The following is a 57,153-nucleotide window of genomic DNA, read 5'->3' as shown; positions in this document are numbered from 1 at the left end:
ACGACGACTTCCTGGAGGAGGCGCGGCGCCACAACACCCGGTGGCGCGCCTGGATGACCGGCCGGCTCACCCAGCTTGGCCTGAAGGTCGTGCCCAGCGTGACCAATTTCCTGCTGGTCGAATTCCCGGATAGCCCGGGCAAGACCGCCGCCGAGGCCGATGCCTATCTCTCGGCCCGCGGCATCCTGCTGCGCCGGGTCACGTCCTACGGCCTGCCGCATCACCTGCGCATCTCGATCGGCGCGGGCGACGAATGCGAGATCGCGGCCGCCGCCATCGCCGATTTCCTGCGGGGCGATCATGGCTGAACAGCCCCTGTTCCGCCGGGTCGCGCTGATCGGCATCGGTCTCATCGGCTCGTCGATGGCGCTCGCTATGCGGCGCCACGGCCTTGCCGGCGAGATCGTCTGCGCCGCCCGTTCGGAAGCGACGCGGGCGACGGCGCTGCGCCTTGGCCTCGTCGATGCCGCCCATGCCACCGCCGCCGAGGCCGCGAAGGGCGCCGACCTGATCGTCCTCGCGACGCCGATCGGCGCCTTCGGCAGGATCGCCGAGGAAATCGGCCCGGTGGTCGAGGCCGGCGCCATCGTCACCGATGTCGGCTCGGTCAAGGCCATGGTCCTGCGCGAGGTTGGGCCGCATCTGCCGCTCAACGTGCATCTGGTGCCCGGCCATCCGGTCGCCGGGACCGAACATTCGGGGCCGGAAGCCGGTTTCGCCGAATTGTTCGAGAACCGCTGGTGCATCCTGACCCCGCCCGAGGATGGCGATGCCGCCGCCCTCGACAAGGTTTCGCGGCTGTGGGCCGCCATGGGTGCCAAGGTCGAGGTGATGACCGCCCAGCACCACGACCTGGTGCTGGCGATCACCAGCCATGTGCCGCATCTGATCGCCTACAATATCGTCGGCACGGCCTCGGATCTCGAGACCGTCACCCAGTCGGAAGTGATCAAATATTCGGCCGGCGGCTTTCGCGATTTCACCCGCATCGCGGCGAGCGACCCCACCATGTGGCGCGACATCTTCCTGAACAACAGGGAAGCCGTGCTCGAGATGCTGGGCCGCTTCGTCGAGGATCTGACGGCGCTGCAGCGCGCGATCCGCTGGGGCGAGGGCGACACGCTGTTCGACCTCTTCACGAGGACGCGGGCGATCCGCCGCTCCATCGTCGACGCCGGTCAGGAAACCCCGGCCGCCGACTTCGGCCGCCGGGTCCCGGGCAGCGCCGAATAGCTTTGCCGCCCGGCGAAGCGCCCTCCCCCTGTCGTCCAAAGGCCCCGGCCTTCGCCGGGGCGACGAGACAGTCGGAAAACGGTGCTAGAACAGGGGCCGGAGTTCGCCCACCTGCACCGGCCCCATCGAGACCTTGCCGTCCTGGAAGGTCAGGGCGAAGGGCACCCGCCCTTCCGCGTCCCTGGTGATGAAGCCGATGGCGTTCAGGGCCTTCTTGATGCTCTGCGCCTGGCCCGGGTTCATGCGGCCCTGCGCCACCGCGCCGTCGATCAGCGGCTCCAGCCCGCCGACCCGGCCCGACATGGCGCCGAGGAGGCGCATCTCGCCGTCGACCGAGAAACTGCCGGTCATGGTCGAGTTCAGGCTGCCCCAGCGGGTTTCCGCCCGCGTCAGCTCGATGGTGCCGCCGGCCTGCGCCCAGGCGCCGATCATGTCGCGCGGCGCCGTGCCCGGCAGATAGCGCGGCAACGGTCCGGCCAGGCCGACCGTATAGCCGAAGGACGTGATCTCGTTGCCGAGCACGGCATCGGGCAGTGGCGGCAGCACCACGGCCTCGCCATCCAGCGCGAGTTCCATCGACAGGGGCGCGGTCGGCGTATTGCCGGCGGCGCCATCGCTGGCCGGGACCGGGCCGCCGTCCAGCAGGCGGGCGTGAATCTCGAAGACCTTGGCCGAGACGGGTCCGGCGAGCAGGCTCGATTCCAGCCGGGGGCGATCCATCGACAGGGCGAAGCGCTTGGGTTGCCCACCTTCGAGGCCGACCGACAGGCCGGTCGACTCGGCGCGGTAAGTCGCGCGCTGTTCTTCGTTGCGGGCGTCGGTCCAGCGGGTCACCGCGTCGCCTTCGATGCGGGCAACGACGAGATTGGGGTTCCACGGCAGGCCGAGCACGACCAGCCTCGGCACGGCGAAGGCGGGTTTGCCCGGCTGACGCGGCATGGAGATGGTCAGATTGTCGACCGTCGCCTCGATCCGGTAGGGATAGCCGCCGACATCGAAATTCGTGAAGGCGATCTCGACACCGCCAGCTGTCTGCTGATCGATGAAGGCCCGCGCGCGCTCGCGCACCTGACTGGCGAGCGTGAACCAATAGGCGGTCCAGACGCCGATGGCGACGATGACGAATAAAGTCAGGTAGAGATACCGTCTGGATTTCACCACAATGTCTCCCTTGGCCCCGGCCGGCTCCCTCTATAGGCAAGGATGGTCGGCGGCGGAAGGGGCCGCGGCGTGATCGAGGATGGCATGGCGGAACTGACGGGTGACTTGTTTGTGTTCGGTTACGGCTCGCTGATCTGGCGGCCGGGCTTTTCCCATGTCGATTGCCGGCCGGCCACGCTGCACGGCTATCACCGCGCCTTCTGCATCTATTCCCACCATTACCGCGGCACCTGCGAGAAGCCGGGCCTTGTTCTCGGTCTCGATCGCGGCGGCTCGTGCCGGGGCGTCGTCTTCCGCGTCGCCGCGGCCGAACGCGAGGCCACCCTCGCCTATCTGCGCGAGCGGGAACTGGTGACCAATGTCTATATCGAGAAATTCCTGCCGGTGCGGACCGACAGCGGGACGCATCCCGCCGTCACCTATGTCGCCGATCGGGCCCATGAGCAATATGCCGGCGGCCTCGGCTTCGAGCAGCAGGCGCGGATGATCGCCGGCGCCGAGGGCATCGCCGGCCGCAACCGCGACTATCTGGCCGCCACCGTCGACGAAATCACCCGCCTCGGCCTCGGCGACGGCACCCTGCACCGGCTTCGCCGCGCCGTCGACGCGATCCCCGCCGGTCCCCTCGGCGATCACGAGGTCCAGCATCTGGCGGGGTGAGTCCCGGCCGCGGGCGGCGTGTTGCGGAAAACGTCAGCGACCGAGCCGTCGCGCGTTGGCTTCGGCCGTGCGCAGGACCGGCGCCATGATCGCGTCCTGCGACCGCATCATCAGCGCGCCGAGGGCCAGACCCTGGGAATAGGCCCGGCCCATCCAGTCGGACGCCGCCTGCTGCTGCAGGGCGGCCAGTCCGACCGGCGAGCCACTGACGGCAGAGGCCGCGGCGATATCGTTGGCGGCGGCGATTTCCCGGCGGATATAGCCTGAAACCTGATCGGCGATCAGGCCGGACCAGCGCAGCCAGATCTGGGCCGCTTCGGAAAAAGCCCCGATCTTTTCGGGGATCATGCGCGAGAATTCAGCGTGATCGGCATCGGCCGGGCTCATCATCGCCCGGGTGCCCAGCACCATGCGGTGATGGATGACCCGCCCCGCCGCACGCACGAGATCGCCGGTCTTGCCGGCGTTGGCGCCGGCAAGATGCAGCGTGCTGTTGAATTTCCGCGCATCCCGATGGGCTTGAGTGGGCGACTTCATGATGGATTTCCCGACAGATCGCCGATGCCGACGGGCACCGCGCGACAAAAGATGAAAATGAAAAACAGGCTATCGCCGCGACCTCAAGTCAAAATCATCGGCCAGTAAAACTCAGTCCTACACAATATAGGTATTGGCGAGGCATATAAAATGAGACCTTCCGGTAATCGGGGCTCAATTCTGCACGAAATTCGGGCCGGCGCTCACCTGAACTTCGACCTGCATCGACAGAAAGGCATCGGTCCGACCACCGAAATTGCCGGCGACCGGCACCACTTGCCGAATATCGCGGCCGACCGCGACCGGGATCAGGTTAAGGCCGCCAACACTGCGGTTGGTCGGGTCGAAAGTGATCCAGCCCGCGCCCGGCACATAGACCTCGGCCCAGGCGTGGGTCGAGCCGGCCCCGGCCGAGCCGGCACGGCCCGAATAGGAATTGTCCAGATAGCCGGAGACGATCCGCGCGCCAAAACCAAGGCTGCGCACCGCCTCGACGAAGAGCACGGCGAAATCCCGGCATGACCCCCAGCCCCGATCAAGCGTTTCAAGCGGCGTCTGCGTGCCCTCGTCTTCCCTGTCCTGATAGCGGATCCAGGCGGATATCCCCGTGCACATGTCCTTGAGCAGCGAGAGCGTGTCCGTTGGATTGCCGCGGACGAAACCGGCGGCCCAATTGCGCAGGCGGCCGGCGGGATCGGCATGACGGGGAAAGATCAGGGCGCCGAGATCGGTCACCTCGTCCGCCTCGTAACGGAAGGGATAGTGGATGGCCGATGCCGCGATGTCGAAAACCGGCCAGGCCACGGCGTCGAGTTCGATCGTGGAGCGGCAGACGATCTCCAGCTGATCGGCAAGCCCCTGGAAATACGCCGTCGCGACGATGTTGCCGTAGACATCATTGGCCCAGGTGAGCGTGGCGACGGGGGAGGTCGCGATGTCGAAGGCGCGCAGGCGCAATTCACGGCTTTCCCGGGGACGCACCATCAGCCGGTGAGGACCGAGGGCGACCGGGCTGCGGTAGCGATAGACGGTGCGGTGATAGATACCAAGCGCGATCACGATAGCCAGTGCTCTCCCAGCCGCATCAGGGCTACGAACCTCCAGCGAGGCCGCGGCCGTCGGTCGAGGGTGGCGGAACTTCGACAATGACCTTCAGGGCCCGCGTCGCCGCCGAGTGAGCAAAAGTTTCGTATGCATCCCGAATCCGGTCCAGCTTGAAATGGTGTGTCACCAGGCGGCTCGGGTCGAGTTTCTCGGAACGAACCATGTTCAGCAGCATCAGGGTGCTGATCGTGTCCACCAGCCGGCTGTCGGCCGTGATGTTGCGATCCCACAAATGCTCAAGGCAGCGATCCGCCGCCACCGCGTGGTCGGCGACCGACGCGATACGCCCGCCCGTCCCGATGATGGCACGGCACAGCGCCGTGCTGGCCGGAAGGCCAACCGTGTCAATGGCCGTGTCCACGCCCCTGCCCCGGGTCAGATCCACCACCGCCTTGCGGGCCCGCCCCCCGAGGCCATCGACGGTGGTTGTCGCGCCGAGACCGACCGCTATTTGGAGCCGCGCCTCATCCATGTCGATCACGATGATCGCCGCGGGAGCGTAAAGCTGCGCGACCAGCAGCGCCGCCATGCCCACGGGTCCCGCGCCGATGATCGCGACCGTTCGGCCGGCCTGGACCTGACCGCCGAGGACACCGCACTCGAACGCGGTGGGCATGACGTCGCTCAGCATGACCAGCGCATCCTCGTCCGCCTCGTCCGGCAGGAGATAGAGACTGTGATCCGCGAAGGGAATCCGAACGAATTCAGCCTGTGTCCCGTCGATCGTATGGCCCAGCATCCATCCACCGCAGAGACAGCGGGAGTATTTCAGCCGCCGGCAGCGATCGCATTGGCCGCAAGCGCTGATGCAGGAAATCAGGACCTTGTCCCCGATCCCGAACATCATCACGCCCGGCCCTTTCGCCGCGACCACGCCGACCCCCTCGTGGCCGAGGACACGGCCGGGCTCGCATGTCGGCACGCGACCACCGAGGATGTGAAGATCGGTCCCGCAGATCGTTGTTCTCGTCATGCGGACGACGACATCCGTTGGCGCCGAAATCCGAGGCATCGGCCGGTCTTCCAGCGCGGTGCGACCATCCCCGCAATAGACGAATGCTTTCATCGAGCCCCCGACCAGTTTCACATGCAACCAGTTCGGGGGAACCTTACCGCTCAGTGACGCAATCGATCAGAATCGGAAAACACTCACGTCCGCGTCGGGGCGGCGCGGCTTCGCGTTGCCGGCCGGTCGACGCTATAACAATGCGTGTGACGCGGAAGGATTGTTACCGATGGGCGCGACGCCGAGACAGGATCAGGTCGCTGAAGACATCTGGCAGGAACCGCTCGACCAACTGCTCGGACGATTGAAAGCCACCCCTGCCGGCCTTGAGGGCACCGATGTGCCATCGCGGCGGGCGCGTTACGGTCTCAACACCGCCAAGACCCAGCGGCCCACACCGCTCTGGCTGCAGTTTCTGTCACGTTTCCGTAATCCGCTGGTGATCATTCTCCTTGTCGCCAGCGGGCTTTCCGCCGCGACGGGCGATGTGACCAGCTTTTTCGTCGTCGTCGCCATCGTCACCATGAGCATCACGCTCGACTTCGTTCAGGAAGCCCGCGCCCAGAGCGCGGTCGAGGCGCTGCGCCGGTCCGTCGCGGTGCGGGCAAGCGCGCGCCGTGACGGCACCTGCGTCTCGGTGCCGATCGATCAGCTGGTGCCGGGCGACATTATCGAACTGATCGCTGGCGATCTCGTCCCCGCCGATGCCAGGCTGATCGAAAGCCGCGACCTCTTCGTCAACCAGGCCCTGCTCACGGGCGAACCCTATCCCGCTGAAAAACAGGTAACCGACACCGCCCTGGGGGCCGAAAATCCGGCCGGCGCCTCGAACACGGTCTTTTCCGGCACGTCGGTGATCAGCGGCACGGCGACCGCCGTCGTCTGCCGCACGGGTGGCGCGACCGCGCTCGGCCATCTCGCCACCGGCCTCGCGGAGAAACCGCCGGCCACCGCCTTCGCCATCGGCATCCACCGCTTCGGGATGCTGATCATGCGTTTCACCATCCTGATGGTGCTCTTCGTCCTCGTGGTGAATATCTCCCTCGCCCGGCCCGCGCTGGAATCGCTGATGTTCGCGCTCGCGCTCGCCGTCGGGCTGACGCCCGAGCTTCTGCCGATGATCGTGACCGTGACGCTGGCCAGGGCGGCCATGGATCTGGCCAAGCGCAAGGTGATCGTGAAGCGCCTCACGGCCATTCACGACCTCGGCGCCATGGATGTCCTGTGCACCGACAAGACCGGCACCCTGACCGAAGCCACGATCAAGCTGGTTCGCGTCATCGATGGCACCGGCGCCGAGAGCCGGCGGGCCTACGCCCATGCCTGTATCAACAGCCATTTCGAGAGCGGAATGAAAAGCCCGCTCGACGAGGCGATCATCGCCGCCCATCCCTTCGACATGACGGCCTGGAAGAAGATCGACGAGGTGCCCTTCGATTTCGAGCGCCGCCGGGTCTCGATCCTGGTCGAGCACGAGGCCGGGCGCCGCCTGATCGTCAAGGGCGCGCCGGAGGACCTGCTGCGGCTCTCCGGTGCTTACGAGAACGCGGTGGGCGAGGAACATCCGCTCGACGACGAGACGCGCAAGGCCTTCGCCGCGACCCTCGACGATCTCGGCGCGCAGGGCTTCCGGGCCCTTGGCATCGCCAGCCGCGAGGTCGACGCCGGCCACGACACGGCGGCGATCGCGGACGAAAGCGGACTCGTCTTCTCGGGCTTCGCCGTCTTCCTCGACCCGCCCAAGGCGAGCGCAGGGACGACGATCCAGGCCATGGCGGCTGCCGGGATCGCCGTGAAGGTGCTGACCGGCGACAATGAACACGTCACCCGACATGTTTTCGCTGAAATCGGCGTGCCGATCACCGGCGTGCTGACCGGCGAGCAGCTTACCCATATGTCGGACGAGGCGCTGATCGGGCAATTGCCCCAGGTCAACCTGTTCTGCCGGGTCGATCCGCAGCAGAAACATCGCATCCTGCTGGCGCTGAAGCGGACGGGCCATGTCGTCGGCTTCCTGGGGGACGGCATCAATGACGCGCCGGCCCTTCACGCCGCCGATGTCGGTATTTCGGTCGATGGCGCGGCCGATGTCGCCCGGGCGGCGGCCGACCTCATCCTGCTCGATCATGATTTATCGGTCGTGCGCGATGCCGTGGTTCACGGCCGCGGCACGGTGCGGAATGTCGCCAAATATGCCCTGATGGGGTCGAGTTCGAATTTCGGCAACATGTTCAGCATGGCGGGGGCGGCGCTGTTCCTGCCCTTCCTGCCGATGCTGCCGATCCAGATCCTGCTGAACAACCTGCTCTATGACGTCTCGGAAATCGCCATTCCCTTCGATCGGGTCGATGAAGAGGCAACCGCCCGCCCGGTGACCTGGGATGTCGGGCTGATCGAGCGGTTCATGCTCGTCTTCGGGCCGCTCAGCTCGGTTTTCGATTTCCTGACCTTCTATGCCCTGCTGCATCTCTTCAACGCGGGCGAGGCCCTGTTCCAGACCGGCTGGTTCATCGAATCGATCACCACCCAGGTGATGGTGGTCTTCGCCATCCGCACGCGGCGCCGGCTGTTCCGCAGCCGGCCCCACCCCTTGCTGCTCGCGATGGCGGCAGGTGCGGTCGCCGTCGCGATCACTTTGCCCTTCCTGCCCGTGGGCGACTGGTTCGGTTTCGTCGCGCCGCCGCCGCTGTTCTTCGCCTATCTGTTCGGCACGACCGTGCTTTATCTCGTGCTGGTCGAGATCGCGAAGTTCTTCTTCTACCGCTCGGCCGCCGGGCGTTAGCCCGGGGCCGGCCGGTCAGGCCGCCAGATCTTCGCCGCCCTGCACGCGCTCGGCGATCAGGGCTTCCGTCGTGATCATGAGGCCGGCGATGGATGCGGCGCCCTGGAGGGCGAGGCGGACCACCTTGGCCGGATCGATGATACCGGCCGCGATCATGTCGACGAAGCCGCCCTCGCGGGCATCGAAGCCCCGGGTCGGGTCGCCGGTCTCGATCAGCTTGCCGACGATGATCGAGGCTTCCTCGCCGGCATTCACCAGGATCTGGCGGGCGGGCGCCTGCAATGCCCGGCGGATGATGTCGATGCCGGCCTTCTGGTCGGCATTGGCGGGGTTCAGCCCGGCCAGCACCTTGCCGGCATAAAGCAGGGTGACGCCGCCGCCGGCGACGATCCCTTCCTCGACCGCGGCGCGGGTGGCGTGAAGCGCATCGTCCACGCGGTCGCCCCGCTCCTTCACCTCGGCCTCGCTGCCGCCGCCGATGCGGATGATGGCGACACCGCCCGACAGTTTCGCCAGCCGCTCCTGCAATTTCTCGCGATCGTAGTCCGAGGTCGAATCCTCGATCTGGCTGCGCAGCTGGGCGCAGCGGGCGGCGATGGCGGCCTTGTCGCCGGCACCATCGACGATCAGGGTGTTTTCCTTGTCGACCTTGATCGAGCCCGCCCGGCCCAGCATGGCCAGCGTGACATTTTCCAGCTTGGTCCCAAGGTCTTCGGTGATCACCTCGCCACCGGTCAGGACGGCAATGTCTTCCAGCGTGGCGCGCCTTCTGTCGCCAAAGCCCGGGGCCTTGACCGCGACAACCTTCAAACCGCCGCGCAGGGCATTCACGACCAGGGTCGCCAGCGCCTCGCCGGCGATATCCTCGGCGATGACCAGCAAGGGCCGGCCGCTCTTGGCGACAAGTTCGAGAAGCGGCAACAGGGCCTGGACGCCGGGCAATTTCTGTTCGTGCAGAAGGATATAGGGCTGCTCGAAGGCGACCGTCATCTTCTCGGCATCGGTGACGAAATAGGGCGAAACATAGCCCCGGTCGAAACTCATGCCCTCGACGGTTTCGAGGCTGGTTTCCCGAGACTTGCCTTCCTCGACCGTGATCACGCCTTCCCGGCCGACCTTCTCCATGGCGCTAGCCAGGAGGTCGCCGATCTCGCGATCGTCATTGGCCGAAATCCGGCCGACATTGGCGATTTCCGCGCTGGTCGAGACCTTGCGCGATAGGCGGACGATCTCGGCCACGGCGGCCGTCGTGGCCATGTCGATGCCGCGCTTCAACTCCATCGGGTCGAGCCCGGCGGCCACGGCCTTCACCCCTTCGCGCAGGATCGCCCCGGCCAGCACCGTCGCGGTCGTCGTGCCATCGCCAGCCAGATCGCTGCTGCGGGTCGCGACCTGCTTCACCATCTGCGCCCCCATGTTCTCGAAACGATCGGACAGATCGACTTCGCGGGCGACGGTGACGCCATCCTTGGTGATGCGGGGCGCGCCATAACTCCGCGCGACGAGAACATTCCGCCCCTTGGGGCCGAGGGTGACCTTCACCGCATCGGCAAGGGCCTCCACGCCGCGCAGTAGGCGGTCGCGAGCGTCGCCGGCGAATTTGATGTCCTTGGCAACCATGATCGATCTCCGATGGTCATATGTTGGTTTCAGCGACCGACGGAAAATCCGGGCGTCTGCAGGCGAGCCCCCTCGACGGGGAAAAGGCACCCGAAATCTTCATCCAGAATTCGGACGCAATATTTGAAATTGATACGGGCGATATATGGCGCCGAATCCCGGAAATTCCCGGGATTTATTTTCATTTCGCGAAATATTCACGTTTTCGGTATTTTGCCGATCGCGCCCGCACAAAATACAGCGGATCGATCTATTTCCGCCGCGGCGCCGGGATCTGGCCCACCAACGCCTCGAACGCCAGATCGAAGATCAGCGACAGGCCCTTGCGAAAACAATCGCCTTCCGGCGCCAGCAGGCGGATCCCAAGACCAAGGCTCCCCGGCAGAAGGGATGCCCCGGCATGGCAGCCAAGGGCATCCAGCCGCGCCTCGATCTCGGCCCCGGCGAGGGATGCGCTGCCGGGGCCAAAGATCAGGGCGCTGCCCAGGCAGCGGTATCCGCCCATGGCGCCCCGCGTCAGCGCGCCGCTAACGGCCTGGCGATCGCAGAGCAGAAGGGTGCCATCGGGGGCCTGGATCCGGTTCTCGACCATCAGGCTGTCGAAACCGCGGCCCGCGCCTGTCGGATCATGGGCCAGCACGCCATCCGTCACCACACCGGCGGCGCCGGGCCACAGGGTGACCGCCAGCCGGCTGTCCAGCGCGGCACCGGGCAGCAGGATCGCCGGCTCCGGCGTATGGGCGACGAAACTTCCCGCCTCCAGACACAGGCTGGTCGACTGGAGGACCGGCTGGCCCCGGCAATCGTGAACGACGGTCGAGGCCTGGCTTGTCACCTGCGCCGCCGCCCCGGGACCGGCCCGCAGATCGAGCATCAGCCGCTCCCCGCTATAAAGCCCGCCGGACGAGGATTGCAGATAGAGCGTGGCCAGATCCGGCCGCGCCCGGTCCAGATAGAAAGGCCGGGTGATATGGAAGGGATAGGGCACATATTGGCGCGTGAGCACGCTGCGCCCGCCGCCGGACTCGAAGCATAGTTCCGCCCCGGCCATCGCGTCAGGCCGCCGGGGCGTGATCGAACAGGACCGCCGCGACGATGGCGTCCGCCACGGCGGCGACGCCCTCGCCGCGCCGCGCGTTGGTCGCGATCACGGGACGGCCGCCCCGCACCTGGCGGGCCTCCGCCAACATGCGCGGAAGATCGACGCCGACATGGGGGGCAAGATCGGTCTTGTTCACCACGAGAAGATCGGCGCGCAGCACGCCCGGCCCCTTCTTGCGCGGAATGTCGTCGCCGCCGGCCACGTCGATCACGAAGATCCACCAGTCGACGAGATCGAGGGAGAAGGTGGAGGCCAGATTGTCGCCGCCGCTTTCGAAGATCAGCAACTCGACACCGGGGAAACGCTCTTCGAGCACATCGCCAGCCATGATGTTCAGGCTGGGGTCCTCGCGGATCACCGTATGCGGGCAGGCGCCGGCCTCGACCGCCGACACCCGCTCGGGATCGATCAGGCCAGAGCGGCGCAGGCGCTCCGCGTCCTCGGCCGTGACCAGATCATTGGTGATCACGGCCAGATCGACACCCCGCGCGTGCAAAACAGGGATCAGCGCCTCGATCAGGGCCGTCTTGCCCGAGCCGACCGGGCCGCCGATGCCGATGCGCGCCGCCGTGGAACGCTGTGCTTCCAATGCGCTGTTCATCCCGGTCACCGCAGCATGTAGCGCTGGCCGAGGGGAACTTCCGAGGCCGGCGCGCAGGTGGCGATCTCGCCATCGACATAGACATCGAAGGTCTGGGGATCGACGCGCATTTCGGGACAGCGGTCGTTCCACAGCATGTCGGCCTTGGTCAGCTTGCGCGTGCCCACCGCCGGCAGCAACATCTTGGACAGGCCAAGCGTGCCCGCCAGATCCTTCTGAATCGCCAGCGGATGGACGAAACAGGCGGAAAGCGCCGGGGCCGCCCGGCCGAAAGCGCCCCATTGCGGCCGCATCCGCAAGGGCTCGCAGGTCATCAGCGACGCCGCGGAATCGCCCATGGCGCCCCAGGCGATGAAACCGCCCTTGATCACGATTTCCGGCTTGATGCCGAAGAAGCCGGGCCGCCAGACGACGATATCCGCCATCTTGCCATCCTCGAGCGAGCCGATGTGCTGGGCGACGCCGAAGCTGCGGGCGGCATTGATCGTATATTTCGCGACATAGCGCTTGATACGGGCATTGTCGCCCCGGCCGGGCTTGTCTTCCGGCAGAGGCCCGCGCTGGCGCTTCATCTTCGAGGCCAGCTGCCAGGTCCGGCAGATCACCTCGTGAATGCGGCCCATGCCCTGACTGTCGGAGCCCAGCATGGAGATGGCGCCGATATCATGCAGCACGTCTTCGGCCGCGATGGTCTGGGCGCGGATCCGGCTTTCGGCGAAGGCCACGTCTTCCGGGATCGCCGGGTTCAGATGGTGGCACACCATGGTCATGTCGAGGTGTTCGTCGAAGGTGTTGACCGTGTAGGGATTGGTCGGATTGGTCGAGGACGGCAGGCAGTTGGCGAGCCCCGCCACCCGGATGATATCGGGGGCGTGGCCGCCGCCCGCCCCTTCCGTGTGATACATATGGACCGTGCGCGTGCCGATCGCCGCCAGCGTATCTTCGACGAAACCGGATTCGTTCAGCGTGTCGGTGTGCAGCTGGACCTGGAAATCCAGATCATCGGCCACCGACAGACAGTGATCGATGGTCGCGGGCATCGCCCCCCAGTCCTCATGGATCTTCAGACCGACGCAGCCCGTTTCCAGCTGTTCGACCAGCGAGGCCGAGACATGGGAATTGCCCCGGCCGAGAAAGCCGAAATTGACCGGAAAGGCTTCCGCCGCCTGCAGCATCTTGCCGACGTTGAACGGGCCGCCGCAGTCGATCCCGACGGTGATCGGACCGAGCGAGCCGCCGAACAGCGTGGTGATACCCGACGAGATCGCGTGATCGCAAAGGCCCGCGCTGTCGAAATGGACATGGACATCGATCGCGCCGGCCGTGACGATCAGGCCCTCGCAATCGCGGACCGTGGTCGCGGCCGAGACGATCAGCCGGGGATCGACGCCATCCATGATGGCCGGATTGCCCGCCTTGCCGATGCCGACGATGCGGCCGTCGCGAATGCCAAGATCGCCCTTAACGATGCCGACGACCGGATCGATGATCACGGCGTTGCACAGCAGGAAATCCAGCGCCCCTTCCGCGCTGGTCACACCGGCGGCGAGACCGATGCCATCACGCAGGGTCTTGCCGCCGCCATGCAGGCATTCGTCGCCGTAAACCGCGTAATCCTTCTCGATCACCGCGACGAGGCCGGTATCACCCAGTTCGATGCCATCGCCCACCGTTGGGCCATAGAGCGAGACGTAAGCCGCCCGAGAAATGATCGCCATGGCTCAAGCCCCCCTGAAACCGCGGGCCCGCGCCAGCGCGAGGGCCGCGTCCTTGACCGCCGGGTCGGTCACGTCGCCCCCGGTCAGTCCGTTCAACCCGGTCAGCGACTGGCGCCCGCCGAAGCGGACGAGGGTGACGGATTTTTCCTGCCCCGGCTCGAAGCGGACGGCGGTGCCGGCGGGAATATCCAGCCGGCGCCCGAAAGCGGCTTCGCGATCGAAATCGAGGGCCTTGTTCGCCTCGAAGAAATGATAGTGGGAACCGATCTGGATCGGCCGGTCGCCGCTGTTGCGCACCAGGACGCTGACCGGCGGACGGCCGGCGTTCAGCTCGATATCGCCATCGGCCGGATGCAGGCGCCCGGGCACCAGATCGTCGGGCGCCGATCCCGCCGCAGGGCGGATGGGTTCATGCACCGTGACCAGTTTCGTGCCATCCGGGAACAGACCCTCGACCTGCAGGATCGGCATCAGGGCGGCGACACCCGGCATGACATCGTCGGTCGTCAGCACGGTGGAGCCAAAACCCATGAGATCGGCGACCGAACGCCCGTCCCGCGCGCCTTCCAGGATTTCGTCGCAGATCAGGGCAACCGCTTCCGGGTGGTTCAGCTTCAGGCCCCGGGCCCTTCGCTTGCGGGCCATTTCGGCGGCGGTGAAGATGACCAGCCGTTCCATTTCCGTGGGTGTCAGCAGCATGGCGACCTCAATTGGCAAAGAAGCGCACGTCGGCGCGCATGTGGCGTTGAACCGCGATATCGACGAAGGGCGTGAAACTGAACAGGTCCTCGCCCGGCGCCGGCAGGACCACCAGATCGGCGCTGTCATCGAGGGCGTGAACAAGGGCGCGCTGGGCCTCGATCGCGCCGATCGCGCCAAGGCGCACCGCCGCCTGGGTCAGCGCCGTCGCGGTGGTGTAATGCGATAGCGCCACCGCTTCTTCCGGGGAAATGCCAAGGCGGGCCCAGACCAGACCCTGCACCACGGCGAGGTGACCGGGCGCGGCACCGGCGCGGATCCGGCGCAGATAGTCGCCGGCGCCCGGCGTGCCCAGCCTGTCGTGGGTGGTCAGGAAGGCCCGGCCATTGCGCGCCGAGCCTTCCCGCAAGGGCGCCACCAGGCTGGAGACCTCGACCAGACGGTCGCAGGCGGCGACAAGATCGAGATCATCCGCCGACCAATAGGCCCTCGCCAGCGCCACCCGGTCGAACCGCGCCCAGCGATGGCGAAGGAGCAGCGAGAGCGCCTCGCCCAGCGCCAGCGCCGTCGACAGATCACTGGCGGCAGCAAGGGCCTCCATCCCGTTGGAGAAGCCGAAACTACCGCCCGGAAAGGCGCTGTCCGCCTGCCACAGGAGACGGCTCAGGGGCATTTGGGCAGGCTTTCGAGAACACTGGCGCCAAAGGTTCGGCCGCCGAGCTGGCTCGCCATCCGGGCGATATAATCGGCTGCCGGCGCCTCCAGCGCGACGAGCAGCGCGCCACCCTCGAAACGCACCTTCCAGTGCAGATTGCCGGCGTGATAGCCCAGTTCGAGCGCATCTTCGGGCCGCTCGGGCACCAGGCGCAACCAGTGCTGGCCGGCGACCCGCAGCACGATCGCCGAATGACCATCGAGGAAAAGCACCGCGCCATCGAACAGCTGCTGATCGCGCGGCAGGGCAATGGCGAGATCCCGCCCCCGGCCCGAGGTCACGCGCAGGCGGTGACGGGCGACATCGGCCGGGTCGATGGTAACGAGGTCAATCCCGCCATGATGCTCGACATGGTGCAGCCGCTCGGCCAGCGCGGGATCCAGCCGGTTGCCCAGGATGGAATCGATCTTCAGCATGGCGCCGCCCGCGACAGGCGCGCGCGCTGCGATGTCACCGATGGCCATGACGCCCTCCTCGTTACCCGTGCCCCGGCGTCACGCCGGACTTGCGATACATGAAAACGCATCTGCCCGCCCGCGCCGGGCCGAAGCCGGGGGCAGGATCGAGGCGATAGCGGCCGACCATGAAATCGACCACGGTCCGTGCCGCGACCGGCGTCATCGCCGGCTTCCACAGCCAGATGTCGCGGTCGCGGTCGATGCCCAGGGTGTCGAACATCGCCTGTTCCGGGTCCTCGGCCATGCCGATGGTCCAGTCCTCCATGCGGGCGCCGAATTCCTTGATGTAACTGAAGCAGTCGAATTTGATCTGCTGCACGGAAAAGGTCATGGCCCTGCCCTCCCCTCAGCCCGGAACCGGCACGAGGCGGGCGGGCGAACTGACCGAGGCGGTGCGGCCGCGCCAGGCCTGAAACAGGCCGGCGCCGCGCTGCTTTTCCTCGGCCGACATCTGGGACACCACGCCTTCCAGGGCATTGAGCGCGGTGCCGACCCCATGCTGCGCCGCCAGCGACAGCCAGGCGAAAGCCTGGGAGCGATCCTTCTCGACCCCGAAGCCATTGGCATAGAGAAAGCCGAGGCGGGCCTGAGACGGGTAATGTCCCTGTTCCGCGGCGCGCCGAAACCAGATGGCGGCGGCGACCTCATCCTTACCTACCCGGTCGCCCTTGAAATAGAGCGCGGCCAGATTGGCCTGCGCCATGGCATCGCCCGCCTCGGCGGCCCGGGTCAGCCAGGCAAGACCGGCAACGGCATCGACCGCGGTGCCCTGTCCCATCACCAGCATGGCGCCGACATTGGTCATGGCCGCGACCGCGCCGGCTTCCGCCGCCCGCAGATACCAGGTGAAGGCGATGCCAAGATCGGATGCCACGCCTTCGCCATTGGCGTGGAGCGCCCCGACCCAGGCCGCCGCCTCGGCATCGCCGTCCTCGGCAAGCGCGAGAAACATGACCCGGGCACCGGCGGCGTCACCCCGGTGATAAAGCGCGACCGCCTCGACGAGGGTGGGCGTGGTCGCGATGTCTGTGGCCGTGTTCATGGCTATCCCCGTCAATAGATGAAAGATGCGAGTTCGTTGGCGGCGCCGTCCAGCGGATGGGCATCGAAGCGTCTCGCCACCCTGTCGCACAACCAGCGCGCCGCCGGGTCCGAGACCACGGGCATGGGGCCACGTCCGCGCATGTCGACGATGCCATCGACCGCGGACTGGCTGCGCGCCGCCTCGATCCCCCGGCTGTTGATCACATTGCGCCAGCCGAGCCCGTCATCGCCAAAGACATGAACGCGGCACAGCGTCCTTGTCAGCGCGGTGGGCTGCAGCAGGACGACGCAGACGGCCTCCCCGGCCTTGAGCACGACCAGATTGGGAAACAGCCAGGCGGCCCGGCCGCGCACGCGGCCCAGTACCGTCTCGCCCGTCAGCATGTCGGCGCTGCCGGACGGCGTTTGCGTGTCGATCCCGGCGATATATTGCCCGACCAGCTTCCAGTTGCCGCCGAACTCCAGCCACTCCTCGAACAGGCGCGGCGTGCCGTCACGCGCGATCATCGGCGCGAACTCCGCCAGTGCCGATGCAATGCGATCGATCTCCTCGCCGTGGGGATCGAGATGAGCGAAGAGCAGCGATCCGGCCTCGGCCACGCGCACGGGCAACAGGCGTTCGGGCCGCAGGCCAAGATATTGGTACATCTCGGGCGTATCATCGCCGAGTTCGCCCGCGCTGATTGCCTTCCGGTCCCGGCTATGGCCGCAGGAGGTGAAGGAACAGGGGGTCTTGGTGCCCTGCTGGCACTGCAGGGGCACGACGCGGCAACCACCGTGCTGCGCCTTGTTGAAACGCCCGGCCAGACCGCCATCGGCGCCGCGCTGCACATGCATGGCATGATCGCCGATCGTATAGGGCAGGACATCGCCGGTCTCGGCGACATCGTCGCAGGTGCCGATGCAGATCCAGTCCCTGGTCCAGATCGCCTCGTCTTCCTGACGGGCAAAGCCAAGGGTCCTGAAGGCCGCGATATCCAGCATATTCGGTCTATCCGCCTTTTGCCGCGCGCTCGAGCCGTCCTGCCACATCATGCCTGTGCCTTCCCTGCCAGCCGGATCGGAAAAAGTGGCGGGCATCCGCGGCGCTGGGTCGCCGCCGCGAATGCCCGCCGTCACCGCGTTACCGCGATGAAGCCAGAGCCGGGCTTTCGTAATCCGCCCGGCCGCGATGCTTGATCGCCTCGGCCGGGGCCGCCGGCAGCGGACCGTCCTTGGCGAAGTAATCGAGCACGTTCTTCGTCAGCTTCGAGATGTTGTTGTCGCAATTGTTCCACGGCAACGACCCGCAGTAAGCGATCGAGCTGAAGGCGAAGCAGCCACCACCGTTCGGCGTCTCGTGGAAGGTGATGTCGGCGCGAACGCGCGGATGCACCGTGCCGTCGAGACCCTGCTGGTTGAAGCCAAAGTCCTCCATGACGAGGAGATAGGCTTCGGTGTGACGCCCGGCCGAGGTCGCCACCGTCAGGATATGCGGGGGCGAGCCCAGCATGGTGTCGACGATGTCGAGTTCGAGACCGGCCGCGCCGCCGCCGACGAGACCGAAGTTGCCCAGCTTCTCGTCATATTCGATGCCTTCGAAGGCGAAGGCCACGCGGCTGTCCAGGCTTTCCGGCGTCCGCGAGTAATAGGTCGAGATGTCGAAGCCTTCGGACGACATGCCGGTGCCGGCGACCGAGTGCAGGTAACGGCCACGATAACGCCACATGCCACCCAGCTCGCCCGTGCCCTGATGATAATATTCACCGGGGTCGGCACGCCAGGTGCGGATGCCGGATTCGCAGCGCCGCATTTCGGTGACGATGCCGCGGCCCAGATCGTCATAGGCCGGGTGGAAGGAATGCACCCAGTACCAGGCGTCGGCGCCCATGTACATCAGGCGGCCGCCGCGCTGCGTGTAATTGTGCAGGGCGTCGAGCTGCGGGCCCGAATTATGCTCAGGGTGCGAGCCGGTGATGATGACGTTGTAATTCTCCAGCCGGGCGAGACCGTCATAGGTCACATCCTCGTCGGTGAAGACGTCATATTCATAGCCCATGGTCTCCAGCCAGTAGATGAGGTGGAGGTCGGCGGGATACTGCCACGGCGCCTGAGCCAGGAAGTGGTCGTACTTCGGCCGGATCGACAGGATCGGCCGCAGACGCGACGACAGGCAGATGCCCGAGCCATCGGTGTGAGTGTCGTAGATCGAGCCGGCATATTCGCGGTGCTCGGCCAGGAACATGTTCTGCTGCTGCATGATCGGCACGCGGTAGACGAAGAGTTCCGCGCCGCCGGCGTTGCAGGCGACATGCTCGTTGGCATAGGCCATGTAGGAGATGGTCGGAACCATCACCGCGATCTTCGACTGTTCCTGGCCAAGACGCGGCACGACCCAGAACGGCACGTAATCCTCGTCGCCCTCGGCCGTGGTGACCTTGGCGGCGTAGAAGCGGCTCTTGGCGTCCTCGGGCACGTCCCACTCGAAGCTGACTTCCCAGCGGGCGTTGTCGAGATCGTCGTCATGGAAATGGATCGCGCCATATTCCTTGGGCGAGGATTTCCAGTCGAACACGGTGCCGGCCCAGTTGTAGCCGGTCAGGGCGCGGGTCGGGCAATTGACCAGGGCGGCGTGGAACTTGTAGGGACCAAGGTCCCTGGCGCTGAGCGTGTTGATCCCGTCCGAGAAATCCCAGGCGGCGACGATGGTTTCCGACAGGGCCCCGGTCGGGCCGGAATTGCGCCGCTCGGTCAGGCCGGGCTGCACGCCCGCCTTCATCATCTCGATCTCGAAGCGCGACAGGGCGCGGCTGCACAGCCGCGGGCTGTCGATCTTGCCATTGTAATGACCGGCGACGACGACACCCTTCGGCAGCGACGAATAGGCCAGCGGGCTCGGGTCCAGATGGCCGACATAGCCGGCGATCACCAGCGGAATGGCCGAATGCTCGATCTTGCCGGCGAATGTCGCCGTGACCGGCGGGATCACCGGATCGAGGGCATAGACGACCTGCGGCTCGTGATAGAGCACGACCTCGCCGGTCGCGGCATCGAAGCTCGCGGCCAGGAAATGCCAGGCATGGTCACGCAGCCTGGCGCCGGTCGAGAAGGTCTCGCCGTTGATGCGAAGCTCGGCGCAGCCGGCCTCGTTGATGAAGAGGCCGTAACCCCTGCCGTCCGACCATTTGGTGACCAGGCCCTGGGGACCATGCTTCCAGTAGCGGGGATCGGTCGCCGGCGTGGTCGGCCAGATCCAGCACTGCAGGGTGAAGCTCTCGACCCGGAGCTGCGGCGCGTCGGTGACATAGCCGTAGGAGCCGCCGTAGACGACCTGCTTCACACCTTCATAGGTGCCTTCGACCGCCGAGGGAACGGCTGCTTCGATGAAGCCGGGGCCGCGCGGGTTGGTGTCGCCATTGATCAGACGAACGATCGAAGCATCGTATTTCGCGGGGCCGTCGCAGTTGATGTAGAATTTGATCTTGTCGCCCGGATGGACGCTGAACTTGTCAGCGTAGCCGGTGAGCCGCATGGCGCACATGAGTAGAGTCCTCCGTTCCACGCATCCCTGGGGGATGTTGGTGAGTTGATCCCAGTTTTCGAGGGCACCAGGGTCCGCCGGGTCCGACCCAAACCCGGCAAATCGTCGGTGCGTTCAGCCGGTCAGGTCACGGGCCAGTTGTCATCCCGGCGCTTGTAACCCTCGGTGTAATGTTCCGGCATACCATCGGTTTCCGGCATTTCATCGAGACGCATCAGGAAGATGTCGTGCTGGATTTCCTGCTCGCTTGTATAGACCTTGTCGTTGACGAAGGTCGGCGGCACGCCGCGGATGCCCGACAGGCGGCCGATGCGCCAGGCCTTCTCGACCTCGGTGCAGATGACGACGAGCTTGCCCTTGACCGAGGCGCCGCGCATCCGCAGCAACACTCGGCGCAGCAGATAATCCTCGTGGACGCCGCCGCTGATATCGGTGGTGTCGCCCGGGGTCGCGCATTTGAGGACGGAGAAGCCGGCGACGCCTTCCATCGATTTCGTGCACTCCAGGTGTTCCTGGATCAGGCGCTCGCGCTCGGGCGTGCCCTTCTTTGGTATCGGAATCATGTCTTCCCTCGCTTCATGGTCCGGTTTCGACCCAGTACTGGGGACGCGGCGCGCCCTCAGATCGTCAAATGCCTGTTCACCAGTTCTTCCGTGACTTCGCCGATCGGGCCCTTGGCCACGACGCGGCCGTGATCCATCATCACGAAGGCATGGCCCAGCTTGCGGGCGACCTTGATGTGCTGTTCGGTCAGGATCAGCGTGATGCCGAATTCCCGGTTCAGCCGCATCAGCGTGTTGCCGATCTCCTGCACGATATTCGGCTGGATGCCTTCCGTCGGCTCGTCGAGGAGCAGCACCGTCGGATTGGCGGCGAGCGCGCGGGCGATCGCCAGTTGCTGCTGCTGCCCGCCCGACAGAAGACCCGCCCGCTTGTTCAGGTTTTCCGCGAGATAGGGAAACAATTCGAGGCAAAGCGGCGGAACCTCGGTCGCGGCATCGGCCCGGGCGAAAGTGCCGAGAAGGATATTCTCCCTCACCGAGAAATTGCCCAGGATCTGCCGGCCCTGCGGCACGTAACCAAGGCCGTAGCGGGCGCGGTCATGGGTCGGCCGGTTGCCGATGTCCTGGCCGTTGATGGTGATCTTGCCGGTCGAGCGATCGGTGAGACCCATGATGGTGCGCACCAGCGTGGTCTTGCCCACGCCATTCCGCCCCAGCACGCACAGGCACTCGCCCTTCTCGACGCCGAAGCTCATCTCCCAGAGGATCGGGGTCTTGCCGTAGTAGGATGTGACGTTCTCGAATTCCAGCAGCATGGTCAGTGCTCCTCACTGCCGAGATAGACTTCGCGCACCCGGGCGTTGGCTTCGATCTGGTCGATCGAGCCCGTCGCGAGATGGGCGCCCATGTGCATGACCGTGACCACATCCGCGATCTCGCGGACGAAGGCCATGTCGTGTTCGACGACGACCAGGGTCTTGGTCTTCTTCAGCTCGTTGAACATGCGGGATGTCTTGTCGATTTCCTGCTCGGTCATGCCGGCCGCCGGTTCGTCCATCAGCAGGATCTGCGGGTCCTGCATCAGGACCATGCCGATCTCCAGCCACTGGGTCTCGCCGTGGGACAGCGTGCCCGCCTCGATGGCGAGACGCTGGGTGAGGCCGACCTGGGTCGCCACCTCGTCCAGCTTCCGCTCCATGCCCGGATCGCGGAAACGGAACATGTTCTTGAACGGGCTGGTCTGCCGGCTGTAGGCGACTTCGAGGTTCTGACGCACGGTCAGATCCTTGAACACCGCCGGCACCTGGAACTTCCGGCCGATGCCCCGGCGCGCGATCTCGTGCTCGTCGAGACCGGTGATGTCATTGTCGTTCAGCAGGATCCTGCCCGAGGACGGCTTCTGCCGGCCCGTGATCATGTCCATCGTCGTCGTCTTGCCGGCACCATTCGGGCCAAGCAGACAGCACAGCGTGAGTTCGACCACATCGAGGCTGAAGTCGTTCAGAACGACCGTGCCGCTGTAATCCTTGGACAGGTTGTGGATCTCGAGGATACCCATCGTCTCGCCCTCCCTCAGCCCTGAACCTTGGCGCCGGCAACCGGCCCCGGCGCGGCTTCGCGCTCGGTCGCGGGCTTGGCCACCAGAAGACCGAGACCGCTTTCCAGAAGACCCGCCAGGCCCTTGGGCAGGAAGCGGACCACGAAGATGAAGAAGCCGCCGAGAATGAGCAGCCAGGTGGCGAGGAATTCGTCACCCAGATAGCTCTGGCCGCCCTGGATCATGAAGGCGCCGATGATGGATCCCAGCAGCGACATGCGCCCGCCGATCCCGGCCCAGATGACCATGGAGATGCTGAACGACACATCGAGCTGCGCCGGCGAGACATATTGCACGGCAACCACCCAGCAGCAGCCGGCGATGGCGGCGATGAAGCCGGACACGGCATAGATCACCGTCTCGTAGTAGGAGACGCTGTAGCCGAGGAAGCGCACCCGCTCTGAATCCGCGCGCACCGCCTGAACGATCAGACCGAATTTCGACGTGGTGATCAGCTTGATGATCAACGTCATGGCAGCCAGCAGGAACAGCACCATCCAGTAGATGAAGCCGCTGTAGGGGTCGATCTCGAAGCCGCCGATGGTCAGGGGCGCCGGCGGGCTGATGCCGTTGACGCCATTGGTGAAGGGCTGGCTGTCGAGGATGATCGTGTACCAGGCCGAGAGCATCGCTAGCGACATGATGGCGAAGAAGGGACCGGAAACCCGCGCCCGGAACATGATGGTGCCGAAGATCACGCAGAACAGGGTCGGCACGGCGAGGGCGATGAAAATGCCCCAGCCCGTGTGCCAGAACGGCTCCCACATCAGGGGCAGCTGTTCGAGGCTGTTGTTCAGCATGAAGGGCGGCATCGGGCTGGTTTCGGGATCCTGGCTCTGCATCTGCATCGTCATGGCCATGCCATAGGCGCCGAGGCCGAAGGCAATGCCCTGACCGAGATTGAGGATGCCGCCGAAGCCCCAGCACAGCGAGATCGACAGCGCCAGCATGCCAAAGACGCCATAAGTGGCGAACTGGTTCATCATGAAGGCGTCGTCGCTGAGCACGGGAACGAACGCCAGAGCCCCGAAGAACAGGACATAGACGACCCATTGGGCGGTCTTGTTATGGTAGGGATTGCTCTTGAACATGGTGCGTACTCCTCGTCCGTCAACGGGTCAGCGTCGTGCCTTCGTGATCGCGAACAGGCCCTGGGGCTTGTAACGAAGCAGGATCACGATGAGGACGAAGAGCAGGAAGCGGGCGAAAGTATCCGAGGTGAAATAGGCGAAGATCGACTGCAGTTCGCCCGTGCCGGCACCGGCCGCGACGCTGCCGACCAGCGAACCGCCACCGACGACGACCACCAGGAAGGCCTGGACGACATAGGACGTGCCCATGGTGGGCAGCACGATGTTCAGCACCCCGAAGAGCGAGCCGGCGACACCGGCGAGGCCGGCGCCCAGCGCGAAGGTCATCATGTAGACCCGGCCGGAATTGATGCCGAAGGCGGCCGCCATTTCCTTGTTCTGGGTGACGGCACGCACCTGCATCCCGAAGCGGGTGCGATAGAACAGATACCATATCATGGCGACCAGCAGGGCGGTGATCAGCAGCACGACGATGCGGAAGAGCGAGATCGAGAAGAAGCCGATCTCGACGCTTTCCTGAAACATCTGCGGCACGGCGATATATTTCGGGTCCGACCCGAAGATCAGCCGCACGCCCTGCATCAGCACCAGCGACACGCCCCAGGTGGCGAGCAGCGTATCGAGCGGCCGATTGTAGAGATAGCGTATCAACCCTCGTTCCATGATCAGGCCGACCAGGCCGACGATGACGAAGGACGCCGGAATGCACAGGAAGAACGGCACGCCGAAATAGGCCTGAAGCATGTAGGACGAATAGGCCCCGAGCATCAGGAATTCGCCATGCGCCATGTTGATGACGCCGGCCGTGCCATAGATGATGGTAAGACCGAGTGCAGCGATCAACCAGATCGAACCGATCGAGATGCCCAGCAGCAGGGCACTCGCAAAAGCACTCAAGTCGAAATTTCCGAACAGACTGTCCACGTTGCGCCTCCGCCGGCAAAATCAATGACACACACGCGACCCATTTCGCATGTATCACCCTGCCCGCTGCCTCCCGGTCGGGCGGCACGGCCCTCATGGAGCCGTGCCTTGTCGTTGTCGTTCAGATGACGTTGGTGCGCAGCTTGCCGTCCGGCGCCATCAGGCCCTTGGCGGTGCATTTGCCAAGGTCGGGATAGATCGAGTACGGATCCGGCGCCACATGTTCGGCGGCCTGCTTCACGATCTTGAAGCTGCCGTCGGCCTGGCACTGACCGATCTTCGGCACCAGCCAGGTGTTGAAGTTCTCGGGATCGATCCAGGTCAGGCCTTCGGGCGAGACTTCGTCCGGCACCTTGATGCCGGCGCTGGCGTCGCGCAGCTTCGCGGAAGTGACGTCCTCGATGCCATGGTCCGCGATGGCCTTCTCGAGGCCATACTTGAAGACATAGGCCGAGGTATAGGTCTCTTCCATGTTGTAGTGCGTGGTGCCGTTCTTGCCGTATTTGCTGCCGAGGAATTTCTCGACGAACTTCGCGTTGGTCGGATTGTCCAGGCCCTGGAAATAGGGCGCCGACAGGAAGTGACCGGCGCCATATTCGACACCCATCGCCTTGGTCTCGATCTCACCGGTGGTGAGCGAGGCGATCGGCATTTTTTCGACCTTGAAGCCTTCCTGCTTGAACTGCTTGTGGAAGGCGATGTCGGACGCGCCGACCACGGTCGAGAAGATGAAGTCCGGGTTGGCCTGCTTGATCTTGTTCAGCACGGGGGTGAATTCCGACGAGCCGAGCGGAATATATTCCTCGCCCAGCAGTTCGCCGCCCGCCTGCTCCAGCCACACCTTGGCGTTCTTGTTCGACTCCTTCGGCCAGACATAGTCCGAGCCGACGAAGAAGACCTTCTTGCCGAAGTTCTGGACCATGAAGGGGATCAGGTCCTTGGAATGCTGGTTGGCCAGCGGGCCGGTGCAGATGGTGTTCTGCGTGCATTCCGCGCCTTCGTAACAGGTCGGATAATAAAGCAGGCTCTTGTGCTGCATCACCGCCGGCAGCACCGCCTTGCGGCTGGCCGAGGTGTAACAGCCGAAGGTCGCGATCACCTTGTGACGAAGGATCAGCTCCTTCATCTTTTCGGAATAGACGTTGAAGTCGGACTTCGCGTCGATGATCACGGGTTCGATCGGCGAGCCATTGATGCCGCCGGCCGCGTTGATCTCGTCGATGGCATATTGCATCGCGAGGGTCGAATCCTCTTCCGGCACGGCCAGCGAACCGGTGAGCGAGAACAGGATGCCGATCTTGATCGGCTCGCCCTTCTTCAGGGTGGCACCCCAGGCTTCCCGGGTGACCGGCACCCAGAGATGCGGCGCCGCGATCGCGGCGGCGGCCACGGCCGTCTTCTTCAGAAACCCACGACGTGAAATCTTCATAGCCCGCCTCCTTGCATGTCCATCGCCTGCCTGAGCCCCCGGTAGGAAACCTGATGGTTACAATCCTGCCAGCGACGCCCGGACAACATTTAGTGAGAAGTCTTCAGTATCGTCAAGAAATATATTTTCTTATTAGTCAATTTAGTTTCCTGACCGGAATTTTGCAAAGACATCCCCGCGCGCAGGCAAATAGATCGCCCACGGTTATATTTTTCGTTTTCTTCGAGACCAGGGACATCATTGGCCCTGAAACATCCGGTGCTCAGACAGGGCGCCGAAGCGCCGCCCGCTTAGACCTTGCGCAGCGAATATTCCCAACTGTCGCTGTTCATCAGCGTGCGAGCCCGCATGAACTTCCAGATGCCGTATTTGTAGTAGTCGAAATCGATCGACGAAATGCGTCGCTGCACCATCGACCAGGTGGCCCACTTGATGTCGGCCAGTGCCTTGTGCAGATGGATGCGAGCCGAAATCTCCGGCGTTACCTGACCGAAATAATCCTCGATGATCTCCGCCTCGGTATCCGGGTCGAAGAACATCTCGCCGAACCACATGGCGATCTCGTAGGCGCGATCGTTGTTCGAGGCATATTCGAAATCGATCAGCATGACTTCGCCCGTGCCGTCGACCATGAAGTTGGCGGCGATCGTGTCGTTCATGCAGGGCACCAGATCGATCCCGGCGGCTGTGATCGCCGCCTTCGCTCGGTCGCACTGCAGGCGAAGCCAGGCGTGATCGAGGGGACGCCGGGCGCCCAGTTCCGCCGACTGCGCCTCATGTTCGTCGATCATGTCGAAGACGGTCTTGGTCAGACCGAGGCGCGGCTGATCGTTGAAGGCCCGCAGGGCCGTCGTCGCGTTGCGCCGCATGTGGGGTTGCAGGAAATCATCGTTGGACGACGACCGCCAGCCGTCGACATAGCCGAGGATTTCAACCCCGCTGTCCTCGATGAAGCCGACCACCGGCGGACCATAGCCCGAGGCCGCGGCGGCCAGGCTGGCGTCATGCGCGGCGCGGCGATCGACGAAGATCTCGGTGCCGGGGCCCGGGATCTTGACGAAGTAATCCTGGGTATTGCCTTCGACCCGGACCCGCCAGTTGGCGTTGGAAATGCCGCCCGATACCACACGGTAGGACAGCGTCCTTCCCTGCCACGCCGCGACCTTGGCGATTTCCCGCTCCAGCGCCCGCGCGGCCTGTGTCGCCCCCTGACCATATGCCGTGAAGGAGGTGCTCATGGTCAGACCCTCCTCAGCCAGGCTTCGAAGCGGGCATCCGACAGGGACTGGCGCAGGCGCAGCAAGCGCCACTGGCCATATTTGAAGAACTCGATGCCCTGACCGCGGTGAAGCGCGGCATTCCACAGGCCCCACAAGCCCCAATACATGTCGTCGGCCATGGCATAGAGCCGGACGCGGGCATATTCGGCGGGGTGACAGCGGCCCGCCCACAGCTCGAGCGCGGCCTGCCATTCTTCCTCGAACTGGAAGAGTTCATTGAGGACGACGGCGACATCGAGCCAGGGATCGCCCATGCCGGCCCGATCGAAATCGACCAGCAACACCCCGCCGTCCCTGCACCGCAGCACATTCGATGCCGCGCCATCAGCGCGGACCGGCACCGCATCGCTGCCGGCGGCGGCCATCGCAATACCGATCAAGTCGACACATTGGCCAAGCCAGACGGCATCATGGGGAAGATTGGCCCCAGCCCCGGCCGCGAGAGCGCGCAGCGCGGCGATATCGGCGAAAATATCGCGCCGGACAGAAAGCGTCCCCGCCGCGTGAAATGCCTTCATGGCGCCAAGCAGGGGCGACAGGCGCTCGTCGATCAGATCGTCGATACAGGACCAATGCCAGTCCGCTTCATCCAGCGCCTCGAACACCAGCAGCCCCCGATCGGCGTCCGCCGCCAGAAGACGGGGCGCGATACCGATGGCGCCGGCCAGGGCCGAAGCCTCGGCGACGGCCGCGACATCGATCACGGCCCCCTGCCCGGCACGCAGCTTCTTCACGAAGCAGGGTCCCGAAGCGGTTTCGAGACGCTGGCCATCCCAGTCGGTCGCGAGCCGGAGGGGCGAGGCGACGGGCCGCGTGTCCGGCACGCCAAGGCGCGCCGCCAGATCCGCGATCATCCAGCCGCCGAGCGCCGTCATGCCGCCGCTCCCTCGTCTTCCCGCGCCGCGCCGGCCAGGCACATGCGCCCGATCACCCCGGCCATCACGTCGAGACCCGCCTCCAGGTCCTCGGGCGAGGTATATTCCCCCTCGTTATGGGCGATGCCGCCCGCGCTCGGGACGAAGAGGAGCACCGTCGGCGTTACCTGCGACAGGGAAATGGCGTCATGGCCGGAAACCGTGTCGACATCGGCCGAAGCAAGCCCGACCCCCGCCGCGACCTCATGCGCGAGATCGCCAAGGGCGGGATCCAGCCCGGCTGGTGCCCGCAGGCTGCGATCCTCGATCTCGAAGCTCGTGCCCGTCATCGCGGCGAAGCGGTTCAGGCTCGCCGCGAAACGCCGCTCCGCCCTGTCGAGAACCTCGGGCTGGCGCGATCTGAATTCGACATAGGCGGTCACGTCGGACGGCACGACATTGGCCGAATTGGGATAGACGTGAAGCCGGCCAACCGAACTGTGCATCACACCGGCAGGCTCGTCATCGGCGATCGCCCGAACTTCGGCGATCACATGGGCAGCCGCCAGCAGGGCGTCGCGCCGATCCTTCATCGGGGTGGGGCCGGTGTGGGCCTGATCGCCCTTCAGCTTGACCCGCAATTTCAGGGCGGCCCAGGTGCCGCGCACCACGCCAATCCGCGTGCCCGAGGATTCCAGGCCACGCCCCTGTTCGACATGAACCTCGGCATAGCCGGCCACGTCGAGATCGAGGCCCCGGGTTCCCTTGAAGCCGATCCGGCTCAGGGCTTCGCCCAGACTGATACCGGCTTCATCGCGAACGGCGAGGGCATCCTCGGCGTCCAAGGCACCGATGAAGACGCTGCTGCCGAGCAGGCTCGGCACGAAGCGGGCGCCTTCCTCGTTGGTCCAGTTCACCATGGCCAGATTGAAGGCCGGCGTGATCCCTGCCCTTGCCACCGCATGGGCCACGGCCTGCTGCGCCAGCGCGGCGCAAACCACACCGTAAGCGCCGTCATAGCGTCCGCCCGTGGGCTGGCTGTCGAGATGGGAGCCGCAGAGCACCACCGGTGCCCCTTTCCGCCATTCGATCACGCCGAAGACATTGCCCACCGGGTCCACCCGAACATCCACGCCCCGCGCCGCCAGCCAGTCGCACAGGACCTGCCGCGCCGCGCCGTCTTCCGCGCTGGCCGACAGCCGGTGCAGGCCGCCGCGCGCCGTGGCGCCCGGACGGTTGATCTCGTCGAACAGGCGGTGCAGCTCGGCCTTGTCCTCGGGCCGGGGACGGAACATCGGCAGGGGCGCCTCAGCAGACGACATCTGTCCGCGCCTCCCTGAACGCCGCCGCGTAATCGGCGGACAAGGGTTCGTTGGTGATCAGGGTCGTCACGGCGGCGAAATCCAGCGTGCGCACGAAGGCGCGGCGGCCGAATTTGCTTTCATCGGCGAGGATCACGGAGCGTTCGGCCCGGCCGACCAGCACGCGGCGAAGCTGCGCCTCCTCTTCCTCGTAATCCATGAAGCCCTGGGCCAGGTTCACCGCGCCGATGCCCATGAAGGCGATGTCGTAACAGAAGGCGCCGGCCCAGCCGATCGCATCGGCGCCGATCACCGCGTTGTCCTTGGCCCGCACGGTGCCGGGCGCGATCATCACCCGGTTGTTGCCCCGGCGCGCCACGGCCAGCGCGACATCGAGCGAATTGGTGATGACATTGAGGCCGCGCTGCTCCGCCACCCGCTGGGCCAGGGCATTGGCGGTCGTGCCGGTATCGATGAAGATCGACATGCCCTCGCGCAGCAGCGCCACCGCCAGCGCGGCGATGCGCTGTTTCTCGCGGGGGTTCACCCGGCCGCGGACATCGATGGGCTGTTCCTCGTTCCGGCGCGGCACCACGGCGCCGCCATGGATGCGGCGCAGCCGGCCTTCGCCCTCCAGCGCTTTCAGATCGCGGCGGATGGTCTCATCGGTAACCTGCAGCGTTGCCGCAAGTTCCGCCACCCGGACCTGACCATTCCGTTCGAGCCTAGCCATGATCTCGTCCAGCCTGTGCTGCCCCAACATGCGAAACAGTGCCCCCGATCAATCCGCCCGGCCCTCGCCGGATCGTGAAAGCCGCGGAGAGACCAAACGCCATAATGTTGTATTTGTTGTTTTTATGCATCCGCCCGGCACGCCGCCGTTCCGATGCCACCGTCCCGCGCGCGAGAGCGCCACTTCCGCGCGCCTCGCCCGCATTTCCCGGTGTTTCCGTTGCAGTCGTGCTGCAACCCATCCCTGGGCACCAGTTTGGAATCACAACAGCCTGAGTCAACAGAAATTTGGGATTTGTTGCTTTTTCGCGCTTCATTTCCGCCCCCTCAGCGCCGCAGCCGGGCATAGATCTGCATCATGCGATCGGGCAGCGCGCGCAGATTGCGGACGGAGACATGACCATGGCGCCCGAAGATGCGATCGAAGGCCTGTTCGGCCCCGGATTCGAGACCGATGGCATAGGTGGCGATGCCCCGCCCCGCCAATTCGCGCACCGCCTGGCGCGCATCCTCGGTCAGATAGCGGCGATCATGGATATCGATGTCCGACGGCTCGCCATCGGTGACGACGAGGAGGAGCCCCCTGAAACTCCGCTGGTCGCCAAGGTGACGGCCGGCGTGCCGGATGGCCGCGCCCAGGCGGGTGGACAATCCACCTTCAAGTCCCGCGAGACGGGAGAGAAAATCCCCCTGGGCCGATTCCGCGAAATCCTTGACCACCGCATAGCGAACATCACCCCGCCCGTTCGACTGGAAGGCATGGACGGCGACGGGATCGCCCATGGCCTCGAGCGCGAGGCCCAGCATGGCGGCGCCGCGCCTGATGGCGTCCAGCACCGTGCCACTGCCGTCGGCCAGCGCATCGCGGGTCGATTGTGAAATATCGAGGAGCAGCAGGACGGAAAGATCGCGCCGCCGCGTCGCGATCCTGATGTGAACCGCGGGGTCCGGGGCGCGGCGCTGGCGCAAGGCCGCCAGCGCATCGATGCAGGCGTCGAGATCGAGGCCATCGCCTTCGAGCCGGCGGCGCAGGCGCTCGGGCCGGCCAATAGCGTTGCTCGAGACAAGCGAGCGCAACTGGCGCGAAATGGCCGCGTCGGCCTCGAGGCTTTCGGCGAAGCCGGCGCCATCGCCGGCCCGCGGAAGGCTTTCGCGGAGCGTGACCCAATCCGACCGCATCCGCTCGATCACATGATCCCATTCGGGATAGAGGGTGAGACGGCCACCATCCCCGGCCTCGTCATCGCCGCGCAGGGCGACGGACAAGGTCTCGCTCGCCGGCGCCAGCGCGCCGTCGTCGGAGGGATCGCGCTGGCCATCGTCCGTTTCCTGCCGGTCCTGCTTGACGGATTCGGCGGATATGTCGGCATCGTCGGGCGGCGTATCCGGCAGGGGGAAATCCCACAGTCCCTGATGATCGTCGCGATAAGGCGGCTCGACCACATAGGCGCGCGGATCGAAGCGCACCCGCATCTGCCCGAGGTCGTTACCGAGAAGATTACCGATCTCCCGGCTGATCGCCGCATCCTCCAGCCGGTCCCGCGCCGCTTCGAACAGCCTCACGCCCTTGGCCACCCAGGGATCGCCATCGACATAGGCGGGATCGGCCAGGGCACGGGCGAGCCGCGCCATCAGGCCCGCCGCATCGGCCACCGCCGCCGGGCCAGCGATATGAAGCGGCCGCCACAGCCGGGCGAGGCCAGGCCATTCGCGGATCGCCAGGGCCTCCACCCGGGCATCCTCGATCAGGGACACCAGCGCCACCTGAACCGGCTTCAACCCGCCAACCTGGAAGCGTCCGGGAGAAAAGGCGCGGTGCGCGGCGACATGGGCGAACAGGGCCAGCCAGCTACGCTCCTGAACCCCTTCCGCCATGGCGCCGAAACTGGCGGGCAGGTCGATCGTGTCGCCGTCGAAGCCGGCGCGGCGGCGGCGGCCGGCGGCATCCGCCGTCCGCAGTTTCAGGCCACGGCCGAATATCGCCCTGGCATAGGCCTTCAACCGGCGCTCTCGCCGGGTCTTGCCCCCCGACCTGTCATCGGGGCCATGCCGGGCGGTCGCCTTGGTCATGGCCAGACGCAGGCCTCCAGGCTTTCGCCCAGCGCCGCGCGAATCTCGGCATCGTCCGTCAGGGGAACCAGCAGCGCCATGCGCACGGCGGCCGCGCGCGGCGCCCCCCGCGCGATCAGGCGGCCGGCGTGGATCAGCATCCGCGTGGACGCCCCCTCCTCCAGCCCGTGACCACGAAGATTACGGGAACAGACGCCCATGCGCACCAGCTGGATCGCCGTCGCCGCATCGACGCCGGCTTCCCGGGCGACGACCTCGGCTTCCACCGCCGGCACCGGATAGTCGAATTCCAGTGCGGCGAAGCGCTGCTTGGTCGATTCCTTCAGGTCCTTGACCACGCTCTGGTAGCCGGGGTTGTAGGAAATGACGAGCTGGAAATCCGGGTGGGCCTGAACCAGCTCGTTCCGCTTCTCCAGTGGCAGGACGCGGCGCTCGTCGGTCAGCGGATGGATGACCACCGTCGTGTCCTGACGCGCCTCGACCACTTCGTCGAGGTAACAGATCGCGCCATGACGGGCGGCGATCGTCAGCGGCCCGTCATGCCAGACCGTGCCCGCCGCATCGAGGAGATAGCGCCCGACGAGATCGGACGCCGTCATGTCCTCGTGGCAGGCGACGGTGACCAGCGGCCGGCCAAGCCGCCAGGCCATGTGCTCGATGAAGCGCGTCTTGCCGCAGCCGGTGGGGCCTTTCAGCATCACCGGCATCCGGGCGGCATGGGCCGCCTCGAACATCTCCACCTCGTCACCGACGGCGCGGTAATAGGGTTCTGAGCCGAGCCTGTAACCGTCGAGCGGCATGGTGTCCCGCGGCCTCAGCGATGGGCCACGGTCTTGGCGTTCGGAATGCCGTCGATCGGGCATTCGTCGACGCCAACCGTGGTGCGGGTGAAGGATTCGACCTTCTCCCGGGTGCCATCGGGATCGGTCACCCAGTTGCGATAGAATTCAAAGGGGCATTCCGCCACGCCCTTGTCGCCCTCGCGGGAATTGATCAGGCCGGTGTAACCACGGTGGACCAGCTTGAACAGATGGTTCTGGCTCTGGCCGGTGCGGCGCGCGTCGCGGATCAGCGAGGTCGAGAGCTGGGCATACTGGATGCCATAATCCTCGGTCCCGCATTGCCCGAGGGTACGGCCATCGAAGCCGACCAGGGCGGAATGGCCGAAGTAGGAATAGACGCCGTCGAAGCCGGTGGCATTGGCCACGGCGACATAGCAGTTGTTGGCCCAGGCCATCGCCTTCGCCATCACCACCTGCTGTTCGGCGGCCGGATACATGTAACCCTGGCAGCGCACGATCAGTTCGGCGCCGCGCATGGCGCAGTCGCGCCAGATCTCGGGGTAATTGCCATCGTCGCAGATGATCAGGCTGACCTTCAGGCCCTTCGGCCCTTCCGAGACATAGGTGCAATTGCCGGGATACCAGCCCTCGACCGGAACCCAGGGCATGATCTTGCGATACTTCTGCACGATCTCGCCCTGATCGTTCATCAGGATCAGGGTGTTGTAGGGCGCCTTGTTGGGATGTTCCTCGTGCTGTTCACCCGTGAGGGAAAACACGCCCCAGACCTTGTTGCGGCGACAGGCGGCGGCGAAGATCTCGGTCTCGTCGCCCGGAATGGTCGAGGCCGTTTCGTACATTTCCTTGGCGTCATACATGATGCCGTGGGTGCTGTACTCGGGGAAGATCACCAGATCCATGCCGGGCAGGCCGACCTTCATGCCATCGATCATCCTGGCGATATTGCCGGCGTTCTCCAGCACTTCGGCCCTGGTGTGCAGCCGGGGCATCTTGTAGTTGACGACCGCGACACCGACCGTGTCGTTGCTGCTGCAAATATCGCCGTGAAACATCGCCGCCTCCGTATGATCTGGACCGGCGGGCCAACCCGCTCGGCTCTGGACAAAGACTTCCCCTCGGCGCCGGACAGGGCCCGCGCCGTACTTCCCGCCATCTGCCGTCCCCGGGGGGACGTATCGGAAACAAAAAAGCCCGCCGGCTCCCGCATGGGGATCCGAACGGGCGTCATCGCCGCCACCGCCCCGGCATCATTGCAGGAGCAGGTTGAAACAAAAAAAGCCTTCCGCCCCCAGAAGGGGCCGAAGGCTTCCATGCCTTGTCAGGGGACGCACAACATTGGGCTCCTGACGTGGGAAAAGTCTAATCCTCTTTCGCGTCGCCGTTCAAGAGCTCAAATGCATTAATGATCGCGACCGCGATGTCTTCCATCGTCGTGCGCTTCGCCATCGCCTGATCGCGCAGACGCTTGTAGGCGTCATCCTCGCTCAGGTTCTGGGTCTGCATCAGGATCGACTTGGCGCGGCCGATCTTGCGCATTCCGTTCAGCTTGCGGTCCAGCTTCTGCACCCGCTGCTCGGCCTCCACCTCGCGACGCCAGATGTCACGGCCGAGGGCGAGATTGGTCAGAAGGCCGAAGGGGCGCACCGGCTTCTCGATGACGGCATGGGCCCCGCTGTCCAGCACCATCTGGAGGGTCGTCGGATTCTCGTAATCGACCACGGCGACGATGGTGACCGGCTGGTTGCGCAGGCTGCGCAGCAGGCGCTCGATCGCCGGCCGGTGTTCATGGGCGAACACGACCATGAGCACGTCGACATCGCCGGACAGTTTGGCCGGCGGCGGCCACAGCGCCTCGACCGGACAGCCGATGCGATGCAGATGCTGCACCAGGCCATGCCCCTCCTCGTCGGGCGCGTGCACCACCACGACGGAGAGGTCACGGAGCCCCTTGATCAACGGATTGGCCAAGGCGAATGCTCCCCTCAACCCACACGAACGAAGGTGACGCCCGTATCCCAGCTGCTTGTATTTGACGACACGAAATAGGGATCGGGTTTAACCGGCCGTGTCGCGTCGAGCACGATCCGGAACCGCCCCGACGCCTCGATGCGCGCGACCCTTGGCCAGATATAGGTGTGATTATTCTCGGGATCGACCCGAACCGCGCCTTGCGGCGCGTCGAAATCCCGCCCGACCAGATAGCTGCGGAAGATTTCCGGGTCGTCCGACCCCGCCTCGGCCATGGCCCGTGCCAGCATGTGCATCTGGAAATAGGCGGCCTCCGCCGTCGCCGGCACCGGCGCATCGGCACCATGCATGTCCTTGTAGGCGGCGACGAAGCGGCGCGCGGCCGGCCGGTCCATCACCTCGAAGAAGGTCGCGGCCGTGATGTGGCCCTCGGCCGCCTCGCTGCCCATGGCGACCACCTCGTTCTCGCCCGTGGTCAGGCTGGCGATCGGCATTCTGGCGGGATCGAGCCCGGCGGCGCGATAGGCCTGATAGAGATGCGTGGTCTGGTCCCCGACGACGGTCGAGAAGATGACATCGGGCTGCTGCTTCACGATATCCGCGACAACCGCATCGAAATCCGCGCGCGATGAATTGAGATTCAGATAGCGCTCCTCCAGCACCTTGCCCCGGCACACGCGGACATAATCGGTCATGACCCGGTTCTGCTCGTAGGCATAGACATAGTTGGAGCCGATCAGATAGAAGCGCGCCCCGAAATTCTCGAGAAGATAGCGGGCGAGCGGGATCGTGTTCTGGTTGGGCACGGCGCCGGTGCAGATGCAATTCGGCGAATATTCGAAGCCTTCGTAAAGAATGGGATAGAGCAGCAGGCCCCGCCGCTTTTCAACGACGGGCACGATCGCCTTCCGCGTCGTCGACATGTAGCAGCCGACGATGGTCCGGATGCCGTCCTTATCCATCAAGGTCTCGGCGAGGCGCTTGAACATCTTCGGGTCCGAGCAGGGGTCATAGGCGACGGCCTCGATCGGGCGGCCGCGCACCCCGCCGGCTTCATTGATCTCCTTGATGGCGAGGAGAGTACCCTTCAATTCGGTGGTCTCGACGTCGGCGGTGACCCCTGTCCTCGAAAACAACGCACCGATCCGCAAGGGATCCCCGCTCGGCCACCTGTCCACCATCACCCCACCTCACACATAAAAAAAGCCCTGCCCGGAAAATCCGGCCAGAGCTGCATTGCTCGATACCCCGAGAACATTGTTGGTCGAAGGGCAGGCATCCAGAATAAAGAATTGTTCCGCAGGATGCGCGCATTTTCGACCGCGACGCTCGTTTTCCTGTCACCGGTCATGGCCTTCCGGCCAACGGCACCCGGACAAGACAGAGATTCAGCATGGTTCCGGCCACCCCATGACGCCCCCGGATCCGGATCAGCCCAGGATCGGGAAACCCGCGCGGGAAGGCGCAAAGCGAGCATAGCGGTAGTCTAAAGTTGCAGAAAGCAGGAAAATCGCAGCCCTTGGCAGCGCCGGTGACCCTGTTCAAAAAGCCACGCCTTCGGGCACCGCGACCGATCGCGGTGCCCTTCCGTCGTCAGATCGCCTTGAACAGCGGACTGCGCACCTGCTGGGCGTCGGCGGCCGAAAGGAATTTCTCGGTATAGACGTCGCGCTCGAACAGGCGGCCTTTCATCAGCGTGCCGATACAGGCTTCGATCATCAGCGGCGGACCGCAGAGATAGGCCTTGTGACCGCGGAAATCATTGTCGAAATGCGCTCTGGCCGCATCATGCACGAAGCCCCGGAAACCGGCCCAGTCACTGCCCGCGGGTTCGTCCGACAGGGTGGGGACATAGGTGAAATTGGGGTGTTTCGCCGCCAGTTCGAGGAATTCCTGATGATCGTAAAGCTCGCCCCGGTGACGCTGGCCGTAGACGAGGGTGATCGGCAGCGAGCAATCTTCCGCCAGCAGGTCGAGGATCATCGAACGCGGGCTGGACAGGCCCGAGCCGCCGGCCATGAAGATCATCGGCACCCGCGCCGATTTCCGCACGAAGAAACGGCCGTAAGGCCCGGAGAAACGGATACGGTCCCCCGCTTTCAGCGTCTCGTGGACATAGGTGGTGCCCCGCCCGCCCGGAACGATGCGGATGTTCAGTTCGACCTCCGCCGCCCCCGGGGGCGAGGCGACGGAGAAGGCCCGAGTGCCGATGCCGTCGGGCAGTTCGAGATTCACATATTGCCCCGCCTGAAAGACGAAGGACGCGGGATCGTCCAGACGGATCCACACGCCCTTGATGGTCGGGCTCAGATCGTCGACACGGGCGACCGTGCCGGCGAAATCCTTCACCGGCAGGTTCCGCGCGTCCGGGTCTTCCTCGATCTCGGCCTCGATCACGAGGTCGCTTTCCGGCCGGGCGCAGCAGGCGAGGCATTTGCCCTCGGCGCGCTCGAAATCCATCAGGGCGAAGCTCGAGGCTTCGCCGTAATCGACCTCGCCTTCCACCACGTCGATCTTGCAGGTGGCGCAAAGGCCATGGCAGCAGGCGTGAGGCAGATAGATGCCGGCGCGCAGCGCGGCATCGAGGATGGTCTGCCCCTCCTCGATCTCGATCGTGGTGCCGAGCGGCTGAATCGTCAGCTCGTAAGCCATGTCACGCCGCCGCCGTGATGCTGTTCAGCCCCGGCGTGCGGAACCGGATCTGTTCCTTGTGGCCGATGCCATTGGCGACGAGGCTCTGGTCGAATTCGGGGGTGAAGGGCTGATTGCCCTTCAGCCATTGGACCGCCGCCCAATCGATCGCGGCGGCGTCGGGATCGATCGACAGCAATTGGGCCAGCGGCCCTTCCACCAGTTCGCGAAAGCTCGTCTCCGGCGGCACGCAGATCAGGAACGACGCGGCGAACAGCAGGTGCCCGTCCCAGGCGGCATAGACGATCTGCTTGCCGTGGAAATTCTCCATCAGGTCGCGGGGCTTGAAGTCATAGGGTGCGCGGGCTGCGACGGTCATTTTCGTATCCTCCCGTTATATGCGGGGCGGCGGATCACGCCGCCCCCTGTCCGTCAGGTGTTGCTGGTGGCGAGGCCGCGCCAGCGATCGAAATTCAGCTGATCGCTGGAGCCCTGGTATTCGCCGTTGTCGAGACCATCGGTCAGATGCGCCCAGTCCATCCAGGCGGCGAGGTCGCCGTTCACCGGGTCCTGGAACAACTGCGGCATGGGCAGCCAGGCCTGGACGTATTTCTCGGGCTCGTCCTCGAAGATCTCCTGACAGCCATCGGAGCAGAAATGATAGATCTCGCCCTTGTGGGTGGTCTGGCGGTGGCACAGCACCGAGGCGTCGTCCGGCTCGGTGAAGACGCAGGGCAGTTGGCAGCACTGGCACAGTTTGGCGAGGCCGAAGTTCTTGAACGGCTTGCCCTCGGCCTCCGCGCGTTTGATGTAATCCCAGCGCGGCCGGTAGTATTTGTCGAAGGTGGTCGGATATTTCTGCGACAGCCAGTCCATGTCCTGGTCCGATGGGATCCAGCTGTGGAAGGCGGTGCCGAAGCGCCACTGGTAGAAGCCCAGCATGAACTGATGCGACATGTGATCGATCGCCTTGCCCGCGTCTTCCCAGCCCTTGGGCGGGCGAATGCCGTAGAAGGCCAGGTCCTTGAACAGCGCGCCGCCATTCTCGACACCATAGATTTCCCACGCCTCGCGCCAGGACATCACGCGCTTGGGCAGCATGTAATCCATCATGGTGCTGACGAGGCCAAGCACGCGGAAGCCGCGCCAGAACCACTTGTCGATCCACTTCTGCACGATCGGCAGATTGTCCGGGTCCTGCTCCAGCATGAACTTGATGCACTCGAGGCCAAGGGTCATGTGACGGGCTTCGTCCGACTGGGCGGAGAAGCCGAAGGTCACGGTCGCCATGTCGCCATTATAGGCGGCACCCGACATGAAGGGCACGAACAGGAGGTTGGTCAGGACATATTCGAACGAGAAGCCGATCGCGATCAGGAACTCGAAAGGTCCCGACGCCATCGAATCGTCGAAGAATGAGCGCGCGACCGAGGTGTACCAGATGCGGTCCCGGGTTTCGGCGAAGGCGTGGAAGCCGCTATAATACTTGTTGTAGTTCGACAGCGCGTGGATCTGAGTCTGGGCGTGGCGCATTTCGTCCAGCGCCTGCATCTGGCAGGCGACCTGGGTGCCGGCCCCGGCGAATTCCCGGCCGACCCGGGCGAAGCCCTTGTGCGCGGCGTATTCGCCCGGACTGATCGCCTGCAGGAAGATCTTCAGCGCCGAGAGATAGCGGCCATCGGTGATGTTGAGATGGCCGTTGTTCTGCGCGTGGGCATCGATGATGGCGTAGAACTTCCGCTCCTTCTCGCCCTGATATTTCCAGTAGGCGTCCATGGTCAGGCGGAACGGATCTTCCCACTTGTCCCAGTCGTGGATCTTGATGCCTTCGTAATCGAGATAGGGATAGATTTCCTTCTCGCTGCGATAGGTCGGCTGCCACGCCAGGTCGCGGGTGAGCAGACGGTATTTTTCCTTGATGCCCAGTTTCTTTTCGGGGGCCTTCATGTCCATGGCGGCGCTCCTTCTCAGCGATCCCAGTGCAGCGTCAGGGTCTCGTCGTCTTCGTCGACGTGACCGCTCAGCGTGATCAGGTTGATGTGGATTTCCTGGAGGTCGAAATCGCGCCCCAGGTTCTGTTCGATCGTATCCTTGCGGATGACGAGCTGCCCCGGCGCCGAGATGCGGACCATCGCCGGATCGCGGGTGACGACGGCCTTCGGATTGTCGGCCTCGATCGCCTCGATGATCGGCCTCGTTTCCTCGTTCGTCTGCAGGGCGATGAAGACTTGCGACATGGCGTTTTCCCCGATCACAGCTTGATACCGGTCTTGGCGAGGCGGGCGGCGAGATCGGCACGGCGTTCGTCCATCACCGCTTCCGCCTGATCGCCAAGGCCGAGGCGGGCGACCGGCAGCAGGGCGCGCGCCGCGCGCTCGCCCCAGCTCGCGATCCAGCCGGTCAGCACATCCTTGTTGGCGGCGGATTCCGCGGCGGCGGTCTTCACCACGGCGTCGACCCATTTGCGGGTCTCGTCGAACCAGTCGGACATGAACTGGGTGGCCAGCGCGATGGTCGAGCCGCCCTCGCTCGCCCAGGCGCCATCGACCATGTCACCATAGACAAGGGGATAGAGCAGGCCGTCGAGGGCGACATTCTGGGCGATGAACAGCTCGAAGGGGTCGCGGGTGACGAGGCAATCCTCGACATAGCGGCGCAGGTCCTGCCACGCCGGATCGCCGATCCAGGCTTCCTTGCCCTGTGTCAGGGCATCGAGGCCGCCCAGCATCAGGCCGATGCGCGAGAGATATTGCGCGATGCCCAGATTATCGAGCGCCTGATAGATGCTGGGCTGGGTGAAGGCCGCGCCATAGCCATAACCGCAGACGAAGGTATGGTTCTGGTTGGCGCCCCAGGCGACATGGCGCAGCGGCACCAGGACGGAAAGCGCCTTTTCCCGCAGATCGGGCGCGATCATGCCGGCGAGGCCCTTGCCCTCGATGAATTTGTAATTCGCCTCGACCGCGTCCTGCTGGCGGGCGCGGGTCAGCGTATAGGTATTGTAGAAGAACTGGCGCGGGTCCTTGAGATCATACCAGTCGCGCATCACGATCCGGGTGATGCCCTTGTCGTAGAGTTCCTGATCCGGCGCCCAGGTCGGACGATAGTGCAGGTTCTCCGCCGCCTGAATGTCGTAGGTGCCTTCCTGATAGCGCGATGCCGGCTTGTTGCCGAAGCGCCGGATCAGATGGTCGAAGGCCACGCGCTGCGGCTCGATGGTGACCGTCCGAAGATCGATCTGCATTGCTGTCTCCCTTGTCTTTCGTTACGGCGGCGGTCAGCGGAAGCGGATTTCCCGCGCGTCCGCGAGACGCCAGGCCCAGTCGTCCCGGGGCGGTTCCTCGCCATCATCGTCCGGCGGCAGGAACTGCACCTTGTTGGCGGCGCAGAACTCGTCGAACGCATCGGGCGGCAGCACGAGTTCGACGAAGAGTTCGGGCTCGCCCAGGGCGAATTCGAATTCGACGAAACCGTCCGGCCGCAGCGACCGCACCCGGACGAAGCGGCGATCGGTATCGATCGCCGTGGCGCCTCCGCCTGCCCCTTCCCGCTCCATGGCCCCGGCCCCGTTCAGGTCACGACCGTCAGGAACGTCTCGTGCAACTTGCCCTGCGGGTAATCGAGCCCATGGGCAAAGCCGTCGAACGTCCAGGTGATGGGATCGCTGTCGGGATAGGGTTCGTAGCCGCCGGCGAAGGTCTCGAAGCGGTTACCCGAGGGGTCCCAGGCATAGATCGTCTCGCCGCGGGTGACGCCGTGACGGGTCGGGCCGATGTCGATCGGTATCTTGTTCATGCCCATGATGTCGCCGGCACGCAGCACTCGCTCCCAGGTCGGCATGCGGAACGAGAGATGATGCAGCTTGCCCGGCTCGGGGTATTCGACGAAGGCGATGTCATGGGTCTTGTGCGAGCACGACATGAAGATGCCGATTTCCGGCTCGCCCGCTTCCTCGGGGCCCAGGATGCGTTCGACGAGGTTGAAACCGAGAACCTTGACGAACAATTCCTTGTTGCCGGCGACATTGGGCCCGTAAAGCAGGCAATGATCGAAGCGGGTGGGCGCCATGCCGCGATCCGCGTCGGGCGACCATGGCGGCGGATTGATCTTGGGCAGGCCGTTGCCGATCCGGGTCTTTTCGGCATAAAGCTCGAACAGATGACCCGTCGGCAGGCGGAAGCGCACGCGCTCGCCGGTTTCCAGAAGATCGCCGGCCGGCAGGCGTTCGGTCGGCAGGCCAAAGGCGCGCACATCCTTTTCCAGCCGGTCGAGGGTCGCGGCGTCCAGGACCTTGAAGCCGACGAAGTCGACACCGGCGGAATCGGAAGCCGAGAGGATCAGGCTGCTGTGATCATGCTCGTCCCAGCACTTGAAATAGACCCGACCCAGATGGTCCCGTCCGGTCTCGACCAGACCGAGGATGTCCCGGTAGAAATGCACGCTTTTCTCGAGGTCGAGAACCCTGAGCTGTGCGTGCCCAGGACGGAGAACGCCCGTCATCGCCATGTTATTCCTCCCGTTGCGATCTGCTTCTTGGCCAGCGGAACCCGGTTACTCCCGGACACCGCCACACCGTTACATCAGCACGAACCGTGCCAATCCGCCAAGCCATTGGAATCATTGAATTTACTATGCCGCAATGCGGTATGAGCCAGGGTTTTCCCGACGGATTTGTCAGGCCCCGCGAAGGCCCTGACAAATCCGTAAAGCTGCGCCGCACCATGACGCATTGTCATGCGGCCTTCGCGACCAGGGCCGCTTCCGGTTTCGCCGGGCGCAGCAGGAAGTGCGCGAGCGCCGGCAGCAGTACCAGGGCACCAACCATGTTCCAGACGAACATGAAGGCGAGCAGGATGCCCATGTCGGCCTGAAACTTGATCGGTGACAGCGCCCAGGTCGCCACCGCGATGCCAAGGGTGATGCCGGTGAGCACCACGACCTTGCCGGTGAAGACGAGCGCCCGGTAATAGGCTTCCGACAGCGTCATGCCCTCGCGCAGCCGCGCCAGCGTCACCGTCATCACATAGAGCGAATAGTCGACACCGATACCGACACCGAGGGCGATGACCGGCAGGGTCGCGACCTTGACCCCGATGTTGAGCCAGACCATCAGCGCCTCGCACAGCATCGAGGTGATGATGAGGGGCACCACCGCGCAGACCACCGCCCGCCACGACCGGAAGGTGACGAAGGCGAGCACGATCACCGCGGCATAGACGAGGAACAGCATCTCGCGGTTGGCCTGCTTCACGACGATATTGGTCGCCGCCTCGATGCCGGCATTGCCGGCGGCGCTGAGGAAGCGGATGTCGGCCGTGTTGTATTTCGCGGAGAAGGCTTCGACCACGGCGACAACGGCGTCCAGCGTGTCGGCCCGGTGGTCCTTCAGATAGGCGTAGACGGCGAGCAGGTCGCAGTTCTGGTTGAACAACTCGCGCGGGGCGCGGGTGATGATCGCGTTCAGCATGTCCTGCGAACGGGGCACGGCATACCATTTCAGGCTACCCTCGCTCATGCCCGCGTTGGCGGTCTTGGCAAGGCCCGCCAGCGAACTGGTCGTCTCCACCCCCGGCAGACGGCGGAGTTCGCGCTCCAGCGCATCGACCGCCATCAGCGTGTTGTAATGCGCGCAGGCATATTGGGGCGTCCGCACCATGACGATGTAGACATCGCTGCTGGCCGCGTAATTCCGCACCATGAAGGCATTGTCGCGGTTGTAGCGGGAGTCGGCGCGCAGCTCGGGCGCGCCGGGATCGGTATCGCCGATCTTGAGATCGAGCGCGACGAGAAGACCGCCGATCCCCATCAAGGCGCCAAGGACAACGGCGATGCTCGCGCCCCGCCGCCGGGTGAAGAGGTCGAGGAAAGCCCAGAAGGGGTGTTTCTTGTGGCCGGCATCGCCAGCCTCGGCCAGTTCGGCGCGGAGCGAGCGGCGGGCGACGGCCTGGCTGACCCCGGTATAGGACAGGAAAATGGGCAACAGCACGAGATTGGTGAAGATCAGCACGGCGACGCCGATGCTGGCGGTGACGGCCAGATCCTGGATCACCTTGATGTCGATGACCATGAGGACGGCGAAGCCGACCGCGTCGGCCAGCAGCGCGGTGAGGCCGGCGAGGAAGAGGCGGCGGAAGGTGTAACGGGCGGCGACCAGCTTCTGTGTGCCGCGACCGATGTCCTGCATGATGCCGTTCATCTTCTGGGCGCCGTGGCTCATGCCGATGGCGAAGACGAGGAAGGGCACCAGCATCGAATAGGGATCGAGTTCATAGCCAAGCAGCGGCAAAAGGCCGAGCAGCCAGATCACCGCGATCAGCGAGCACAGGACGACAAGCAGGGTCGAGCGGATGCAGCGCGTGTACCAGAACAGGACCGCGGTGCAGATCGCGATCGCGGCGGCGAAGAAGATCAGCACCTGCTTCAGGCCGGCGATCAGATCGCCGACCACCTTGGCGAAGCCGGTCACATGGATAAGAATGCCATCCTTCTCGTATTTGCCGCGCAACTCCTCGATCCGTTCGGAGACGGCGTAATAATCGATACGCTCGCCCGTCTCGGCGATGCGGTCCTGCAGCGGCACCAGAATGATGCTGGAGCGGTAGTCGGCGGCGATCAGCTGCCCGATCTCGCCCGAACGCTCGACATTGAGGCGGACCTGTTCGAGATCTTCGGGCGTGCCCTTGTAATCATCGGGGATCACGAGGCCGCCATCGAGCCCTTCCTCGGTCACGCCGCTCCAGCGGACCGCCGGGGCCCAGAGCGATTTCATGTAGGGCCGGTCGACACCGTTCAGCAGGAAGAGTTCATCGTTCAACTGGCGCAGGGTCTCGAGATAGGCGGCATCGAAGATGGTGCCATTCTTCGTCTCGACCGCGATGCGCAGCGAATTGCCCATGCCGGCCAGCTGCTTCCGGTTTTCCAGATAGTTGGCGATATAGGGATGCCCGGTGGGGATCATCTTCTCGAAGGCCGCGTTCAGCCTGAGATCGCCGCTGCGCCAGCCCAGAAAGGCGGTTATCAGCAGACACAGCAGGATGACGATCAGCCGGTTGTTGAAGAAGGCGCGCTCCATCAGCGTGCCGGATTTCTGATCGAAATCTTCCAGCCGGGCGATGACGGGGCCGACGGAGCTTGCGGGGGCGTGGGCCATCAATAGGCCTCCTCTGCCTTGGAATTGGGGGCCTGGGCGTTGGGGGTGACGCGGCGGTTGCCGCGCGGGCCTGAAGCCACCAGGGTATCGTCCGGCGCCTGCATCACGGCCGTGAGGCCAGAGCCACCGGACAGGGGTATGGCGGCGAAGCTCAGGGCCTCGTCGGTGCTGCGCAGCAGGCGGCCGCTTTCATCGCCAAGGACAAGGCTGCCATCGCCGAGGCGAAGCCCGGTCGTGACCGTGACCTCGGCGCCAAGATCGACGCGCCGCCAGTCCGCCAGTCCGGGACCGGCACGCCAGGCGTTTCCTTTCAGACCGAAGGCGAGAACGCCGCCGTCCCGAAGCGCCCGCAGGCCAAAGAACGTGCCCTCGTAAGGGCTCTCGACAGCACTGAAGACGTCATCAAACCCGGCGGCGAGAAAGAGCGCCCCCTGCTCCCCGGCGATGACGAGGCCATCGCCCAGGCGCGCGGCGCCGTAGAGATGCTTGCCGCCCCGATTGGGGATGCGCGCCGTGATCGATTGCCAGGAAGCACCGCCATCGCGGGTCTCGAGCGCGAGGCCATAGGCGCCGACGATCCAGCCGCGCCTGTCGTCGATGAAGGTGACGCCCAGGAAGGGCTTGTCCGGCCCGTCCGCGATCATGTAGGTGCCATTGCGAAGCGCGCCGTCGGCCGCGGGATCGCCCGCCGCCTTCAGGGCTTCCGCCTCGGCCATCACGGCCCTGGCGGCGCCATTGCCGTCGAGCTGGCGCGTCCAGGTTTCGCCGCCGTCAGCCGTATGCAGGACGATACCGCCGTGGCCCACGGCCCAGCCCTGTTTCGCATCCACGAAGGTCACATCGGTCAGGGTCACGCTGACCGGCACGGATGACGCCTGGCGCCAGCTGGCGCCGCTATCGTCCGACAGAAGCACGATGCCGCCTTCCCCGACCGAGACCAGCCGCTGGCCGGCCCGGGCGATCGCCAGTTGCAGCATCTGCGTCGCGCGCGGATTGGCGGCGGCGGGCAGATCCATCAGATCGGGCACGATGGCCGCCGTCACCGCCCCCGCCTCGCCCTGCGCCCTGCCTTCGCCCGGACCAAGGGCAAGGACGAGCACCGGCACCAGAGCCGCGAAGGCAAGGAGGGGGCGTCGCCCGCCAAACACCGTGGGCATTACCATCTTGTCGTTTCCCATCAAGCAGGCCCCGTCACGCGGGGCCGGTCGGGCCCGCCCCTGGCGGGCGGGCCCCTGTCCAGCGTCAGCGCATACCTTCAGCGGCGACCGCGTCGCCGGTGAAATAGGTTTCCGGCTTCTGCGGCACGACCTTGAAGGTCTCGCCATTCAGGGCCTGGATCACGCTCATCGTATTGGCCTGAAGATTGAAGACGGTCGCGGTCTTGACGATGGTCGCCGGGATCGCGGGAACGATGAAGGGCGTCATCTGCGTCGTGCGCCACAGCTTGCCTTCGGCATCGTAACCATCCATCAGGGACAGCAGCCAGGTATCCTCGTCGAGATAATAGGTGCGCTTCGGCACGGCATGGCGCTTGCCTTCGGCGACGCTCGCCTCGACCACCCAGACACGGTGACGTTCCCAGCGGACCTTGTCGGGATTGAGGTGGTTCTTGGCGACCGCATCGGCCTCGCTCGCGCCGATGAAACCATTGCTGTTATAGGGGATCAGCAACTCCTTCTTGCCGACCAGCTTCCAGGTGTAGCGATCCAGCGCGCCGAACAGACCCTGCACCTCGTCGAAGTAATTGGCGCCCGAGGCGACGAAATCCGGCGTGTCATAGGCGACCGTGGGCGCCCGGCGCACCCGGCGCTGGCCGACCAGATACTGCCAGGCCTTGCGCGGATCGCCCGGATCGATGCTGTCGCGGATGACGAGGGATTCGCCGGCCTTGAACGGCGGCTCCAGGGTGTTGAAGCGCAGCATGGCGTATTCGCCCTTGAACCCGTCCGCCGTGGCGTCCGGGTAATAGAACGGATACTGGAACGAGATCTGGTTGCGCGTCGCCAGCGTGTGGGTGCCGTCGGCGTTGCCGACGATATTCTTGAAGCTGTATTCGATCGAGGGGGCCTCGATGCGCATTAGGTAGTTCCACATCACCTCGGCACCGGAAGCCGGCACCGGGAAGGGAATGCCGCCGATGCAGCCCTTCAGCGACAGACCGGCATCGATCGCCTGGCAGTTGGTCGCGTTGGCGAACGTATGGTCGTAGACCGCCTGCGACGCCCGCGCCGTGCGATGGCTCGGGTAGACATCGAGCCGGAAGCTCTCGGGAAATTTCTTCAGGAGAGCCCGGGTGCCGTCGCTGAGCAGGGCATCATACTGGGCCATGTTCGCCGCGGTGACCTGGAACAGCGGCTTTTCCCCGGCGAAGATTTCGGTCGGGATATCGCCCATCGCGCCCGAGACCGGCAGGTCCTTGAGCCCGCCGTCCCAGGCGGGGATCGAGCCATCGGCATTGCCGGCCTTCTCGGCGCCGAGCGGCGTCAGGACCGATTTCAGCTTCGCCGCCTCGTCCGCCGTCGTCGCGGCGAAGGCGGCGCCCGACAGCGCCGTCATGGCGGCAAGCGTCACCAGGGCTGCTTTCAGCTTGTTCATCCGGTTTTCCTCCGTGTAACTTTTATGTTCTCAGAACGTGCGCTGGATCGACAGGGCGATGAAATCGCGGTCGCCATGGAAGTTCTTGTAGGACAGCTCGGGCACCGCCGTGTCGTAGAGCACGATCGAGCCTTCCGAGCCGTAGTAATGGGCAACGCTGAGGCTGGCCTGCCAGGTCTTCTGGTAGTCGGCCTTGAGGCCAAGGCTGATCACGCCGCCGCCTTCCGAGGGGAAGAGCACGCCATTGACCGACGAGCGGCCGAACAGGCCGTAGGAAACGCCGATCGGCACCTGCAGGTCGACGCCGGGCAGGACCTGGAAATATTCGGGCGTGAAGATGAACTGGATCGCGCCCGCGTCCCTGGTCGCCAGGGGATCGAGCTGGTCGGCGTTCTTGTCGATCGAGAGACGGTTGTTATAGGCGAATTCGCCGATGACCGAGGCGCCGTCCCACAGCAGACTCTCGTTGAAGACCGAGATCGCCGAGAGATTGGCATGGAGCGTCCGGCCAACGGGGAAGGCCGGGTTGTCGCCGCCATCCGCCGTGGTATTGCCCGGAATGATCACCGCGTTGCCGCTGGCGACGAGGGGCATGTTGTCGCGGAAGGAGACTTCACCCGCGACATTGGTATCGCCGATCAGCGTGCTGGCGCTGGCGCCCACCGTGAAGATGTCTTCGCCGAAGACCTGCATGTAATCGCCGATGGTGCCCGGCTTCACATTGACGCCCGGACGGACGTAGAACTGCGGGATCTTGTCGTGGAAATTGGCGACATAGAAACCATATTCGACATCGCCCGGGGACCAGCGGATCTGGGCGCCGCCCTGGCCCTGGTCGCGGGCATCCTTGTCCGAGCCGCGATAGGCGACCGCGCCCGGGCCGAGGATCAGGGTCTCGCCGCCGTCGTCGACGAAATCGGCGAAACTGAAGTAACTGCCGGCGGCCGGCAGGCGGGTCTTGCGCCATTCGAGCTGATAATAGGCGCCGACCGAGAGTTCGGACGAAATCTGGATCTGCCCCGTGACCTGGCCGATGGGGCGCAGGATTTCCTGGAAGCGGGAGTTCGGCACCGACAGCGCCTTGACCAGATCGAGCGACGTCTGCGCCGCGGCGATGCCGTTCGAGCCGAAGAACAGGCTCTCGCCATAGAGCTGGGTGAAGCGACCGGCCCGGATGTTGAGGCCGGTATCGCCGATGGCGATCTTGCCGAAGACGAAAGCGTCGAGCAGTTCGGCGTTCTGACCGTGCAGGTCCTGGGCCTCGTCCGAGAAACGGTTGTAGGGCGCGCTGGTCGTGTTCACCAGGGCACCGCCGAAGGCGCCCGGATTGTCGTTCTTGCCCATGTATTCGTCGTCGTACCAGGCCGCGGCGCTGACCCGGAAACCGAAGTCGCGCTTGTAGGTCAGGCCGAATTCGCTGAGCAGGTCGACCCGGTTCGAGATCAGCCCCTTGTCGAAATTCAGGTCGCCGTCGTCGGTATTGGCCTGGACCCCGATCGAATTATTCGCCACCTGACCCGACGGCTCCTCGACACGCCAGCCGAGCGAGTATTTCAGCGTATTGTCGAAGTAGATCGCGATATCCGGATTGCCCGTTTCGATCGGCGCCGCGGAAGCGGAAACGGAAGTTCCGACGACGATCGCCAAGGCGATCGCGGAAACAGCCGTGGCCATCGAATTATTCCTGTCATGCCGAGGCATAGATCCCCCTGCCATCGCGTCCTCCGTGCGGCCTGTCCCGGCCTTTTCTTTAAATTTGTCGATGCAGCGATGGCCGCAGCCCCCATTTCGAGCGGCCGGACATCCTGCCCATGGCCACGTTATGAATCGTGCTGCATACTGTCCAATACCGTTGCGGACGCCACTTGATACCGTATCGGTATGAGGCTCGCGGATCGGGCCCGGGAGGGAAAAATGGATTTCCGGCAGTTGAAATATTTCATCGCCGTCGCGGAGGAAGAGAATATCGGCCGGGCGGCCCGGCGCCTGCATATCTCCCAGCCGCCGCTGACCCGCCAGATCAAGCAGATCGAGGATGAACTGGGCGTCGCCCTCTTCACCCGGACGCCGAAGGGCATGGAGTTGACGGCGGTCGGCCGCCTGTTTCTCGAAGAAGCGCGAAATATCGAGCTTCTGTTCGAACAGGCGACGGAGCGCACGCTGCAGGCGGCGCGGGGGCGTCTCGGCCGGCTCGATGTCGCGATTTTCGGCTCGGGCATCATCGATGCCATTCCAAAGATCATGCTGGCCTTCACCGAGACCTATCCGGGGGTGAAGGTCCATCTGCACCAGATGGGCAAGGCCGAACAGATCGAGGCGCTGCGCCAACGCCGCATCAATGTCGGCTTCAACCGGCTCCTCGCCCCCCTGCCCGACCTGACCAGCGAGCTTGTGTTCACCGAGCCGCTGCTGCTGGCGGTGAACGAGAAACACCCCTTGTCACGGCTGGACAGCATTCCCTTCAGCGCCCTCGAGGATCATCCCCTGATCCTGTTCCCGCGCGAGGGGCGGCCGAATTTCATCGACAAGGTGATCGCGATCTGCGCCGAGGTCGGCTTCTTTCCCAGGATCACGCAGGAGGTTGGCGACGCGGTGACCGGGGTCGCCCTGGTGGCATCGGGCTTTGGCATCTGCATCGTGCCGAAATCCCTGACCGCGCTGACCCTGCCCGGCGTCGTCTTCCGCCCGATCGCGGAGCGGCCGGCCCATTGGTCGGTCGACCTCAGCTGCATCTACCGGAGCGGGGACGAGTCGCCCATTCTCGCCGCCTTCCTGGGGACCATGCGCGCCTTTCGCGAAAGCCTGCCGAAACAGGCCGATGCGTTATCTGGCGGGTCTCAATCGACGCCGCCCCGCTTCAACCGATAGGCAAGCTGCCGCCGCGTGATGCCGAGAATGCGGGCCGCCTGGGTCAGATTGCCCCTGGCCCGTTCCGCGGCGAGGCGCAGCAGGCGATGCTCATGGGCCTGGAGATCGAACCCCTCGGTCAGCAGATCGGCGTAGATCCCCTCGTCCGCCGCGGCTTCGCCGACATGGCCGTGCAGATCGACGGCGACGCCGCCCATGCCCTGCAGCGGACCATCGGGGAACAGATGTTCCGCCTCGATCCAGCCGCCATCGGGCGCCAGGATCACGCCGCGTTCCACCAGGTTTTCCAGCTCGCGCACATTGCCCGGCCAGTCATGGTCCTGCAGCACCTGCAGCGCCCAGTCACTGATACCGAGGAATGTCTTGCCATAGAGCGTCGACAGGCGCTCGAGCATCGCCACGGCGAGCAATGGGATATCCGATTTCCGCTCGCGCAGCGGCGGGATCTCGACCGGATAGGTCGCCAGCCGGTAATAGAGATCGGCCCGGAAACGCCCGGCCGCCACCGCCTGCTTGAGATCGACATTGGTCGCCCCGATCACCCGGACCTTCACCTTGCGCAGCCGGTCGTCGCCCAGTCGCTCCACCTCGCCGGTCTGCAGCACGCGGAGCAGCTTGACCTGGGCGGCGAGGCTGAGGTCACCCACCTCGTCGAGCAGCAATGTGCCGCCATCGGCCCGCTCGAAGCGACCAGGGCGCGACTGCTGCGCCCCCGTGTAAGCGCCGCGCTGCACGCCGAAAAGTTCGGATTCGATCAGATCCGTCGGGATCGCGCCGCAGTTGACGGCGATGAAGGGGCCCCCGGCCCGAGGGCTGTTGTCGTGCAGCCAGCGGGCGAACATCTCCTTGCCCACCCCGGTCTCGCCCAGCAGCAGCACGGTAACCGGCGTGTTGGCCGCCTTGGCCATCCGATCGAACGCCGCCCGGAACCCGGGCGAAGCGCCGACCAGCCGCCCCGGCGGTTGTCGCGAGGGTGGCCGGCCGCGCAGGCTGGACAATTCCGCCTCGAGTTCACGGAACGGCGCATCCCCTTCGGCCGACTTGAAATTGTCGAGGAAGGGATCGTCGCCCCAGGCTTCGGCCGGGCGGGCCACCATCACGCAGCGATCGTCGCCCCGCGCCACGCATTTCACCTCGCGGAAGACGATGAAGCGGCGGAAGAACTGGCTGACATAACCTGATGCGTGCCCGAAGATGCTCCAGCACGCGCATTCGCCGCCGACACCGTAATGCTCGATGTGGCATTCCGCCTCCCACGAGCCTTCCATCTCGACGGTGCCGAAGAAACTGCCCTTCTCCCAGTCGATTTCGGCTTCGGTGATTTCGCTCTTCACCACGCCTTCGAAACCGTGCAGCACGGGGCCGATGTTGAAGACGTCGTAATCGTCTCCGGCCCCCACCAGCTTGGTGGCGAGATCGGCATCCTGGCGCCCGGTGGCGAAGCCCATGCGCATGAGCACCCCTTGCGCCCGCCGCGGCCCCAGGGTCTCGAACAGCTCGTGGCGGACCGCGGCCAGCGCCTTGGCGTGCACCAGCAGCATCCGGTTCTCGTCCAGCCAGATACGGCCGTCCTCGACATCGAATTTCAACCGGGAGCGGAGGTTGAACTGTTCGATCAACCTTTTGCGCAGCATTCCCAGAATTCCCCCGTTTCCACGTCCCACGCGGCCTTTTCGCCGGCCGCTTTCCTCATTCGGGCCATGAAGCGGGCCTTGCTGGCAAGCACAAACTGAACGGCCGATCCATACCTTTCCGGTATCAACTCACTGTCTGCTTAGTATTAGACGGGTATCCCTTCCGCTTCCTATGCTGACGGCCAAACCACATCGGCCATGCCGTCCGTGTCACGGGACAGGCAATGCGCCGGGCTCAAGGGGGAACCATGCGTCAGGTTCAGAATTTCATCGACGGCCAATTCACCGGCAGCGCCAGCGGGCGCCGCTTCGACAAGATCGCGCCGGTCGACGGCACGGTCATCGCCTCCATCTCCGAGGCGGGCGCCGCCGAGGTCGATGCCGCCGTGCTCGCCGGCCGCGCCGCCCTCAAGGGCGAATGGGGTCGTCTGACCACCGACCAGCGCTGCGACCTGCTGCACGGCGTCGCCGACGAGATCACCCGGCGCTTCGACGATTTCGTCGCCGCCGAAATGGCCGATACCGGCCAGCCGCATCATGTGATGACCCATGCCTTCATCCCGCGCGGCGCCGCCAACTTCAAGGTCTTCGCCGACGTCGTGAAGAACGTCCCGACCGAGAGTTTCGTCCTGCCGACGCCGGACGGCGCGGGCGCGATCAATTATGGCCTGCGCCGGCCCAAGGGGGTGATCGCGGTGATCGCCCCCTGGAACGCGCCTTTCCTGCTGATGACCTGGAAGGTCGGGCCGGCGATGGCCTGTGGCAACGCCGTCGTCGTCAAGCCGTCGGAGGAAACCCCGCTGACGACGACCCTGCTCGGCGAGGTGATGAACACCGTGGGTATCCCCAAGGGTGTGTTCAACGTGGTCCACGGCTTCGGTCCCGGCTCCGCCGGCGAATTGCTGACCCGGCACCGCGGCGTCGACGCCATCACCTTCACCGGCGAGACCGGCACGGGCACCGCCATCATGAAGGCGGCGGCGGAAGGGATCCGCGACGTTTCCTTCGAGCTGGGCGGCAAGAACGCCGGCATCGTCTTCGCCGACGCCGATTTCGACAAGGCGGTGGACGGGATCTTCCGCTCCGCCTTCCTCAACACCGGACAGGTCTGTCTCGGGACCGAGCGGGTCTATGTCCAGCGGCCCATCTTCGAGCGTTTCGTCGCCGCCTTGAAGGCAAAGGTCGAGGGCGTCAATTTCGGCCGGCCCGAGACCAAGGGAACCGACTACGGCCCGCTGATCAGCGCCGAACACAAGCGGAAGGTGCTGTCCTATTACCGGAAGGCGGTCGAGGAAGGCGCGACCGTGGTGACCGGCGGCGGCGTGCCCGACATGCCGGCCGATCTTGCCGGTGGCCACTGGGTGCAGCCGACGATCTGGACCGGCCTGCCCGAGACGGCCACGGTCGTCCGCGAGGAAATCTTCGGTCCCTGCTGCCACATCCGCCCCTTCGACACCGAAGCCGAGGTGATCGCCCTCGCCAATGCCAACGATTACGGCCTGTCGACCACGATCTGGACCACCAATCTGTCGTGTGCCCACCGCATGGCGGCGGCGATCGAGGTCGGCATCGTCTGGGTGAATTCCTGGTTCCTGCGCGACCTGCGCACCGCCTTCGGCGGCAGCAAGATGTCGGGCATCGGTCGCGAGGGTGGCGTCCATTCCCTCGAGTTCTACACCGAGACCAGCAATGTCTGCATCAAGCTGTGAGGTCGCTATGAGCGCGGACATGATCGCCCGTTGCGGCGATGAACTCTACGAAGCCTTTGTCGGGCGCCACACCCTGGCCCCCCTCGCCGAGCGCATCCCCGAACTGACCCTCGAGGATGCCTATCGCATCCAGGAGCGTTTCATCGCGCGGCGCGTCGCGGCGGGCGAGACCATCGTCGGCAAGAAGATCGGCGTGACCTCGAAGGCGGTGCAGAACCTGCTCGGCGTCTATCAGCCGGACTTCGGCCAGCTCACCTCGGGCATGGTCTACAAGGCGGGCGAGACCATCGACCTGAACGCGCTGATCCAGCCGAAGGCAGAGGCTGAACTCGCCTTCGTGCTGAAGCGCGACCTGAAGGGTCCCGGCATCACGGCCATGGACGTGATCCACGCCACCGATTACGTCGCCCCCTGTTTCGAGATCGTCGATTCCCGCATCCACAATTGGAAGATCGGCATCCGCGACACGGTGGCCGACAATGCCTCCTGCGGCGTCTATGTCCTCGGCGACGTCCGGGGCGATCCGCGGGACATCGACCTCGCCCTCGCCGGCATGGTCCTCGAGAAGAATGGCGAACTGTTCTCGACCGCCTGCGGCGCGGCCGTTCAAGGCTCGCCCGCCAACGCCGTGGCCTGGCTTGCGAACACGCTCGGCGCCCTCGGCATTCCGTTCCTCGCCGGGGAAGTGATCCTGTCCGGCTCGCAATCCGCCCTCGTCTCCGTCGTCGACGGCGATGTTCTCACCTGCACCATCGGCGGGCTCGGCGCCTGCCGGGTCGCCTTCTCGGGAAAGAGCGCGGCATGACCGTTACATTGACCGCCGAAGACATCACCCGCCTGACCGAGCGCGTCGAAGGCGCGCAGGTCGGAGGCCACGCCATTCCCCGGCTGACCGAGGAATATCCGGGCATGACCCTCGACGACGGCTATGCCGTGCAGTCCTCGCTGCGCCGGCGCTATATCGCCAAAGGTCACAAGCTGATCGGCTGGAAGGCCGGACTCACCTCCCGCGCCAAGATGATCCAGATGGGGGTGAACGTCCCCTCGATCGGCTTCCTGACCGATCGGATGGCGCGGCCCGAGGGTTCCGAGGTTTCGGTGAAGGGCCTGATCCACCCCCGCGTCGAATGCGAGGTCGCCTTCATGACCGCCAGGGATCTGGCGGGTCCGGGCTGCACCGCCGCCGATGTGCTGGCCGCCACCGATTTCGTGCTGCCGGCGATCGAGATCATCGATTCCCGCTTCTCCGGCTTCAAGTTCGACCTCGAGAGCGTCGTCGCCGACAATGGCTCGGCCGCGCTCTTCGTCGGCGGCGGCCGGCCGCGCCGCACCGCCGATCTCGACCTGCCGACGATCGGCGTCGTCATGGAAAAGAATGGCGAAATGATCACCTTCGCCGCCGCCGCCGCCGTGCTCGGCCATCCGGCCGAAGCGGTCGCCATGCTGGTGAACATCCTGCACGACCTGGGCGAGACCCTGCCCGCCGGCAGTTTCGTGATGAGCGGCGGCATCACCGAAGCCATCCCGGTGAAGCCCGGCGACACCATCACCGCGCGCTACCAGGACCTCGGCAGCGTTTCCATCCGTTTCGTCGACTGATCGACCATCCCCGGAGTCCCGCGATGCCCATCATCGAAATGCACCTGCTCGAAGGGCGGACCAGCGAACAGAAGCAGCGCGCGGCGAGCGCGATCACCGAAGCGGTGATCGGTGCTCTCGGCGTCAAGCCCGAGTCCGTCCGCATCCTGATCACCGAACACGAAGCTGACGAATTCTATGTCGCCGGCATCGCGCGCAAACCCGCCAAGGACAGCGCCGCCGTCAACGGCTCGGCCAAGGAACATTCGGCATGAAGAAGATCCGCTGCGCCCTGATCGGCTCCGGCAACATCGGCACCGATCTCATCTACAAGATCCAGCGCAGCCCGGTGCTGGAGCCCGTGTGGATGGTCGGCATCGACCCTGAATCCGAAGGCCTGGCGCGGGCCCGCGACATGGGCCTGAAGGTGACGGCCGAAGGAGTCGACGGCCTGCTGCCCCATGTCCTCGAAGACGATATCCAGATCGCTTTCGACGCGACCTCGGCCTATGTCCATGCCGAGAACAGCCGCAAGCTGAACGCGCTCGGCGTCCTGATGATCGACCTGACGCCGGCCGCCATCGGCCCCCTGTGCGTGCCGCCGGTGAACCTCAAGAGTTATACCGACCAGAAGGTCATGAACGTCAACATGATCTCCTGCGCCGGCCAGGCGACGATCCCCATCGTCCACGCCGTCTCGCGCGTGCAGGGCGTGCGCTATGCCGAGATCGTCGCCAGCCTCGCCTCGAAATCCATCGGCCCGGGCACCAGGGCCAATCTCGACGAATTCACCTATACGACCTCGAACGCGGTGGAAAAAGTGGGCGGCGCCCGCAAGGGCAAGGCCCTTGCCATCATCAACCCGGCCGAGCCGCCGATGATCATGCGCAACACGATCTACTGCCTGACCGACGACGAACCGGACCAGGCGGCCATCACCCGTTCGGTCCTGCAGATGATCACCGAGGTGCAGAAATATGTCCCCGGTTACAGGCTGGTGAACGGCCCCGCCTTCGAGGGCGACAAGGTCTCGGTCTTCATGGAGGTGAAGGGCCTCGGCGACTATCTGCCGACCTATGCCGGCAATCTCGACATCATGACCGCCGCCGCGACGCGCACCGCCGAGATGTTCGCCGAAGAAATCATCGCCGGCACCCTGACCCTCGAACCCACCCGCTCCCTCGCGACGGAGGCCGCCCAATGACCAGCTCCCTGAACGGCCGCAAGGTCGCCCTGCACGACATGTGCCTGCGCGACGGCATGCATGCCAAGCGCGAGCAGATCAGCGTCGAGCAGATGGTGAAACTGGCGACCGCCCTCGACGGCGCCGGCATCCCCTATATTCAGGTGACCCATGGCGCCGGCCTCGGCGGCAATTCGGTGCAGCACGGCTTCGCCCTCGCCAGCAACGAAGCCTATATCGCGGCGGTCGCCGAAAAGATGACCCAGGCCAAGGTCTCGGTCCTGCTGATCCCCGGCCTCGGCACGATGAAGGAATTGCAGGCGGCCCATGACGCGGGCGCGCGCAGCGTCCATGTCGCTACCCATTGCACCGAGGCGAATACCTCGCCCCAGCACATCGCCTATGCCCGCAAGCTCGGCATGGACACCACGGGGTTCCTGATGATGGCCCATCTGAACGATGCCGCCGGCATCGCGCAGCAGGGCAAGCTGATGGAATCCTATGGCGCGCAGACGGTCTATGTCACCGACTCCGCCGGCTTCATGCTGCCCGATGATGTGAAGGACCGCGTCTCGGCCCTGCGCGACGTGCTCGATCCGGCGACCGAGATCGGCTTCCACGGCCACCACAATCTCGGCATGGGCGTCGCCAATTCGATCGCCGCGATCGAGGCGGGCGCCAGCCGGATCGACGGCTCGGTCGCGGGTCTTGGCGCCGGCGCCGGCAACACGCCGCTCGAAGTCTTCGCCGCCGTCTGCGACCGCATGGGGATCGAGACTGGTGTCGACCTGTTCAAACTGATGGATGTCGCCGAGGATATCGTCCTGCCCATGATGGATCACCTGGTCCGGGTCGACCGGGAGTCGCTGACGCTCGGCTATGCCGGGGTCTATTCGACCTTCCTGCTGCACGCCAAGAAAGCGGCGCAGGCCTATGGCATTTCGGCCCGGGACATCCTGATGGAACTCGGCCGCAAGAAGATGATCGGTGGCCAGGAGGACATGATCCAGGACACCGCCATGACCATGGCCAAGGATCGCGGCCTGCTGCGTGAGCCGGCGCAGGCCGGGGCCTGAAGCGATGACCGGCACCGCCGTCGTCGTCGGCGCCTCCGGGGCGTTCGGCGGCGCCATCGTCACCCGCCTGATCAAGGCCGGGCTGACGGTGGTCGCCGTCGCCCGTAGCTTTCAGGCGCTGGAGGCCCTGGCCGACCAGCATCCGGGCCTGATCGCCTGTACCGCCGATATCGGCGACGACGAGGCGATCCCCCGCATCCGCGCCGCGCTGCCGGCG

General features: G+C 65.2%; 54 protein-coding genes (1 of these 54 only partly in view). 12 read left to right on the top strand and 42 right to left on the bottom strand.

Annotated elements, in window-relative coordinates:
• Together hisC and WAZ62_RS12015 are read left to right on the top strand one after the other, a co-directional pair.
• A protein-coding gene (gene hisC, locus WAZ62_RS12020; RefSeq protein WP_422643758.1) for a histidinol-phosphate transaminase crosses the window boundary here: on the top strand, positions 1 to 308 show its 3' end. The gene continues 805 nt to the left of window position 1, outside the view; the window shows 308 of its 1,113 coding nt (coding positions 806-1,113); its start codon lies beyond the left edge, outside the window; its stop codon occupies positions 306 to 308.
• Complete coding sequence (locus WAZ62_RS12015; RefSeq protein WP_422643757.1) at positions 301 to 1,233, top strand: prephenate/arogenate dehydrogenase family protein; 933 nt, start codon at positions 301 to 303, stop codon at positions 1,231 to 1,233. Before hisC ends, WAZ62_RS12015 begins: the two co-directional genes overlap by 8 nt.
• Before the next feature lie 84 nt (positions 1,234 to 1,317).
• Here the strand turns inward: WAZ62_RS12015 and WAZ62_RS12010 are convergent, their stop codons facing one another.
• Complete coding sequence (locus WAZ62_RS12010; protein WP_422643756.1) at positions 1,318 to 2,391, bottom strand: DUF2125 domain-containing protein; 1,074 nt, start codon at positions 2,389 to 2,391, stop codon at positions 1,318 to 1,320.
• 72 nt (positions 2,392 to 2,463) lie between these two features.
• Here WAZ62_RS12010 and WAZ62_RS12005 point away from each other — a divergent pair, with 72 nt between their 5' ends.
• Positions 2,464 to 3,054, top strand: a complete 591-nt coding sequence (locus tag WAZ62_RS12005) for a gamma-glutamylcyclotransferase (RefSeq protein ID WP_422643755.1) — start codon at positions 2,464 to 2,466, stop codon at positions 3,052 to 3,054.
• A gap of 33 nt (positions 3,055 to 3,087) precedes the next feature.
• On the opposite strand, the gene WAZ62_RS12000 is transcribed toward WAZ62_RS12005, so the two are convergent.
• From WAZ62_RS12000 to WAZ62_RS11990, 3 genes are all read right to left on the bottom strand, one after another.
• Positions 3,088 to 3,591 (bottom strand): hypothetical protein, encoded by a 504-nt coding sequence (locus tag WAZ62_RS12000; RefSeq protein ID WP_422643754.1) that lies wholly within the window; start codon positions 3,589 to 3,591, stop codon positions 3,088 to 3,090.
• 174 nt (positions 3,592 to 3,765) lie between these two features.
• Entirely contained in the window at positions 3,766 to 4,650 is an 885-nt protein-coding gene (locus WAZ62_RS11995; RefSeq protein WP_422643753.1) for a transglutaminase family protein, read from the bottom strand.
• 31 nt (positions 4,651 to 4,681) lie between these two features.
• Positions 4,682 to 5,707 (bottom strand): alcohol dehydrogenase catalytic domain-containing protein, encoded by a 1,026-nt coding sequence (locus tag WAZ62_RS11990; RefSeq protein WP_422643807.1) that lies wholly within the window; start codon positions 5,705 to 5,707, stop codon positions 4,682 to 4,684.
• Between the two features lie 223 nt (positions 5,708 to 5,930).
• On the opposite strand from WAZ62_RS11990, the gene mgtA reads away from it, so the two are divergent.
• Entirely contained in the window at positions 5,931 to 8,483 is a 2,553-nt protein-coding gene (mgtA, locus tag WAZ62_RS11985; protein ID WP_422643752.1) for a magnesium-translocating P-type ATPase, read from the top strand.
• Positions 8,484 to 8,498: 15 nt separating this feature from the next.
• Here the strand turns inward: mgtA and groL are convergent, their stop codons facing one another.
• From groL to WAZ62_RS11800, 37 genes are all read right to left on the bottom strand, one after another.
• Complete coding sequence (groL, locus tag WAZ62_RS11980) at positions 8,499 to 10,103, bottom strand: chaperonin GroEL (protein WP_422643751.1); 1,605 nt, start codon at positions 10,101 to 10,103, stop codon at positions 8,499 to 8,501.
• A gap of 250 nt (positions 10,104 to 10,353) precedes the next feature.
• Positions 10,354 to 11,154, bottom strand: coding sequence for an urease accessory protein UreD (locus WAZ62_RS11975; RefSeq protein ID WP_422643750.1), 801 nt, complete (start codon positions 11,152 to 11,154; stop codon positions 10,354 to 10,356).
• Between the two features lie 4 nt (positions 11,155 to 11,158).
• Positions 11,159 to 11,806: an urease accessory protein UreG gene (gene ureG, locus WAZ62_RS11970; protein ID WP_422643749.1), complete on the bottom strand. Its 648-nt coding sequence runs from the start codon at positions 11,804 to 11,806 to the stop codon at positions 11,159 to 11,161.
• A gap of 5 nt (positions 11,807 to 11,811) precedes the next feature.
• Positions 11,812 to 13,524 (bottom strand): urease subunit alpha, encoded by a 1,713-nt coding sequence (gene ureC / locus WAZ62_RS11965; protein WP_422643748.1) that lies wholly within the window; start codon positions 13,522 to 13,524, stop codon positions 11,812 to 11,814.
• 3 nt (positions 13,525 to 13,527) lie between these two features.
• Positions 13,528 to 14,223 (bottom strand): urease subunit gamma, encoded by a 696-nt coding sequence (locus WAZ62_RS11960; RefSeq protein WP_422643747.1) that lies wholly within the window; start codon positions 14,221 to 14,223, stop codon positions 13,528 to 13,530.
• Positions 14,224 to 14,230: 7 nt separating this feature from the next.
• Positions 14,231 to 14,896 carry an urease accessory protein UreF gene (locus tag WAZ62_RS11955; protein WP_422643746.1) on the bottom strand — a complete coding sequence of 222 codons (666 nt, stop codon included), beginning with the start codon at positions 14,894 to 14,896 and terminating at the stop codon, positions 14,231 to 14,233.
• A complete protein-coding gene (gene ureE, locus WAZ62_RS11950) occupies positions 14,887 to 15,402 on the bottom strand; it encodes an urease accessory protein UreE (protein WP_422643745.1) in 516 nt (171 codons plus the stop codon). Before ureE ends, WAZ62_RS11955 begins: the two co-directional genes overlap by 10 nt.
• A 13-nt stretch (positions 15,403 to 15,415) precedes the next feature.
• Positions 15,416 to 15,727, bottom strand: a complete 312-nt coding sequence (locus tag WAZ62_RS11945) for a hypothetical protein (protein ID WP_422643744.1) — start codon at positions 15,725 to 15,727, stop codon at positions 15,416 to 15,418.
• 15 nt (positions 15,728 to 15,742) lie between these two features.
• Positions 15,743 to 16,438 (bottom strand): tetratricopeptide repeat protein, encoded by a 696-nt coding sequence (locus tag WAZ62_RS11940; RefSeq protein ID WP_422643743.1) that lies wholly within the window; start codon positions 16,436 to 16,438, stop codon positions 15,743 to 15,745.
• A gap of 11 nt (positions 16,439 to 16,449) precedes the next feature.
• A complete protein-coding gene (locus WAZ62_RS11935) occupies positions 16,450 to 17,424 on the bottom strand; it encodes a hypothetical protein (protein WP_422643742.1) in 975 nt (324 codons plus the stop codon).
• A 139-nt stretch (positions 17,425 to 17,563) separates the two neighbouring features.
• Positions 17,564 to 19,960 (bottom strand): N,N-dimethylformamidase beta subunit family domain-containing protein, encoded by a 2,397-nt coding sequence (locus tag WAZ62_RS11930; protein WP_422643741.1) that lies wholly within the window; start codon positions 19,958 to 19,960, stop codon positions 17,564 to 17,566.
• A 122-nt stretch (positions 19,961 to 20,082) separates the two neighbouring features.
• Positions 20,083 to 20,523: a hypothetical protein gene (locus WAZ62_RS11925; protein ID WP_422643740.1), complete on the bottom strand. Its 441-nt coding sequence runs from the start codon at positions 20,521 to 20,523 to the stop codon at positions 20,083 to 20,085.
• A 56-nt stretch (positions 20,524 to 20,579) separates the two neighbouring features.
• Positions 20,580 to 21,278, bottom strand: coding sequence for an urea ABC transporter ATP-binding subunit UrtE (gene urtE / locus WAZ62_RS11920; RefSeq protein ID WP_422643739.1), 699 nt, complete (start codon positions 21,276 to 21,278; stop codon positions 20,580 to 20,582).
• Between the two features lie 2 nt (positions 21,279 to 21,280).
• Entirely contained in the window at positions 21,281 to 22,021 is a 741-nt protein-coding gene (urtD, locus tag WAZ62_RS11915) for an urea ABC transporter ATP-binding protein UrtD (RefSeq protein ID WP_422643738.1), read from the bottom strand.
• 14 nt (positions 22,022 to 22,035) lie between these two features.
• Complete coding sequence (gene urtC, locus WAZ62_RS11910) at positions 22,036 to 23,151, bottom strand: urea ABC transporter permease subunit UrtC (RefSeq protein WP_422643737.1); 1,116 nt, start codon at positions 23,149 to 23,151, stop codon at positions 22,036 to 22,038.
• A 27-nt stretch (positions 23,152 to 23,178) separates the two neighbouring features.
• The gene (gene urtB / locus WAZ62_RS11905; RefSeq protein ID WP_422643736.1) at positions 23,179 to 24,048 is read right to left on the bottom strand and encodes an urea ABC transporter permease subunit UrtB; all 870 of its coding nucleotides are present in this window, start codon (positions 24,046 to 24,048) and stop codon (positions 23,179 to 23,181) included.
• A 148-nt stretch (positions 24,049 to 24,196) separates the two neighbouring features.
• Complete coding sequence (locus WAZ62_RS11900) at positions 24,197 to 25,504, bottom strand: transporter substrate-binding domain-containing protein (RefSeq protein ID WP_422643735.1); 1,308 nt, start codon at positions 25,502 to 25,504, stop codon at positions 24,197 to 24,199.
• A 290-nt stretch (positions 25,505 to 25,794) separates the two neighbouring features.
• Positions 25,795 to 26,742, bottom strand: coding sequence for a phosphotransferase (locus WAZ62_RS11895; RefSeq protein ID WP_422643734.1), 948 nt, complete (start codon positions 26,740 to 26,742; stop codon positions 25,795 to 25,797).
• Positions 26,743 to 26,744: 2 nt separating this feature from the next.
• Entirely contained in the window at positions 26,745 to 27,659 is a 915-nt protein-coding gene (locus WAZ62_RS11890) for a phosphotransferase (protein WP_422643733.1), read from the bottom strand.
• A complete protein-coding gene (locus tag WAZ62_RS11885) occupies positions 27,656 to 28,960 on the bottom strand; it encodes a Zn-dependent hydrolase (protein ID WP_422643732.1) in 1,305 nt (434 codons plus the stop codon). The genes WAZ62_RS11890 and WAZ62_RS11885 overlap by 4 nt, the downstream gene beginning before the upstream one ends.
• Positions 28,947 to 29,702: a DeoR/GlpR family DNA-binding transcription regulator gene (locus WAZ62_RS11880; RefSeq protein WP_422643731.1), complete on the bottom strand. Its 756-nt coding sequence runs from the start codon at positions 29,700 to 29,702 to the stop codon at positions 28,947 to 28,949. Before WAZ62_RS11880 ends, WAZ62_RS11885 begins: the two co-directional genes overlap by 14 nt.
• Positions 29,703 to 29,998: 296 nt before the next feature.
• A complete protein-coding gene (locus WAZ62_RS11875) occupies positions 29,999 to 31,741 on the bottom strand; it encodes a nitric oxide reductase activation protein NorD (RefSeq protein ID WP_422643730.1) in 1,743 nt (580 codons plus the stop codon).
• Positions 31,738 to 32,541 carry a CbbQ/NirQ/NorQ/GpvN family protein gene (locus tag WAZ62_RS11870; RefSeq protein ID WP_422643729.1) on the bottom strand — a complete coding sequence of 268 codons (804 nt, stop codon included), beginning with the start codon at positions 32,539 to 32,541 and terminating at the stop codon, positions 31,738 to 31,740. The genes WAZ62_RS11875 and WAZ62_RS11870 overlap by 4 nt, the downstream gene beginning before the upstream one ends.
• A 14-nt stretch (positions 32,542 to 32,555) precedes the next feature.
• Positions 32,556 to 33,596 (bottom strand): aliphatic amidase, encoded by a 1,041-nt coding sequence (locus WAZ62_RS11865; protein WP_422643728.1) that lies wholly within the window; start codon positions 33,594 to 33,596, stop codon positions 32,556 to 32,558.
• Between the two features lie 307 nt (positions 33,597 to 33,903).
• Positions 33,904 to 34,512: an ANTAR domain-containing response regulator gene (locus WAZ62_RS11860; RefSeq protein WP_422643727.1), complete on the bottom strand. Its 609-nt coding sequence runs from the start codon at positions 34,510 to 34,512 to the stop codon at positions 33,904 to 33,906.
• Between the two features lie 14 nt (positions 34,513 to 34,526).
• Positions 34,527 to 35,693: a transporter substrate-binding domain-containing protein gene (locus WAZ62_RS11855; RefSeq protein ID WP_422643726.1), complete on the bottom strand. Its 1,167-nt coding sequence runs from the start codon at positions 35,691 to 35,693 to the stop codon at positions 34,527 to 34,529.
• Between the two features lie 412 nt (positions 35,694 to 36,105).
• Positions 36,106 to 37,164, bottom strand: coding sequence for an NADH:ubiquinone reductase (Na(+)-transporting) subunit F (locus WAZ62_RS11850; protein ID WP_422643725.1), 1,059 nt, complete (start codon positions 37,162 to 37,164; stop codon positions 36,106 to 36,108).
• Position 37,165: 1 nt separating this feature from the next.
• Entirely contained in the window at positions 37,166 to 37,522 is a 357-nt protein-coding gene (locus tag WAZ62_RS11845; protein WP_422643724.1) for a phenol hydroxylase subunit P4, read from the bottom strand.
• Positions 37,523 to 37,575: 53 nt separating this feature from the next.
• Complete coding sequence (locus tag WAZ62_RS11840) at positions 37,576 to 39,096, bottom strand: YHS domain-containing protein (RefSeq protein ID WP_422643723.1); 1,521 nt, start codon at positions 39,094 to 39,096, stop codon at positions 37,576 to 37,578.
• A gap of 14 nt (positions 39,097 to 39,110) precedes the next feature.
• Positions 39,111 to 39,380, bottom strand: coding sequence for an MmoB/DmpM family protein (locus WAZ62_RS11835; RefSeq protein ID WP_422643722.1), 270 nt, complete (start codon positions 39,378 to 39,380; stop codon positions 39,111 to 39,113).
• 14 nt (positions 39,381 to 39,394) lie between these two features.
• Positions 39,395 to 40,387, bottom strand: a complete 993-nt coding sequence (locus WAZ62_RS11830) for an aromatic/alkene monooxygenase hydroxylase subunit beta (RefSeq protein WP_422643721.1) — start codon at positions 40,385 to 40,387, stop codon at positions 39,395 to 39,397.
• 33 nt (positions 40,388 to 40,420) lie between these two features.
• Positions 40,421 to 40,699, bottom strand: a complete 279-nt coding sequence (locus tag WAZ62_RS11825) for a phenol hydroxylase subunit (RefSeq protein WP_422643720.1) — start codon at positions 40,697 to 40,699, stop codon at positions 40,421 to 40,423.
• Positions 40,700 to 40,713: 14 nt separating this feature from the next.
• On the bottom strand, positions 40,714 to 41,643 hold the full coding sequence (locus tag WAZ62_RS11820; RefSeq protein WP_422643806.1) for a catechol 2,3-dioxygenase: 930 nt from the start codon (positions 41,641 to 41,643) through the stop codon (positions 40,714 to 40,716).
• A gap of 232 nt (positions 41,644 to 41,875) precedes the next feature.
• The gene (locus WAZ62_RS11815; RefSeq protein WP_422643804.1) at positions 41,876 to 44,257 is read right to left on the bottom strand and encodes an efflux RND transporter permease subunit; all 2,382 of its coding nucleotides are present in this window, start codon (positions 44,255 to 44,257) and stop codon (positions 41,876 to 41,878) included.
• Between the two features lie 35 nt (positions 44,258 to 44,292).
• Complete coding sequence (locus tag WAZ62_RS11810; protein WP_422643719.1) at positions 44,293 to 45,450, bottom strand: WD40/YVTN/BNR-like repeat-containing protein; 1,158 nt, start codon at positions 45,448 to 45,450, stop codon at positions 44,293 to 44,295.
• Between the two features lie 85 nt (positions 45,451 to 45,535).
• On the bottom strand, positions 45,536 to 46,888 hold the full coding sequence (locus tag WAZ62_RS11805; protein ID WP_422643718.1) for a DUF1329 domain-containing protein: 1,353 nt from the start codon (positions 46,886 to 46,888) through the stop codon (positions 45,536 to 45,538).
• Positions 46,889 to 46,918: 30 nt separating this feature from the next.
• Positions 46,919 to 48,562, bottom strand: coding sequence for a DUF1302 domain-containing protein (locus WAZ62_RS11800; RefSeq protein WP_422643717.1), 1,644 nt, complete (start codon positions 48,560 to 48,562; stop codon positions 46,919 to 46,921).
• A gap of 240 nt (positions 48,563 to 48,802) precedes the next feature.
• Between WAZ62_RS11800 and WAZ62_RS11795 the strand changes: the two genes are divergently transcribed.
• Positions 48,803 to 49,756 carry a LysR substrate-binding domain-containing protein gene (locus WAZ62_RS11795; protein ID WP_422643716.1) on the top strand — a complete coding sequence of 318 codons (954 nt, stop codon included), beginning with the start codon at positions 48,803 to 48,805 and terminating at the stop codon, positions 49,754 to 49,756.
• Here the strand turns inward: WAZ62_RS11795 and WAZ62_RS11790 are convergent.
• Positions 49,726 to 51,390, bottom strand: a complete 1,665-nt coding sequence (locus tag WAZ62_RS11790; protein WP_422643715.1) for a sigma 54-interacting transcriptional regulator — start codon at positions 51,388 to 51,390, stop codon at positions 49,726 to 49,728. The genes WAZ62_RS11795 and WAZ62_RS11790 overlap by 31 nt on opposite strands.
• Positions 51,391 to 51,638: 248 nt before the next feature.
• Here WAZ62_RS11790 and WAZ62_RS11785 point away from each other — a divergent pair, with 248 nt between their 5' ends.
• The 7 genes from WAZ62_RS11785 to WAZ62_RS11755 all read left to right on the top strand — a co-directional run.
• Positions 51,639 to 53,099: a 2-hydroxymuconic semialdehyde dehydrogenase gene (locus WAZ62_RS11785; protein ID WP_422643714.1), complete on the top strand. Its 1,461-nt coding sequence runs from the start codon at positions 51,639 to 51,641 to the stop codon at positions 53,097 to 53,099.
• Positions 53,100 to 53,106: 7 nt separating this feature from the next.
• A complete protein-coding gene (gene dmpE, locus WAZ62_RS11780) occupies positions 53,107 to 53,904 on the top strand; it encodes a 2-oxopent-4-enoate hydratase (protein ID WP_422643713.1) in 798 nt (265 codons plus the stop codon).
• Positions 53,901 to 54,698 (top strand): 2-oxo-3-hexenedioate decarboxylase, encoded by a 798-nt coding sequence (dmpH, locus tag WAZ62_RS11775; protein WP_422643712.1) that lies wholly within the window; start codon positions 53,901 to 53,903, stop codon positions 54,696 to 54,698. The genes dmpE and dmpH overlap by 4 nt, the downstream gene beginning before the upstream one ends.
• Positions 54,699 to 54,721: 23 nt before the next feature.
• On the top strand, positions 54,722 to 54,952 hold the full coding sequence (locus WAZ62_RS11770) for a tautomerase family protein (protein WP_422643711.1): 231 nt from the start codon (positions 54,722 to 54,724) through the stop codon (positions 54,950 to 54,952).
• Positions 54,949 to 55,881 (top strand): acetaldehyde dehydrogenase (acetylating), encoded by a 933-nt coding sequence (locus WAZ62_RS11765; protein WP_422643710.1) that lies wholly within the window; start codon positions 54,949 to 54,951, stop codon positions 55,879 to 55,881. The genes WAZ62_RS11770 and WAZ62_RS11765 overlap by 4 nt, the downstream gene beginning before the upstream one ends.
• Entirely contained in the window at positions 55,878 to 56,936 is a 1,059-nt protein-coding gene (dmpG, locus tag WAZ62_RS11760; RefSeq protein ID WP_422643709.1) for a 4-hydroxy-2-oxovalerate aldolase, read from the top strand. The genes WAZ62_RS11765 and dmpG overlap by 4 nt, the downstream gene beginning before the upstream one ends.
• A gap of 4 nt (positions 56,937 to 56,940) precedes the next feature.
• On the top strand, positions 56,941 to 57,153 hold a 213-nt coding region (locus tag WAZ62_RS11755; protein WP_422643708.1), incomplete at its 3' end, for an SDR family NAD(P)-dependent oxidoreductase.

The organism is Zavarzinia sp. (assembly GCF_049306435.1).
GTDB lineage: Bacteria > Pseudomonadota > Alphaproteobacteria > Zavarziniales > Zavarziniaceae > Zavarzinia.
The sequence above is the reverse complement of the archived record's forward strand: the minus strand, read 5'-3'. Positions and strand labels throughout refer to the sequence as shown.

Bases quoted from the DNA above. Each gene is read 5' to 3' on its own strand.
- WAZ62_RS12015 (WP_422643757.1), top strand. From the start codon at position 301: ATGGCTGAACAGCCCCTGTTCCGCCGGGTCGCGCTGATCGGCATCGGT.
- WAZ62_RS12000 (WP_422643754.1), bottom strand. From the start codon at position 3,591: ATGAAGTCGCCCACTCAAGCCCATCGGGATGCGCGGAAATTCAACAGC.
- WAZ62_RS11990 (WP_422643807.1), bottom strand. From the start codon at position 5,707: ATGCCTCGGATTTCGGCGCCAACGGATGTCGTCGTCCGCATGACGAGA.
- mgtA (WP_422643752.1), top strand. From the start codon at position 5,931: ATGGGCGCGACGCCGAGACAGGATCAGGTCGCTGAAGACATCTGGCAG.
- groL (WP_422643751.1), bottom strand. From the start codon at position 10,103: ATGGTTGCCAAGGACATCAAATTCGCCGGCGACGCTCGCGACCGCCTA.
- WAZ62_RS11975 (WP_422643750.1), bottom strand. From the start codon at position 11,154: ATGGCCGGGGCGGAACTATGCTTCGAGTCCGGCGGCGGGCGCAGCGTG.
- ureG (WP_422643749.1), bottom strand. From the start codon at position 11,806: ATGAACAGCGCATTGGAAGCACAGCGTTCCACGGCGGCGCGCATCGGC.
- ureC (WP_422643748.1), bottom strand. From the start codon at position 13,524: ATGGCGATCATTTCTCGGGCGGCTTACGTCTCGCTCTATGGCCCAACG.
- WAZ62_RS11960 (WP_422643747.1), bottom strand. From the start codon at position 14,223: ATGCTGCTGACACCCACGGAAATGGAACGGCTGGTCATCTTCACCGCC.
- WAZ62_RS11955 (WP_422643746.1), bottom strand. From the start codon at position 14,896: ATGCCCCTGAGCCGTCTCCTGTGGCAGGCGGACAGCGCCTTTCCGGGC.
- ureE (WP_422643745.1), bottom strand. From the start codon at position 15,402: ATGGCCATCGGTGACATCGCAGCGCGCGCGCCTGTCGCGGGCGGCGCC.
- WAZ62_RS11945 (WP_422643744.1), bottom strand. From the start codon at position 15,727: ATGACCTTTTCCGTGCAGCAGATCAAATTCGACTGCTTCAGTTACATC.
- WAZ62_RS11940 (WP_422643743.1), bottom strand. From the start codon at position 16,438: ATGAACACGGCCACAGACATCGCGACCACGCCCACCCTCGTCGAGGCG.
- WAZ62_RS11935 (WP_422643742.1), bottom strand. From the start codon at position 17,424: ATGCTGGATATCGCGGCCTTCAGGACCCTTGGCTTTGCCCGTCAGGAA.
- WAZ62_RS11930 (WP_422643741.1), bottom strand. From the start codon at position 19,960: ATGTGCGCCATGCGGCTCACCGGCTACGCTGACAAGTTCAGCGTCCAT.
- WAZ62_RS11925 (WP_422643740.1), bottom strand. From the start codon at position 20,523: ATGATTCCGATACCAAAGAAGGGCACGCCCGAGCGCGAGCGCCTGATC.
- urtE (WP_422643739.1), bottom strand. From the start codon at position 21,278: ATGCTGCTGGAATTCGAGAACGTCACATCCTACTACGGCAAGACCCCG.
- urtD (WP_422643738.1), bottom strand. From the start codon at position 22,021: ATGGGTATCCTCGAGATCCACAACCTGTCCAAGGATTACAGCGGCACG.
- urtC (WP_422643737.1), bottom strand. From the start codon at position 23,151: ATGTTCAAGAGCAATCCCTACCATAACAAGACCGCCCAATGGGTCGTC.
- WAZ62_RS11900 (WP_422643735.1), bottom strand. From the start codon at position 25,504: ATGAAGATTTCACGTCGTGGGTTTCTGAAGAAGACGGCCGTGGCCGCC.
- WAZ62_RS11895 (WP_422643734.1), bottom strand. From the start codon at position 26,742: ATGAGCACCTCCTTCACGGCATATGGTCAGGGGGCGACACAGGCCGCG.
- WAZ62_RS11890 (WP_422643733.1), bottom strand. From the start codon at position 27,659: ATGACGGCGCTCGGCGGCTGGATGATCGCGGATCTGGCGGCGCGCCTT.
- WAZ62_RS11885 (WP_422643732.1), bottom strand. From the start codon at position 28,960: ATGTCGTCTGCTGAGGCGCCCCTGCCGATGTTCCGTCCCCGGCCCGAG.
- WAZ62_RS11880 (WP_422643731.1), bottom strand. From the start codon at position 29,702: ATGTTGGGGCAGCACAGGCTGGACGAGATCATGGCTAGGCTCGAACGG.
- WAZ62_RS11875 (WP_422643730.1), bottom strand. From the start codon at position 31,741: ATGACCAAGGCGACCGCCCGGCATGGCCCCGATGACAGGTCGGGGGGC.
- WAZ62_RS11870 (WP_422643729.1), bottom strand. From the start codon at position 32,541: ATGCCGCTCGACGGTTACAGGCTCGGCTCAGAACCCTATTACCGCGCC.
- WAZ62_RS11865 (WP_422643728.1), bottom strand. From the start codon at position 33,596: ATGTTTCACGGCGATATTTGCAGCAGCAACGACACGGTCGGTGTCGCG.
- WAZ62_RS11855 (WP_422643726.1), bottom strand. From the start codon at position 35,693: ATGGTGGACAGGTGGCCGAGCGGGGATCCCTTGCGGATCGGTGCGTTG.
- WAZ62_RS11850 (WP_422643725.1), bottom strand. From the start codon at position 37,164: ATGGCTTACGAGCTGACGATTCAGCCGCTCGGCACCACGATCGAGATC.
- WAZ62_RS11845 (WP_422643724.1), bottom strand. From the start codon at position 37,522: ATGACCGTCGCAGCCCGCGCACCCTATGACTTCAAGCCCCGCGACCTG.
- WAZ62_RS11840 (WP_422643723.1), bottom strand. From the start codon at position 39,096: ATGGACATGAAGGCCCCCGAAAAGAAACTGGGCATCAAGGAAAAATAC.
- WAZ62_RS11835 (WP_422643722.1), bottom strand. From the start codon at position 39,380: ATGTCGCAAGTCTTCATCGCCCTGCAGACGAACGAGGAAACGAGGCCG.
- WAZ62_RS11830 (WP_422643721.1), bottom strand. From the start codon at position 40,387: ATGCAGATCGATCTTCGGACGGTCACCATCGAGCCGCAGCGCGTGGCC.
- WAZ62_RS11825 (WP_422643720.1), bottom strand. From the start codon at position 40,699: ATGGAGCGGGAAGGGGCAGGCGGAGGCGCCACGGCGATCGATACCGAT.
- WAZ62_RS11820 (WP_422643806.1), bottom strand. From the start codon at position 41,643: ATGACGGGCGTTCTCCGTCCTGGGCACGCACAGCTCAGGGTTCTCGAC.
- WAZ62_RS11810 (WP_422643719.1), bottom strand. From the start codon at position 45,450: ATGCCCACGGTGTTTGGCGGGCGACGCCCCCTCCTTGCCTTCGCGGCT.
- WAZ62_RS11805 (WP_422643718.1), bottom strand. From the start codon at position 46,888: ATGAACAAGCTGAAAGCAGCCCTGGTGACGCTTGCCGCCATGACGGCG.
- WAZ62_RS11800 (WP_422643717.1), bottom strand. From the start codon at position 48,562: ATGGCCACGGCTGTTTCCGCGATCGCCTTGGCGATCGTCGTCGGAACT.
- WAZ62_RS11795 (WP_422643716.1), top strand. From the start codon at position 48,803: ATGGATTTCCGGCAGTTGAAATATTTCATCGCCGTCGCGGAGGAAGAG.
- WAZ62_RS11790 (WP_422643715.1), bottom strand. From the start codon at position 51,390: ATGCTGCGCAAAAGGTTGATCGAACAGTTCAACCTCCGCTCCCGGTTG.
- WAZ62_RS11785 (WP_422643714.1), top strand. From the start codon at position 51,639: ATGCGTCAGGTTCAGAATTTCATCGACGGCCAATTCACCGGCAGCGCC.
- dmpE (WP_422643713.1), top strand. From the start codon at position 53,107: ATGAGCGCGGACATGATCGCCCGTTGCGGCGATGAACTCTACGAAGCC.
- dmpH (WP_422643712.1), top strand. From the start codon at position 53,901: ATGACCGTTACATTGACCGCCGAAGACATCACCCGCCTGACCGAGCGC.
- WAZ62_RS11770 (WP_422643711.1), top strand. From the start codon at position 54,722: ATGCCCATCATCGAAATGCACCTGCTCGAAGGGCGGACCAGCGAACAG.
- WAZ62_RS11765 (WP_422643710.1), top strand. From the start codon at position 54,949: ATGAAGAAGATCCGCTGCGCCCTGATCGGCTCCGGCAACATCGGCACC.
- dmpG (WP_422643709.1), top strand. From the start codon at position 55,878: ATGACCAGCTCCCTGAACGGCCGCAAGGTCGCCCTGCACGACATGTGC.